Below are 55780 nucleotides of genomic sequence, written 5' to 3' on the forward strand. Positions count from 1 at the left end.
CTGAGCGCGAAGGAGTTCAGGACCAGGCTGAGGTTTCTGTCACGATCGTTACCAATGAAGACATTCAGCAGATCAATAAAGAGTATCGGGGAAAGGATACGCCGACAGACGTCATCTCTTTTGCTCTTGAAGAAGAGGGAGAAAACGAAGTTGAAATTGTCGGTGCTGAAATGCCGCCGGTTCTAGGTGATATTATCATCAGTGCAGATCGTACAAGAGAGCAGGCTGAAGAATATAACCATTCTTTCAAGAGAGAGCTTGGCTTTCTAGCGGTACATGGATTCCTGCATCTTTTAGGATATGACCATATGACGAAAGAGGAAGAAGAGGAGATGTTTACTAAGCAAAAGGATTTGCTGGACGCCTATGGACTCAAGAGATCATAGAAATGAGCTGAAGCGATTCCTAATGAGCTTCGTGCACGCAGGGCGGGGCATATGGAGAACGGCGCGGACGGAGCGGAATTTTCAATTTCATGCCGCGGCTGCCTGCGCCGTTATCATTTGCGGTTTTCTCGTTAATCTCAGCCTGACAGAGTGGGCTATTATTTTTCTTTTGATTGGCGGAATGCTTTCACTGGAGCTTTTAAATACAGCTATTGAACACACGGTTGATTTAGTAACAGATAAACATCACCCGCTTGCTAAGGCGGCTAAGGACGCTGCTGCCGGGGCTGTTTGCGTTTTTGCCGTGATTTCGTGTATTATTGGTTTACTTATTTTTTTGCCAAAGCTGTATGGCTGAAAATTCTTACATTTATTTTACATTTTTAGAAATGGGCGTGAAAAAAGGAGCGCCATTATGTAAAATATAAAGTGATAGCGGTACCATTATAGGTAAGAGAGGAACATGTACACATGAACAGACAGAAATTGATAACAGAAGCTTTAAAAGCGCGTGACATGGCATATGCACCGTATTCCAAGTTTAAAGTAGGAGCCGCTCTTCTTACCAAAGATGGAAAAGTGTACAGAGGCTGCAATATAGAGAATGCGGCATACAGCATGTGCAACTGCGCTGAGCGTACCGCTTTGTTTAAAGCTGTTTCTGAAGGCGATACTGAGTTTCAGATGCTGGCAGTAGCTGCTGACACCCCGGGCCCAGTATCACCGTGCGGAGCCTGCCGGCAGGTGATTTCTGAGCTCTGCACAAAGGACGTTATTATCGTGCTGACCAATTTACAAGGACAAATACAAGAAATGACTGCAGAAGAATTATTGCCAGGCGCATTTTCATCGGAGGATTTACATGACGAACGAAAGCTTTAAATCAGGATTTGTATCCATTATCGGAAGACCAAACGTAGGAAAGTCTACTTTTTTGAACAGAGTGATCGGCCAAAAAATCGCGATCATGAGTGATAAACCCCAAACAACAAGAAATAAGGTGCAAGGGGTATTAACGACAGGCACATCACAAACGATTTTTATTGACACACCAGGAATTCATAAGCCTAAGCATAAGCTTGGAGACTTTATGATGAAAGTGGCGCAAAATACATTAAAAGAAGTCGATTTGATCTTATTTATGATCAATGCTGAGGAAGGCTATGGCAAGGGCGACGAGTTCATTATTGAGAAATTGCAGAATACCTCGACACCTGTTTTCTTAATCGTAAACAAAATTGACAAGATCCATCCTGATCAATTGCTTCTGCTAATTGACGAATACCGCAGGCGATATCCTTTTAAGGAAATTGTTCCGATCTCTGCATTAGAGGGAAATAACATTGAAACATTGCTGGCGCAGATTGAAGCATATTTGCCTGAAGGTCCGCAGTTTTATCCGAGTGACCAGGTGACCGATCATCCGGAACGCTTTATCATTTCTGAGTTGATCAGGGAAAAGGTGCTGCATCTGACAAGGGAAGAGATCCCGCACAGCATTGCGGTAAGCATCGAATCGATTAAAGGGCAGGACAACGGATCCGTGCACGTGGCGGCAACAATTGTGGTCGAACGGGATTCTCAAAAAGGCATTGTCATCGGGAAAAAAGGCAGCCTGCTGAAAGAAGTCGGAAAAAGAGCGAGAGCGGATATCGAGGCCCTCTTAGGTTCTCGCGTCTATCTTGAATTGTGGGTAAAAGTGCAGAAAGACTGGCGTAACAAAATGTCCCAGCTTCGCGACTTCGGCTTTAAAGAGGATGAATATTAATCTCTTGCTGTGTCATTATCTCACATGAACAGGGATACATTAGCAAATTTTGTTTAACATGAAATGGAGGACATCTGGTCAAGATAAAGGTAAGAATTTGGAGTTTAGGTAAGCTAGTTTAACTACAGAAAGGTGGGTTTCTTGTGTTGAATTTTACCTGGAACGTATTTTCTCAAACAGGAAATGTTGATACGTATCTTCTTTTTAAAGAACTGGAAAAAGAGAACATGGAAAGACCCGAAGAACTAGAAGATGAGCTAGCCCGATTTGATTTTCCAATTTTATAGACCTCTTGACCGCTCCTGTTTTAGGAAGGTGCGGAAATGCTGACAAAATGTGAAGGAATCGTTCTTCGTACCAATGATTACGGAGAGACGAATAAAATTGTTACTTTACTGACAAGAGAACACGGAAAAATAGGTGTTATGGCCAGAGGAGCCAAAAAACCGAACAGCCGTTTATCAGCAGTCAGCCAGCCCTTTTTGTATGGTTCATTCTTAATGCAGAAAACAACAGGCCTCGGAACCCTTCAGCAGGGTGAAATGATCCTCAGCATGAGAGGCATCAGAGAGGATTTGTTTTTAACTGCATATGCAGCTTTTATTGCTGAGCTCGTTGACAAAGGCACAGAAGAAAAAAAACCAAATCCCTATTTGTTTGAATTTATTTTAGAATCCTTTAAACAGCTTGACGAAGGAACAGACCCGGATGTTATTACCTTCATTGTTCAAATGAAGATGCTTGCTGTGATGGGACTGTATCCTGAGCTTAATCACTGTGTGCATTGTAAAAGCCATGATGGGACATTCCATTTTTCTGTTCGCGATAACGGTTTTATTTGCCACCGCTGCTTTGACAAAGACCCTTACAAGGTGCCGATTAAGCCGCAAACGGCAAGGCTTTTGAGACTGTTTTATTACTTCGATCTTTCAAGGATTGGCAATGTGTCTTTAAAGCAGGAAACGAAAAATGAATTAAAGCAAGTTATTGACTTGTACTACGAAGAATATTCAGGGGTTTATCTGAAATCGAAGCGTTTTTTAGATCAAATGGAGAGCATGAAACATCTTATGGGTGAAAACAAAAGTTGACATATGGCCCATCTTTTTATATGATCATTTATTATAAAATATGTTGCAGTGAGAGAAAGAAGTACTTGCGTTTACCTCATAAAAGCGACCTTAGGACGGTGTAAGCTAAGGATGAGCGCGCAACGAAAGGCATTCTTGAGCAATTTTAAAAAAGAGGCTGGGATTTTGTTCTCAGCAACTAGGGTGGAACCGCGGGAGAACTCTCGTCCCTATGTTTGCGGCTGGCAAGCATAGAGACGGGAGTTTTTTGGTTGCTGCCGCAGCAATTTTATGAAAGAAAAGTGGAGGTGCTTGAAATGAATATTCAAGACATGATTCTAACCCTGCAGAAGCATTGGTCTAATGAAGGCTGTGTGCTCATGCAGGCATACGATGTAGAAAAAGGGGCCGGCACGATGAGCCCGTATACATTTTTGCGCAGTATCGGTCCTGAGCCGTGGAAAGTGGCTTACGTTGAGCCGTCAAGACGCCCAGCTGACGGCCGATACGGAGAAAACCCGAACAGACTCTATCAGCATCATCAATTTCAGGTCATCATTAAACCATCACCTGATAACATTCAAGAGCTGTATTTAGACTCTTTGCGCGCTCTCGGAATTGATCCGCTTGAGCATGACATCCGTTTTGTTGAGGACAACTGGGAGAATCCGTCTTTAGGCTGTGCGGGTCTTGGCTGGGAAGTTTGGCTTGACGGAATGGAAATTACACAATTCACGTATTTCCAGCAGGTTGGGGGACTTGAGTGTAAGCCTGTTTCCGTGGAAATTACATACGGAATTGAGCGTCTGGCCTCTTATATTCAGGATAAAGAAAATGTATTTGATCTTGAGTGGACGTCAGGGTTTACTGTGAAAGATTTATTTATGATGGCTGAGTACGAGCATTCCGTTTATACATTTGAAACATCTGATGTTGATATGCTGTTCCAATTATTCAGCACGTATGAAAAAGAAGCGATCAAGCAAATGGATAACGGGCTTGTGCATCCCGCATATGACTACGTGCTTAAATGCTCGCACACATTCAACCTTCTTGACGCCAAAGGGGCAATCTCTGTTACAGAGCGGACAGGCTATATCGGAAGAGTGCGGAATTTAGCAAGAAAAGTCGCAAAAACCTATTATGAGGAACGAGAAAAACTAGGGTTCCCAATGATTAAAGGGGAGGGTTCTTCTCATGAGTAAACAGGATTTACTTTTAGAGATCGGATTAGAGGAAATGCCGGCGCGCTTTTTGAATGAAAGCATGGTTCAGCTTGGTGAAAAGCTGACAGGCTGGCTTGTAGAAAAAAATATTGCACACGGTGAAGTGAAGCTTTTTAATACACCGAGACGCCTTGCTGTTTTCATAAAGGGTGTAGCAGAAAAGCAGGATGATATAAAAGAAGAAGCAAAAGGGCCTGCAAAAAAAATCGCCCTTGATGCTGACGGCAACTGGACAAAAGCGGCGATTGGGTTTTCAAAAGGCCAAGGTGCCAGCGTGGAAGACTTGTACATGAAAGAAATAAAAGGCACGGAATATGTTTTTGTGCAAAAATTCCAAGCAGGACAAGAAACCAAAACGCTTCTGCCTGAACTGAACAGCTTAATTACAAGCCTCCATTTCCCGAAAAACATGAGATGGGGAAATGAAGATCTCCGTTATATCCGTCCGATTAAATGGATTGTCGCTTTATTTGGCCAGGATGTCATTCCGTTTGCAATCACAAATGTTGAGTCAGGCCGGACGACACAGGGGCACCGGTTCCTGGGGCATGAAGTGTCTATTGAATCACCTTCAAGTTATGAAGAACAGCTGAAACAGCAGCATGTTATTGCTGATCCAAATGTTCGCAAACAGATGATTCAATCGCAGCTGGAAGCAATGGCCGAAGAAAACAATTGGAGTATTCCGGTTGACGAGGATCTCCTTGATGAAGTCAATCATTTAGTAGAATATCCGACGGCTCTTTACGGCTCATTTGAATCTGAGTTTCTGTCCATTCCTGAGGAAGTGCTTGTAACGACAATGAAAGAGCATCAGCGCTATTTCCCTGTTAAAGACAAAAACGGAGATTTGCTGCCTTACTTTATCACAGTCCGTAACGGAAACAGCCACGCGATCGAAAATGTCGCACGAGGCAATGAAAAAGTGCTGCGTGCTCGTTTGTCAGATGCTTCCTTCTTCTACAAGGAAGACCAGAAACTGAACATTGATGAAAATGTGAAGAAGCTTGAAAACATTGTGTTCCATGAAGAGCTTGGCTCTCTTGCTGATAAGGTAAGAAGAGTAACAGCGATCGCAGAGAAGCTTGCTGTCCGTCTTCAAGCTGATGAAGATACATTAAAACATGTGAAACGTGCTGCTGAAATTTCTAAATTCGACCTTGTGACACACATGATATATGAGTTCCCTGAGCTTCAAGGAATTATGGGTGAAAAGTATGCGAGAATGCTTGGCGAACATGATGCTGTAGCCGCAGCTGTCAACGAACACTATATGCCTAGATCTGCAGGCGGAGAAACGCCTTCCACTTTCACTGGGGCGGTAGTTGCCATGGCGGATAAGCTGGATACAATCGCATCCTTCTTCTCTATTGGCGTCATTCCGACTGGTTCACAGGATCCTTACGGTTTGCGCCGCCAAGCGAGCGGGATTGTCGCTATTCTGCTTGACCGGAACTGGGGCATTTCGTTTGAAGAGCTGCTGACTTTCGTACAAACCGAAAAAGAAACCGAACTGTTAGATTTCTTCACTCAGCGTCTAAAATACGTCTTAAATGCGGAGCAGATCAGACATGATGTAATAGATGCCGTGCTGGAAAGCTCTGAGCTTGAGCCATATTCGGCGCTCCACAAAGCACAAGTGCTGGAACAAAAACTGGGTGCGCCAGGCTTTAAGGAAACAGCAGAAGCTTTAGGCCGAGTGATTTCTATCAGCAAAAAAGGAGTTCGCGCGGAAATTCAGCCTGATTTATTCGAAAATGAATACGAAGCGAAGCTGTACGAAGCTTATCAAACTGCTAAACAAAATCTGCAGGAAAGCTTCAGCAAAAAGGATTATGAGGCGGCACTTACTTCCCTTGCGGCCTTGAAGGAACCGATTGATGCTTATTTCGACCATACGATGGTTATTGCTGATAACGAGACATTAAAGGCAAACCGATTAGCGCAAATGGTAAGCTTGGCGGATCAGATCAAGTCCTTTGCTAATATGAATGCCCTTATTGTAAAATAAAGAAAGAAAAGGCGGTTGCTGTGTGATCGGTAATCGTCTTTTCCCCATTTGAAAGTTTTTTTGTTTGATTACAAAGCATTTACGTTATAATATGGTTTATTATTTCTTTACATAGATACGAAGTGAAAAGGTGGTGAGTACGATCGAACTAAATAAACGGCAAGAACATATTTTGCAGATTGTAAAAGAAAACGGACCGATTACAGGGGAGCATATTGCCGAACAGCTGAATTTAACAAGAGCAACACTGCGTCCGGATTTAGCCATACTCACCATGTCAGGTTTCCTTGAGGCGCGCCCGAGAGTCGGTTATTTCTATACTGGAAAAACCGGCACGCAGCTTTTGGCAGATAAACTGAAAAAGCTTCAGGTGAAAGACTTTCAATCTATCCCCGTTGTTATTCACGAGAACGTTTCTGTATATGATGCGATTTGCACCATGTTTTTAGAAGATGTAGGTACTCTGTTTGTAGTGGACCGTGATGCTGTTTTAGTCGGAGTGCTTTCACGAAAGGATTTACTACGAGCCAGCATCGGCCAGCAGGAGCTTACTTCTGTCCCTGTGCACATTATTATGACTAGAATGCCGAATATTACAGTGTGCAGACGCGAGGATTATGTGATGGACATTGCAAAGCACTTAATTGAAAAACAAATCGATGCGCTGCCTGTCATCAAAGATACCGATAAAGGATATGAAGTGATCGGCAGAGTGACGAAAACGAATATGACCAAAATACTTGTCAGTTTATCAGAAAATGAAATCCTATAAGAGCGCAGACTAACGGGGGGATAATATGAATAACCGCATCATCTATGTTGTATCAGATTCCGTCGGTGAAACGGCCGAATTGGTAGTCAAAGCTGCATTAAGCCAATTTAACGGATCAGCGGATGATACACATGTAAGAAGAATTCCTTATGTTGAAGACATTGGCACTATCAATGAAGTGATTTCACTTGCAAAAGCAGATGGAGGCATTATCTGTTTTACACTTGTGGTGCCGGAAATAAGAGAATATTTGATTGCTGAAGCGGAAAAAGCAAATGTTTTATATTATGATATTATCGGCCCGTTAATTGATAAAATGGAAACAGCCTACGGTTTAACGGCGAAATATGAACCGGGACGGGTCCGCCAGCTTGATGAAGATTATTTCAAAAAGGTCGAAGCGATTGAATTTGCTGTTAAATACGATGATGGGCGTGACCCACGAGGCATTTTAAAAGCTGATATCGTTTTGATCGGTGTATCGAGAACCTCTAAAACACCGTTATCTCAATATCTTGCCCACAAGCGGCTGAAGGTTGCCAATGTTCCGATTGTTCCGGAGGTTGACCCGCCGGAAGAGCTCTTTAATGTTGACCCGAAAAAATGCATCGGCCTGAAGATTAGTCCGGATAAACTGAATCATATCAGAAAAGAACGGTTAAAATCGCTTGGCCTCAATGACAAGGCCATCTATGCAAATATCAACAGAATTAAAGAGGAACTGGAATATTTCGAAAAGATCGTGGATCGAATCGGCTGCCAGGTTGTAGATGTTTCAAATAAAGCAGTAGAAGAAACAGCAAATATTATCCATCATCTCAAAACGAAAAACATGTAACTCAGGACGCTCTATCCTGGGTTTTTGACTTTGCCAAAAGGGAATAATGAAAAACAATAGCATCTTTGTGAAGTTTGTATTATAATAAAAAATTGTGATAAAATGATTAATTTTAGGTTTAAGGTTAGTGTGATACGAATAAACTATTATGGGTAAGATGTCAAGAATTTCTCCCGGAAATTTTTCGACAAATTCATATACACCCGCATTTTTGCAGGGTGTGCGATTTTGCTTGCTTTTATGCAGGAGTTTAATGGAGGGATGGAGAATTACTCTTCTTAATGAAAAAGAAAAGACGATTTTTGTCGATGCTGATGCTTGTCCCGTAAAAGACGAAATTTTACAAACAGCATCCGATTATGAAGTTCAAGTTCTTTTTGTCGCTTCATTTGAACATTACCAGCTTTCCAGAAGTCAGGAAGAAAAATGGAAGTATGTTGATCCTCATAAAGAAGCTGCTGATTTATATATCGCAAATCATGTAAAACCGGGAGATGTCGTGGTGACGCAGGATATTGGTTTAGCATCCTTGCTTGTGAACAGGAATGTCACCGTCATGTCGGAGAGAGGGCGTCTTTACAAGGAAGATACGATTGATTTTGCCCTTGAAGGCCGTCATGTTTCCGGCAAACAAAGGAGAAAAGGCATATATGCCAAAGGGCCTAAAAAATTGAATCGTGAAGATCGAGAACGATTTGTTACACTGCTGCAAAAAATCCTGTCGAACGATGAAGGGATTTTGCACTAAAACATCGAATAATGTACGACGGAGTGTTATAAGATGGGAAATCGGATACCAGATGAAATTGTAGACAAGGTGCAAAAGTCGGCAGATATCGTTGAAGTCATAGGTGATTATGTTCAATTAAAGAAGCAAGGCCGAAACTACTTTGGACTCTGTCCTTTTCACGGAGAAAGCACACCTTCGTTTTCCGTATCGCCAGACAAACAGATTTTTCATTGCTTCGGCTGCGGAGCGGGCGGCAATGTTTTCTCCTTTTTGAGGCAGATGGAGGGCTATTCGTTTGCTGAGTCGGTTTCCCACCTTGCGGACAAATACCACATTGATTTTCCAGATGATATAACGGTTCACACCGCAGTCCGGCCAGAATCCTCCGGAGAACAAAAAATGGCGGAGGCTCATGAGCTTCTGAAGAAATTTTACCATCATTTGTTAATAAATACAAAAGAAGGTCAAGAAGCGCTGGATTATTTGCTTGCAAGAGGGTTTACAAAAGAGCTGATTGATGAATTTCAGATCGGCTATGCTCTTGATTCTTGGGATTTCATAACAAAATTTCTCGTCAAGCGGGGCTTCAGTGAAACGCAAATGGAAAAAGCGGGTCTGCTAATCAGACGCGAAGACGGAAGCGGATATTTTGACCGTTTCAGAAACCGAATCATGTTTCCGATCCATGACCATCATGGAGCTGTTGTGGCTTTCTCAGGCCGAGCGCTTGGCAGCCAGCAGCCAAAATATATGAACAGTCCGGAAACGCCGCTTTTTCATAAAAGCAAGCTGCTTTATCATTTTCACAAGGCTCGGCTTCATATCAGAAAGCAGGAAAGAGCTGTCTTATTCGAGGGATTCGCCGATGTCATATCAGCGGTAAACTCAGGCGTAAAAGAGAGTATAGCGACGATGGGCACGTCTCTGACAGATGATCATGTAAAGATTCTGAGAAGAAACGTGGAGGAGATCATTCTTTGCTATGACTCTGATAAAGCCGGATATGAAGCCACCTTGAAAGCTGCAGAGCTTCTTCAGAAAAAAGATTGTAAAGTCAGAGTCGCAATGATCCCTGACGGATTGGACCCTGACGATTACATTAAACAGTACGGCGGAGAAAAATTCAAAAACGACATTGTCGATGCAAGCGTTACGGTAATGGCGTTTAAAATGCAATATTTCCGGAAAGGAAAGAACCTGTCCGATGAAGGCGATCGATTAGCCTACATTAAAGAAGTGCTTAAAGAAATCAGCGCGCTGTCAGGATCACTTGAACAGGAAGTCTATGTGAAACAGCTTGCTTCCGAATTTTCGATTTCCCAGGAGTCATTAACTGAGCAGCTGACCGTATTCGGCAGGCAAAACAAACCTGCTGACAGCAGCAGTGAAACGAAAACAAGAAGAGCGCATTTGACAACTAAGGCAAGGCAAAAACGGCTGCGCCCGGCGTATGAAAATGCAGAAAGGCTTTTACTGGCGCATATGCTTCGTGACAGGGGCGTCATAAAAAAAGTCATTGACCGGGTCGGGTTTGAATTTAATATTGATGAACACCGCGCTTTGGCAGCCTATCTGTACGCTTTTTATGAAGAGGGTGCCGAGCTGACGCCTCAGCATATTATGGCCAGGGTAACGGATGATCATATAAGCCAGGTACTGTCTGATATTTTAATGCTTCAGATTAATCAAGAACTCAGCGAGGCCGAGTTATCAGATTATGTGAAAAAAGTGTTGAATCACAGAAAATGGTCAATGATAAAAGAAAAAGAGGCGGAAAGAGCCGAAGCCGAAAGGCAAAAAGATTTTTTGAGAGCGGCATCTCTGGCTCAAGAAATCGTTACTTTGAACCGATCTTTAAAATAACCGGGACAACTGATGAGGAGCTTTCATTGGCAATGATTCCTTGCGGAGGAGCAAATAGATCGCTTGACCTCATCATGAATTGTCATTTCATTATTCGCACATTGTTAAAGGCAGTTCACATAGAAAACGCCTGAATGGACCGAATAAGAATCATACCGCTTTTAGAATTCGTTGCAAGCTTTGGAAGGAGGGATCCATAATGGCTGATAAACAAACCCACGAAACTGAATTAACATTCGACCAAGTGAAAGAACAATTAACCGAGTCTGGTAAAAAACGTGGCGTTTTGACATATGAAGAAATTGCTGAGCGTATGTCCAGCTTTGAGATTGAATCAGACCAAATGGATGAGTATTATGAATTTTTAGGTGAACAAGGTGTTGAATTAATTAGTGAGAATGAAGAAACAGAAGATCCTAATATTCAGCAGCTTGCCAAAGCCGAAGAAGAATTTGACCTTAATGACCTAAGTGTACCGCCTGGTGTCAAAATCAATGACCCAGTTCGTATGTATTTAAAGGAAATCGGCCGGGTTAACCTTCTTTCTGCAAAGGAAGAAATCGCCTATGCGCAAAAAATTGAAGAAGGTGATGAAGAATCCAAACGCAGATTGGCTGAAGCGAACCTGCGGCTTGTTGTCAGCATCGCCAAACGGTACGTCGGACGCGGAATGCTGTTCCTTGACCTGATCCAAGAAGGTAACATGGGTCTGATGAAAGCCGTTGAGAAATTTGATTACCGTAAGGGTTATAAATTCAGTACGTATGCTACGTGGTGGATCAGACAGGCGATTACACGCGCCATTGCCGATCAGGCGAGAACGATCCGGATCCCCGTTCATATGGTTGAAACCATTAATAAATTAATCCGCGTACAGCGTCAGCTATTGCAAGACTTAGGCAGAGAGCCAACACCTGAAGAAATTGCGGAAGACATGGATTTGACACCTGAAAAAGTACGTGAAATCTTAAAAATAGCACAAGAGCCAGTGTCTCTTGAAACACCGATCGGTGAAGAGGATGATTCCCATCTTGGTGATTTCATCGAAGATCAAGAGGCTACTTCACCTTCAGATCACGCGGCATACGAGCTATTGAAAGAGCAGCTTGAAGACGTGCTTGATACGTTAACAGATCGTGAAGAAAATGTATTGCGGCTTCGATTCGGTCTTGATGACGGACGTACAAGAACATTGGAAGAGGTCGGCAAGGTATTTGGAGTTACGAGAGAGCGTATTCGACAAATCGAAGCGAAAGCGCTGCGGAAACTAAGACATCCTAGCAGAAGTAAACGTTTGAAAGATTTTCTAGAATAAGATGGAACGGGTCTTGCAGATCCGTTCTTCTTTTTTTAAAAAGATATATGGATAATATGCCTTTATTTTACTGAAAAATGGTGTCATTTGCAAATGAACATTGTGATGAAAAATTTCAATATACCAATCCATATTTTCTATTGTAAGCGTATACAATACATTATACAATAGAATAAAAGGAATGTTAGAGAAATAGGCATGTTTTGATTCAATTTTGTATAAAGTGTGAATAAAAAACTTTTGTATGCCAATCCATTTACTTTTTGTAAAAATAAGTTAGAATTAGAAGTGTTTACATAGGGGGAAGGATCATAAAGGGGGAAGGGAAATGAAATGGAATCCGCTTATTCCATTTTTACTGATCGCTGTTTTAGGAATTGGTCTGACTTTCTTTTTATCAGTAAAGGGGCTTGATGACTCTCGTGAGATTGCGAGCGGGGGAGAAAGCAAGTCTGCTGAAAAAGATGATGCGAACGCTTCACCGGAAGACATTTACAAGGCAAATTGTATCGCGTGTCACGGGGAAAATTATGAAGGGGTTTCGGGTCCGAGTTTAAAAGGTGTAGGGGATAAGAAGGATGTCGCTGAAATCAAAACAAAGATTGAAAAAGGCGGTAATGGAATGCCTTCCGGTCTTGTTCCGGCTGATAAGCTTGATGACATGGCAGAATGGGTGTCTAAAATTAAATAAAGGATGTATCTTTCTCTTTATACGTTCTCAGGCCGCCGAGATGTTCTCGACAGCCTTTTATTTTTGTCCGTCATCCCATACTTGATGTTGTTCCTGCAAAGAAATAAACTGAAAATCATTCGCTCAGCTTGGATTCCGGGCTGATTTTTTATATGATAGAAAAGGAAAAAATGATTGAGAAAAGTTGTGATGACTAGTGAACGAATTAAAATTATCAAAACGATTACAAACAGTAGCGGAGTACATACCGGATGGAGCAGTAGTAGCGGATATTGGTTCTGACCATGCTTACCTTCCCTGTTATGCGGTGCTGAATCATAAAGCCAGCAAAGCTATTGCTGGAGAAATAACAGACGGTCCATTCTTGTCTGCCAAACGGCAGGTCGAAAAATCGGGCTTAAGCGCACACATAACGGTAAGACAAGGAGACGGCCTTGAAGTGCTTCAGAAAGGTGAGGCTGACGCCATAACAATTGCCGGGATGGGCGGGTCACTGATCGCTCATATTTTAGAAGCAGGCAAAGAAAAACTGACAGGTAAAGAACGGCTTATTTTACAGCCGAATATTCATGCCTTTCATATTAGAGAGTGGCTGTATAAAGAAGGATACGCACTTATTGATGAAGTGATTCTTGAGGAAGACGGAAAGTGCTATGAGGTACTTGTCGCCGAATCCGGAGACAGAGATGCAGCTTATGCAGGAATTTCTTTGCCGGCCGGAATGCTCGTAGGCCCATTTTTGGCAAAAGAAAAGAATGCTGTATTTTTGAAAAAATGGACACAAGAGCTTCAGCATACTCAAAACATATATGAACAGATCAGCCGTGCTGCAACATCTGAAGATAACAAACAGAAATTGAAGGAACTAACCGATCGAATGAAGCTATTAAAGGAGGTTATCGATCATGGCTAAAACGGTAAACGGACAGCAAGTCATCCAGCTGTTTGAACAATTTTCTCCGAAAACCTATGCAGTTGAGGGCGATAAAATCGGTCTGCAAATCGGCAGTTTAAATAAACCGGTTAAAAATGTGATGGTTACGCTGGATGTATTGGAAAGCGTTGTCGATGAAGCGATTGAAAAAGATGTTGATTTAATCATTGCGCACCATCCTCCTATTTTCCGGCCGCTAAAGCATATTTCAACTGATCAGCCCGGCGGAAGGCTGATTGAAAAGTGTTTAAAGCATGATATTGCTGTCTATGCGGCTCATACTAACTTAGATGTTGCTGATGGCGGCGTAAATGATCTGCTTGCTGAGGCCTTGGAGCTGAGTGAAACTGAAGTATTGGCCCCTACTTATACCGATCCTCTTAAAAAGCTGGTCGTATACGTGCCGAAAGAATATGAGGAGCAGGTCAGAGGAGCGCTGGGAAATGCGGGGGCAGGCCATATCGGTGAGTACAGCCATTGTGCGTTTTCATCTGAGGGCATTGGCAGCTTTAAGCCACTGGACGGCGCACAGCCTTTTATCGGAGAGGTAGGAGAGCTTGAGCTCGTTCATGAAGTCAGACTGGAGACTGTGTTTCCTAAAAGCATAGAAAAAGCCGTTATAAACGCAATGATAAAAAGCCATCCATATGAAGAAGTGGCTTATGATGTTTATCCTGTCGAACAGTCACCAGCTGAAAAAGGGCTAGGCCGTGTCGGAACACTTAAAAATGAAATGACGCTTCAGGAATTCGCTTTGTTTGTGAAAGACAAGCTTCAAGTGAACGGCGTCAGAATGGTGGGACAGGCTGACAGCATGGTGAAGAAAGTAGCTGTTCTCGGAGGAGACGGGAACAAGTATATCCACCAGGCAAAACGAAAAGGCGCAGATGTTTACGTTACAGGTGATCTATATTTCCATGTTGCCCATGATGCGATGATGCTTGGTCTGAATGTCATTGATCCAGGCCATTACGCTGAAAAAATCATGAAAGAAGGCGTCACAAAAAAACTGACGTCAATGTGTAAGGATAAAAAAGTAGACGTCAATATCTTTATTTCTGAAACGGATACAAATCCATTTACTTTTCTATAAAAAAACTGAGGCTGTGAGGGCCTCAGTTTTTTGCTTTCACTTTCGGAAGGATTTTTTTGAGTGGAACATTGTGTTCGATTGTCCAAGTTGATGGGTCTTCATGATCGAACTGTTCTAAAAAGCGAATCACTTCTTTGGTGATCGGTGTCGGTGTTGAAGCTCCGGCAGTAACGGCAACGGTATTTACGCCTTTAAGCCATTCCAATTTTAATTCGCTTAGATCGCCGATTCGGTACGCTTTTGTTCCGGCTATTTCCTCTGACACTTGAGCGAGCCGGTTTGAATTGTTGCTTTTCGGGTCGCCGACAACGATCGTTAAGTCCGCTTTTTTCGCCTGTTCCGATACAGCTTCCTGCCGTACCTGAGTAGCCAGGCAAATCTCTTGGTGATATTCAACGTGAGGATATTTTTCCTTCACAAGCTCCATAATATCGTGAACATCCCATTGAGACATTGTCGTTTGGTTTGTTACGATCAATTTTTCAGCTTGGGTATCGAGATTTTTGACATCTTCCGGCGTTTCAACCAAGTGAACGATATCAGGCGCAACGCCAACCGCTCCTTCCGGCTCCGGATGGCCTTTTTTGCCGATATAGATTACGTGGTATCCTTTTTCTTTCATTTCTAAGATTAAATTGTGGGTTTTCGTTACATCCGGACATGTAGCATCTATTGCGACTAATCCTTTCTCTTCGGCGATTCGTCTAACCTCGGGAGAAACGCCGTGCGCTGTGAAAATGACAGTTCCTTTGTCAACCTGCTTCAGGATGTCCAGTCGATTAGCGCCGTCCAATGTATAAATGCCATCTTCCTCAAACGCATCAGTGACGTGTTTATTATGAACAATCATCCCGAGTATATAAATGGGTCTTGGCAAGCTTTTATCCAGTGCCGCGTTTTTAGCGATTACCATAGCGTCAACAACACCATAGCAATAGCCGCGCGGCGAAATTTTAATTACGTCCATTTTCGGTTGTCCTCCAATACAGAAGTGAGTAAAGGCAATATAAAAAGCCGTAATCAAACGGCTCTAATCTTGCATTCTTCTGATCTCCATTATAGCCAAACTCACTCCAGATATCAAAGAATGTTAAATATATAATCTCGGCTTTGAACTGCCTGATGTTTTTTTCGGGGAAGGAGAGGGCGTTTCATTTTTCTTTGAGACAGATGTTTTTGATTCTTGTTCCTTCAAGTCCGGTGCTTCTGTTTTTTTTGCAGGTGATGAACTGCTTGCTTTTGATTTTTTCTTTTCGGCAGAGTCGTTGGACGCAGTTTTCTTTTCTGTTTCTGCACTTTCTTCCGATTCTGTCTTCGTTTCTTCTTCAGTGCCCTCTGTATCATCGTTTTTGCTTAATTGACTGTAAAGCTTTATCATTGCCGGCAGATTGCGGACTAAGGGTCCGTACTGCTGGATCATAGGGGTGACTTGCTGCGCCATGCCGAGCACTTTTTGCACATTGTTGAGCATACTGGATAACGATGCCGGATTGGCGAGATTTTGAATGCCTTGCAGACCTGCTCCTCCGCCTGCGGCTGCTCCGGGTGCCCCTGTGCCTCCTGCGCCGGGCAAAAATTTGGACAGCATCCCTTTTAAGCCTGTGCCCGGCCCATTTCTTGCTCCAGCGTTTGGCTGAGGAAGAAATTGCTGCCCTGATTGCTGGAAACCTTGCTGCGGCGGACCAAATGAAGGTCTTCGCATTTCAGGCGCTGTTCTTCCCATCATGCGCTGGTTTTGCATAGGGCGGGGCGGACCGGGCTGCGGATAGTTTCTCATTGGCTGCTGCTGTGAAAACATACTTGTACCTCCTTTCAGCTCTCTCTGCTATTACAATATGCATGGGTTTCGGTATTTGCTTTCCTTATCTGAATAAACAAACGCCTTCCAAACGTGGTGTTTTTAACGTAAATCGGGTATAATGTGATGATGGACACATAATGTGCCGCTTTAAGGAGCTGGGAAAAATGAAAGAAACTAAATTTGATGTGTATGAATTGAAACCGTTTATTATAGATGCAGTACATCGCCTTGGTTTTTATGAACCGACTGATATTCAAAAAAGGCTGATTCCTGCTGTATTAAAAAAAGAAAGCGTCATCGGACAGTCTCAGACGGGAACCGGAAAGACTCACGCTTACTTACTTCCTTTGTTAAATAAAATTGATCCTGCTAAGGATGTCGTTCAGGTGGTCATCACGGCTCCGACGCGCGAGCTTGCCAACCAGATTTATCAGGAAGCACTGAAAATCACGCAGGGTGCAGAAGGCGATTCGATCCGTTCGAAATGTTTTATCGGAGGAACAGATAAGCAGAAAGCCATTGATAAACTGAAAACGCAGCCGCATCTAGTCGTCGGAACGCCGGGACGGATTGCGGATTTAATCAAAGAACAGGCATTAAGTGTTCATAAAGCTGAGTCTCTTGTTATTGATGAAGCGGATTTAATGCTGGATATGGGGTTCCTTGCAGACGTTGATTACATTGGTTCACGCATGCCGGAGAATCTGCAGATGCTTGTGTTCTCTGCAACTATTCCGGAAAAGCTGAAGCCGTTTTTGAAAAAATATATGGATAATCCGAAATATGCCCACGTGGAGCCGAAACAGGTCACTGCTGCAAAAATTGAGCATATTCTTATTCCTTCAAAGCACCGTGATAAGGACAAGCTCCTTTTCGATATCATGTCTAATCTGAACCCATACTTAGGCATTGTGTTTGCCAATACGAAAAACACTGCCGACCATATTGCCAAGTATTTGATGGGCAAAGGTATGAAAATCGGACTTCTGCACGGCGGCTTAACACCTCGTGAGCGGAAAAAAGTCATGAAGCAGATTAATGATTTGGAATTCACTTATGTAATTGCAACTGACCTCGCCGCAAGAGGTATTGATATTAAAGGTGTCAGCCATGTCATCAACTATGAGCTGCCGGATGATCTTGATTTCTATGTTCACCGTGTGGGCAGAACAGCGCGCGCGGGTTCTTCAGGACAGGCCATGACAATTTATGAGCTTTCTGATGAGGATGCATTGGTGAAGCTTGAGAAAATGGGTATTGAGTTTGATTACCTGGAGATTGAAAAAGGCGAATGGAAAAAAGGCGATGACCGCCAGCGCCGCCAAAAGCGTAAAAAGACGCCGAACGAAGCAGATGAAATCGCCCATCGTCTCGTGAAAAAGCCGAAGAAGGTTAAGCCGGGATATAAAAAGAAAATGAGCTACGAGATGGAGAAAATTAAGAAAAAACAGCGAAGAAATCAATCTAAAAAAAGAAAGTAGGGGAACCGGTTGTTGAGAATAGGTTCACACGTCTCTATGAGCGGAAAACATATGCTTCTGGCTGCGAGTCAGGAAGCAGTCTCTTACGGGGCGAACACGTTTATGATTTATACAGGTGCGCCGCAAAATACGCGCCGAAAAAAAATTGAAGACTTAAATATAGAAGCCGGCCGCGCTCACATGCAGGAAAACGGGATCGACGAGATTATCGTACACGCACCTTATATTATTAATATTGGCAATACGACCAATCCGGCTACTTTTGAGCTTGGTGTTGATTTTCTCCGTTCTGAAATTGAGCGGACAGCTGCTATCGGCGCGAAGCAAATCGTCCTTCACCCGGGTGCTCATGTTGGCGCGGGAGCCGAAGAAGGCATTAAAAAAATTATTGAAGGTTTAAATGAAGTCATTGATCCGAATCAAAATGTGCAGATTGCATTAGAAACAATGGCAGGCAAAGGATCTGAATGCGGCAGAAGCTTTGAAGAGCTTGCGCAAATTATTGATGGCGTTACACACAATGAGCATTTGTCTGTATGCTTTGACACATGCCATACACATGATGCCGGCTACAATATTGTCGAAGATTTTGACGGAGTGCTGAATGAGTTCGATAAAATTGTCGGTATTGACAGAATCAAAGTGCTCCATATCAATGACAGCAAAAATATCAAAGGCGCGAGAAAAGACCGTCATGAAAATATTGGCTTCGGGGAAATCGGGTTTGACGCATTGCAATATGTCGTTCATCATGAGCAGTTAAAAGACATTCCGAAAATCCTTGAAACGCCGTATGTCGGTGAAGATAAAAAGAACAAAAAACCGCCGTACCGTTTTGAAATTCAAATGCTGAAAGAAAAGCAATTTGACAACAAATTACTCGAAAAGATTTTACAGCAATAAAAAAAAGGGGGGGATTGAATTCCCCCCCTTTTTTCAGCTTGTGAACTGTTTGAAAAGTTCATGAACGGTTTGGGCTGTTTCTTTTGAAGTAATGGATTCTACTTGTTTCAGCAGCCGCGTACGTTCCTGCTCATTAAAAATATTCACATTTTTCCCGTATAACAGGTTTGCTACTTCAACTGCCTGCGGTTTTGTCAGACTGATTCCGTATTGCTTAGAGTACTTCAATAAATCTTCAGCAGTGGCTTGATTGAGCCTCTGCAAAATAATTCTTTGAAATAATATCATCGAACATTCCACCTCTCAGACATAATGTATGGGCAAATCAGTAAAATGTGTCAGCATTTCATGGTAAAATAGAGTCATAGTCTATTTAAAATAGTTATTGCAGGAAAGGAGATTTTATGACCCCAACAAAACAACACAAAAGAGAATCATTTACCCATTTTATATTCAGGGTCATCATGATTCTGATTGGAGCTGCGTCTGCGGCGGTAAGTATTGAATTATTTTTAGTCCCCAATGATTTTATTGATGGAGGCATTATCGGTGTATCACTTATTTTAGACCACCTCTTTATGTCAAACCCCTTTCTGAATTTCGCTGTATTCGTTGTCATCTTAAACATTCCTTTTATGATATTCGGATATAAATATATCGGTAAGACCTTCCTCGTTTCTACTGTTATCGGGATTGTCGGCCTTGCCTTAATCGAATCCTCGCTTCACCACGTAGAAGCCATTACGACACAGCCTATTCTGGCTACAGTATTCGGAGGTCTTTTGCTCGGCTTTGGTGTCGGGCTGGTAATTCGAAACGGTGGTTCAATGGACGGCACAGAAATTCTCGGTATCCTTCTAACGAAAAAACTGCCGTTTTCAGTTGGTGAGTTTGTGATGCTCATCAATGTATTTATCTTTATTTGGGCCGGTTTTGTGTTCGGTCCTGAGCAAGCTATGTATTCTTTCATGACTTACTACATTGCCATGAAAACCATTGATGCGGTCATCCAAGGGCTGGATGAAACAAAAGCTGTGATTATTGTCTCGGACCAGTATGATGAGATTTCTGACGCTATATTACACCGTCTCGGACGCGGAACAACGAAGCTGAAGGGAAAAGGCGGCTATACAGACGAGGAAAAAGATGTGATTTATGCAGTTGTCACAAGGCTGGAAGTGACCAAGCTCAAATCCATTGTGTTTGAAGTCGATGATAATGCATTTATTACAATTATGAATACTCATGAAACAAGAGGCGGTAAATTCAAAACCGCAATCCACTAGGCTTTCATTTACTTTTATTCATTTTATGGGTATAATTTTATCAGTAGTAAAGAAAATGGCTTGCTGGTCAGACAGCTGCCATTTTCTTTTTGATATATAAGATACGTTCGTTCTTAAGCAAAGCGAAAAGGGGGGCCCTTCATGAACGTACAAGAAGCGCTGAACTTACTGAAAGAAAACGGATATAAATATACAAGCAAACGGGAAGATATGCTTCAGCTTTTTGCTGATTCGGACAGGTATCTGACCGCTAAAAATGTACTGTCTGCACTAAATGATGATTATCCCGGTTTAAGCTTTGATACAATTTACAGAAACCTTTCTTTATATGAAGAGCTAGGTATTTTGGAAACGACTGAGCTCTCCGGTGAAAAGCTGTTCCGATTTAAATGCTCATTTACTCATCATCACCATCACTTTATTTGCCTGGCTTGCGGCAAAACAAAGGAAATTGAGTCTTGTCCGATGGATAAGCTCTATGATGACCTAGATGGCTATCAAATCAGCGGGCATAAATTTGAGATTTACGGGACATGTCCAAGCTGTGAACAGGAAAAGCAAGATCAACCTTCTGCGTAAGAGTTAAGGATAGAGAAAAAGGAGCCTGATCAGGCTCCTTTTTTAATTTTTCACACGTATGAAATAATGTTTATTTTCATTTATCCATTGAACCGCTTCGAGCCAGTTGTTAACTCTAATGATATTTGAATCGATCGGAAGCTGGTTATAAGGCGAATTGAATAAAATCACCGGTATACCGGCTTCTTTTGCAATCATCCTTGCGTTTCCGTGATGATCCTCAAAAAACAAGTCGATGTCATGTTTTTTGACCGCTTCGACTTTATGATGCCCGCCCACGAGCTCTATGTGGTCATAATGGATGTTTTGTCTGTCAAACCATTCGAACGTAACATCGCTTAAATGAGTCCTTCTCGCCGTAATATAAATCAGCTGGTGCTCCTCTTTGAGGAGGTCAAGGGACTGTTTTGCATGCTGCGCAAGAAGTGCTTCTTTATATATGATTGCTTCATTTTGATTCATCCAATCCCAAAATTCTTCCTGTGTAATATGTAACAGTTTTGTTAAATCATAATCCGTCATATCGTTTAATGAAATGGAAAGATTAAACGAGCGGTTTAAATAAGGGACGAATGTATCCTGAGCCGTGATTGTGCCGTCAATATCTATTCCTAACCGTAACATGCCCACACTCCTTCAGTTTCATCCTTTCAAGTGTAACATAAACAATTAACATTACCAGAAAAGTTTAGCAAACATGAATCAGCAAAAATGGATCAAACTATAAAAGCTCCTTTAATAAAACAGAAGGGGGAATTGAAGGTGGCAAACGATTACGAAAAACGTGATAACAACAGTTACTATGTAGATCATGGTTCTGAAGGAACAAATATTACCCGCGACAATGATGGTTTTTTTGAGGAAACGGCTGCTGAAATTGCAGAGCCTTTCCGTGCTTCTGACCGAAGCGGTGACCAAGAGAATGACCGCAGCGGCGGAAATGTCAATGAAGGACGGGGGATAGGGTATATCGCTTTAGCCTTGTCCATTATTTCATTGTTTGTTCTTCCTGTTTTGTTGGGAGCTGCCGGTATTATTGTCGGCTATATCGCAAGAAGAAGAGGAGCCCAAAGCCTGGGTGCATGGGCTATGGGGATTGGTGTTGTTTCATTAGTGCTTGGAATATTTATTATTCCATTTTTCTAATACAAAAAAGCTTGACGGGTTTCCGTCAAGCTTTTTGTGTTTCTTCAGCTAATTTCGCTTTTTCAGCCTCAAGTTTTGCGTAGTGCTCTTCAGCAAGTATGTCGATTTCTTTTTTCAGTTCTTCAACCATTGTTTCTTCTGGAACCTTACGGACAATTTTACCTTTTCGGAACAGAAGGCCTTCACCGCGTGCTCCAGCGATGCCGATATCAGCTTCTCTTGCTTCACCCGGGCCGTTTACCGCACATCCGAGAACGGCGACTTTAATCGGCGCTTTCACTTTAGAAATATATTCTTCCACTTCGTTGGCGATACTGATCAAATCAATCTCGATACGGCCGCAAGTCGGGCATGAGATGAGGGTTGCAGCGTTAGAGGCCAAACCAAAGGATTTCAATAGCTCTCTCGCTACTTTAACCTCTTCAACCGGGTCTGCGCTTAATGAGATACGCAGGGTGTTACCGATGCCCTTGCTTAAAATCGCGCCAAGTCCTGCTGCGCTTTTTACTGTACCGGCAAACAGCGTTCCTGACTCGGTGATTCCGAGGTGAAGCGGGTAATCAAATGCTTTTGACGCTTTTTCGTAAGCCTCGATGGCAAGGTTTACGTCAGAAGCCTTCATGCTGACGATAATATCGTGAAAATCTAGATCTTCAAGAATCTTAATGTGATGAAGAGCGCTTTCTACCATGCCGTCTGCTGTCGGATATCCGTATTTTTCTAAAATCCGTTTTTCCAATGAACCTGCGTTTACACCAATTCGGATTGGAATCCCTTTTTCTTTTGCCGCTTTAACGACCGCTTCGACTTTTTCACGGCGGCCGATGTTGCCTGGATTGATTCGTATTTTATCTGCGCCGCCTTCAATGGCTTTTAACGCAAGCTTATAATCAAAATGAATGTCAACGACGAGCGGAATGGAGATGCGTTTTTTAATATCCGCAATGGCGTTTGCCGCCCGTTCATCCGGACAAGCCACCCGCACGATTTGGCATCCGGCTTCAGCCAGCCGGTTAATTTCCGCAACAGTTGCTTCTACATCATGTGTTTTGGTTGTTGTCATGCTTTGGATAACGACTTCATTGTTACCGCCTATTGTTAAAGGTCCCACTTTAACGGGACGCGTTTTTGTACGATGGGTGATTTCACTCACTTGTCAATCGCTCCTTAATTGTAGTTGCCGCTTCTAGATAGAATAAACCTAGTATGGTGTATGTCAATGTATTTTACAAATTATATTGTAACAGTGTATTCGCCGAACTGACAAGAAATTAACGTTAATTAGGGGTAGACCGGGAATTTGTATGCTGTTCCTGCTTGAATCGTATTGGCTTTTACATTTGGATTAAGCGTTTCAAAATCCTTTACAATATCGTCAGGGGAACTTGCAGACCCGACAATTGACATGACCGTGTCACCCGGTTTTACCGTCACCGTTTTATACGCTGTTTCCTGTACAGCTGTTGTTGCCGATGCTTTATAGACAGGGAGGTTCTGAATGGGGATCGTTCCAATTTTAAGGTCATAAAAAATAATAAAAAGGATAAAGAGAATGCTGAATACAAAAGTGAGACGTTTCATTGATTTTGCCTCCCGCATACAAAATTTTTATAACATTGTATGCTTGTCCGTGTTGATTCATGACAAAAGAAAAGAGACTGCGAAGGCAGTCTCCGAATTAAGCAACAGCTTTTTTGGACGGGAGCTCTTTTAATACGAGAAACAGGATGACAAAGTTAACAAACCAGTTGACTAAAAATTCACTTGGCACCGTTGTTTCTAACGCACGCATAATCGTAAAAAATATTGTTGAAAGGGTAATGGAGTAAGCAGAAAGCTTCCATAGCTGCTGGTAGGACAGCTGCTTTTGCTGAGCGTTCTTTATGATTAGCCCGATAAGCGCCAAGAATGATACCTCAATAAATTTTCCCGCCGCTGTCACGAGAAAAATGAGTACTGAGAGAACAGTCACGATCATTGTTTTATTTTGGTTTAACCCTGTAGTGACATCTTTTTTGGTTAAATCTGACGGCATCATTGAGTAAGCCATCTCTTGGGCCTGTCCGTCAATGGCCAAAACAAACTTATCCTGAAGTATACCTATTGCGTTTTGCTTTGCTTCGATTTGTTCCGTGCCATATGCATCCGTCGGATCAAACACAATGACAAAGCCGTTTGCCTTTGATTCTGTGGCTTTTTTTTCATCCGTCTGAAGTTTGCCGTTTGAAATTGTGAAATCAGGGAAATCTTTGTTTAAAACGGATTTAAAGCCGTTCATAGATTGGACGGTCCCTGAGCTTACATAATAAGCAGTGGGGATCGCAAAAAGGACAGAAAGCAAAAATACATAAAGAATCGCTTTTCCGATTCCTTGAAATCTTGTTTTTGCAATATCCCGTGGAGAGTATGTACTTTTGATGAAAAGCTGAAATACATTCACTGTCTTCACTTCCTAGCTATACAATATATGTTGCTTATTGTATCGTTGCCTGCGTATGAATACAAGGAAGACCTGCATTGGCGGAAGTGTAAGATCAGAGATGTAAGCATATTGAGGAGGATGGATTCTATGGATATTTTGTATTGGCTGTTGATCGCTGCACTATTTATCATCGCTTTTATCGGGCTTGTGTATCCTGTTATTCCAAGTGTTGTATTTATCGTTGCCGGTTTTGTATTATACGGATTTTTGTTTTCTTTCAGTCCGTATTCCTATATGTTCTGGCTGGTTGAAGCTGTATTCGCCGCAGTATTATTCGCCGCAGATTACGTTTCCAACCTGCTTGGTGTAAAGAGGTTCGGCGGAAGCAAAGCTGCTATTTGGGGGAGTACGATCGGGTTGTTGATCGGTCCCTTTGTGATTCCGGTTGCGGGGATTATTTTAGGGCCGTTTATCGGAGCTGTTTGCGCAGAGCTTATCGTACATCAAAAAGATGTAAAATCAGCGTTTAAAATTGGGCTAGGCTCATTGATCGGCTTTTTAACGGGGGTCATTGCAAAGGGAATTATTCATCTTTTAATGATCGGATATTTTTTATGGACTGTCCTGTAAGAATTGCTGTCAGGAGGTTTAAGGGGGCAATCTAACGGTTAAAGTGAAATATGTCTGCTGAAATAGCCAAATTGTGAGCTTTTTCATTGATTACACGGCGTTCTTTTGTTACATTGAATGAAGAAAGGCTCGCTGTGAAGCGGCATTTCAGTACATATATATTAAGGAGGAATTATCATGGCTTACGAACTTCCAGAATTACCTTATGCGTACGATGCTTTAGAACCGCATATCGACAAGGAAACTATGAATATTCACCATACGAAGCACCATAACACATACGTTACAAATTTAAACAAAGCGGTTGAAGGAAACACTGCTCTTGCAAACAAATCAGTTGAAGAGCTTGTTGCAGATCTAGATTCTGTTCCTGAAAACATCCGCACAGCAGTCCGCAACAATGGCGGCGGACACGCGAACCACAAATTATTCTGGACACTTTTATCTCCAAACGGCGGTGGCGAGCCAACTGGCGAGCTTGCTGAAGAGATCAACAGTGTATTTGGAAGCTTGGACAAATTCAAAGAACAATTCGCTGCAGCAGCAGCTGGACGTTTCGGTTCAGGCTGGGCATGGCTTGTTGTAAATAACGGCAAACTTGAAATCACAAGCACGCCAAACCAAGATTCTCCGCTTTCTGAAGGCAAAACGCCTATCCTAGGTCTTGATGTTTGGGAGCATGCTTACTACCTTAACTATCAAAACCGCCGTCCTGATTACATTTCAGCTTTCTGGAATGTGGTAAACTGGAACGAAGTTGCTCGTCTTTACAGCGCAGCAAAATAATAACGCAAAACAAGGCCCTCATAAAAGGGCCTTGTTTTTTTATGTCTTCTCTTTACATATCTCGGTTTCAGTGAGACAGACTAAGGGGTAGTAAAGGGGAGTCAGTAATGAGCAAACTAAAAAAGGTAATTGGAGATGTAAATGTAAATAAAGGATTACTTCTTCTGCTGACCGTTGGCGGTCTTTACTCGTTAGGAATTGCGCTTTCCAATACATTTGTGAATGTGTATCTCTGGAAGCAGTCAGGGAAATTTATTGATTTGGCGATATACAACTTATCGATTGTGACGATGCAGCCGATAACATTTTATTTAGCTGGCCGATTAGCCAAAAAAATAGACCGGGTTTTCATTCTTAGATTTGGAGTGATTTTTTTAGCAGCATTTTATTTAAGTGTGCTGCTGGCTGGAGAAACTGCAGCATCACGTCTTGTTCTCATCGGAGCGGTGCTCGGAGTAGGCTATGGATTTTACTGGCTCGCGTTTAATGTGCTCACCTTTGAAATAACAGAGCCTGATACGCGGGATTTTTTCAACGGCTTTATGGGCATCCTGTCCTCATCCGCAGGAATGATTGGTCCGATTGTTGCAGGATTTGTCATCTCAAGGCTTGAAAATAATACGGGTTACACTGTCATTTTCAGTCTCTCCCTCAGTTTATTTGCACTGGCTGTCGTGATGAGCTTCTTCCTAAAACGGAGAGAATCAAAGGGCCAATTTATGCTGAGTAAGGTATTTGGAGAACGCCACACTAATATGAACTGGCGGCGAATTACAAATGCGCATTTTTTTCAGGGCTTGAGAGAAGGGATTTTCGTCTTTTTAATCAGTGTTTTTGTGTTTATTGAGACAAACAGCGAACTGGCCCTCGGAACCTTTGGTCTCGTCAACTCCGCTGTTTCCTTTTTTGCCTATTATTTTGCATCAAGGCTGATTAAGAAAAAGGCCCGTAAAAAATCAATTTTGCTGGGCGGCCTTATTTTGTATGGTGCGCTGTTTTTGATACTCTTTCATATGAGCTTTACGACATTATTGACGTACGGCGTGTTTATTGCGATCGGCTATCCTCTTTTGCTCGTGCCTTATGTATCGCTTACATATGATGTCATAGGACGGGCCAGACATGCCAGAAAAGCGAGAATTGAATATATCGTGCTGAGAGAAATGTTTTTAAACGCCGGCAGAATTGTTTCGATTTTATGCTTTCTCCTTATCGTGGCCCTTTTTAAAGAAGATATGGGTATACCGTTGTCGCTTGCCATCTTGGGCATCGGGCATCCGCTCATTTATTACTTTGTCAAGGATATTCGTTTTAAAGAGAAAGAAGAGGAAAATGAAACTATGGAAGAAGACGGCCACAAACGGGTGACTGAACCGAACCTTTTAAAAGGCGAAAGATAATTTTTTGGCAATAAGGGGTTATCTGTAGAAAAAAGTCGAAAAAACCTTTAAAATGAAAAATGGCACTCTTACTTGAGTGTCTTTTCTTTCTGTAAATAGAAAAAGGTGATGTTATGAGGAGAAATAAACAAAAAAAGCAAAATCATAAAGAGAAAAAGAAGTCGCTTCCAATCCGGCTGAATATTTTATTTTTGGCCGCTTTTGTTATATTCACCTGGATTATTGTGGAGCTTGGCATTAAGCAGATCGTTCAAGGCGATGATTACAAAAATCAAGCCAATCAGCAGGAACAAAGTGAAGTCAGCTCGGCGGTGCCGCGCGGGAAAATTTATGATCGGAATTTTAATGCCATTGTAACAAATAAGGCTTTAAATGCGATTACATACACCAGATCTAAATCTACAACGCAAGAACAGCGTTTGAAAATCGCAAAAAAGCTGGCAGATATGATTAAAGTCGACACAAAAAAAGTAACAGAACGGGATAAAAAAGATTATTGGATTTTGACTAGACCAAAAGAAGCGAAAAAGCTGATTACTTCTAAGGAAAGACAGCAGGTAGAAAATAAAAAATTATCAGATGATGATTTATACCAGCTCCAGCTAAAACGGATTACTGATAAGCAGCTGAATGAATTGACTGATAAAGACATGCAGATTCTCGCCATTAAAAGACAGATGGACTCCGGATATGCGTTAACACCGCAATACATCAAAAATGAAGATGTTTCAGCGAAAGAAATGGCAGTTGTAAGTGAACATTTAGATGAACTGCCGGGTGTTGATGTCACATCAGACTGGGAACGTGAATATCCGTATAAAAATCTTCTCCGCTCAGTGCTCGGAAGTGTTTCCAGCTCTGATGAAGGATTGCCGTCAAATCTGCTCGACCATTATTTATCGCTCGGCTACAGCAGAAACGACAGGGTTGGTAAAAGTTATCTGGAATATCAATACGAAAGCCTTTTGCAGGGGCAAAAAGCGAAGGTGGAAAATATCACAGATTCAAACGGCAATGTAACGGGAACGAAGACCGTTTCTGAAGGGAAAGCCGGTAAAGATCTCGTGCTTACAATTGATATTGACTTGCAAAAATCAGTTGAAAAAATTATCGAGAAAAATCTCAAATCTGCTAAAGCAAGACCAAGTACTGAATTGTTAGACCGGGCATTTGTCGTCATGATGGACCCGAGAAACGGTGAAGTGCTGACGATGGCGGGTAAGCAGATTAAAACAGAAAACGGGAAATATAAAATTGATGATTACGCACTAGGGAATATGACATCATCTTATGCTATGGGATCAGCTGTCAAAGGTGCAACTGTACTGACAGGTCTTCAAACCGGTGCCATCAATCTGAATACAGTTTTTCAGGATGAACCATTATATATTGGTCAGGATAAAAACGGTAAAAAATCGTGGACTACTTTGGGACCTGTTAATATTCAAAGAGCCTTAGAGCAGTCTTCAAACGTATTCATGTTTAAAACTGCAATCGCACTTGGAAAAGGTGAATATAAACCGCATCAAGCTTTACCGATTGATACGACGGCTTTTGATACGTTCCGGAATTATTTCAGTCAATTTGGACTTGGTGTAAAAACTGGGATTGACCTTCCAAATGAAATGACAGGCTATAAAGGAACAAGCAGATTGACGGGATTCTTGCTAGACTATGCTATCGGCCAATATGATACGTATACACCGCTCGAACTAGCACAATATGTATCAACAATCGCAAATGGTGGCTACCGCTTGAAACCTCAGCTTGTAAAAGAAGTAAGGGAACCTGATGCAGAAAAAGGAATCGGGGCGGTCGTACAATCTGTTCAGCCTGAAGTGCTGAATAAAGTGGACATGAAAAGCGATTATATTAAAGAGGTTCAAGCCGGGTTTAGACGAGTCGCGACTAAAGGAACTGCGGCAAGTCAATTTGCTTCAGCATCTTATAAACCTGCTGCTAAAACAGGAACAGCACAATCGTTCTATGACGGACCAAATAAATCAAAAACAGGTGAAAGTACTTATAATACAACACTTGTTGCTTATGCGCCTGCTGATAACCCTGAGGTTGCCATCTCTGTTGTAGTTCCTTGGGCTTATGTAGATTACAGCGCTAAATATACCATTACGAACGAAATCGGCAGAGAAGTATTGGATAAATATTTTGAGCTGAAATCGAAGCAGGACAAAGAAGATACTCAGCAAAAAAATAAAGACAAAATTGAAGAAAAAGCAGAAAACACAACGTCTTCTGATAACTAAACAGAAACGCCCACATCATGTGGGCGTTTTTTTTTATACAAAAAAATGCACGGATTTACAAAACCTTAACATTCGATTTAAACCTATTTTACATAGAACCTTTACTCTATACGTGTAGGACAAATTACACATTATACGCAGGGGGAATTCAGGAAATGAAAAAAAACAAATTGGTGCTTATGCTTCTGATGGCTGCTTTTATGATGATTGCAGCTGCATGCGGAAACGCAGGAGAAAGTGAAAAAACAAATAGCGGCTCTGCAAAAGGAGAAGAAAAGGCATCAGGTTCTTTAACCATTTCTGGTTCATCGGCCATGCAGCCATTAGTACTTGCAGCTGCAGAAAAATTTATGGAAGAAAACCCTGATGCTGATATACAGGTACAAGCAGGGGGGTCTGGAACAGGGCTTTCTCAAGTCTCTGAAGGAGCTGTTCAAATCGGAAATTCAGATGTTTTCGCTGAAGAAAAAGAAGGTATCGACGCAAAAGCGCTTGTAGATCATCAAGTTGCAGTAGTCGGTATGGCAGCGGCTGTAAACCCTGATACAGGTGTAAAAGATATCTCAAAAGATGAATTGAAAAAAATCTTCACTGGCAAAATCAAAAACTGGAAAGAGCTTGGCGGGAAGGACCAAAAAATTACGCTTGTAAACCGTCCTGATTCTTCAGGTACACGTGCTACATTTGTAAAATACGCGCTTGACGGAGAAGAACCAGCAGAAGGCATTACTGAGGATTCTTCCAACACTGTGAAAAAAATCATTGCTGATACTCCGGGAGCGATTGGATATCTTGCATTCTCATATTTAACAGATGACAAGGTAACAGCTTTATCTATTGACGGTGTGAAGCCGGAAGCGAAAAACGTTACTACTGGAGAATATCCAATCTGGGCTTATCAGCATTCTTATACAAAAGGCGAAGCGAAAGATCTAGCGAAAGAATTTCTTGATTATCTAAAGAGTGAAGACATTCAAAAAAGCATTGTAACTGACCAAGGGTACATTCCGGTGACTGATATGAAAGTGACTCGCGATGCCAAAGGGAAGCAAAGCTGATCTAAATAAAAAGAGGAGTGCGGAGACTTCCGTTTCTCCTCTTAACACATTCATAGGAGTGTAAAACAATGATAAACAATAGAGAAAATATGTCTGTGAGCGAACGTTTAATCAGCTCTAGGCAAAATAGGCAATTGGATGAAGTTCGGGGAAGAATGATCGTGACAGCCTGCGCGCTTATAATGATAGCGGCATCTGTGGCGATCACTATTTTCCTCGGCATTAAGGGGCTGCAATCTTTTCTTGTAAATGGTGTAAGCCCAATTGAATTCTTAACGAGTCTGAATTGGAACCCTACAGATTCTGATCCGAAATACGGAGTGCTGCCTTTTATCTTTGGCTCATTTGCAGTAACGATTCTCTCCGCTCTCATTGCTGCGCCGCTCGGCATAGCAGGTGCGATCTTTATGACAGAAATTGCGCCGAATTGGGGGAAGAAAGTGCTGCAGCCGGTGATCGAATTATTGGTCGGCATCCCATCTGTTGTTTATGGATTCATAGGTCTTACAGTATTGGTGCCTTTTATTGCTCAGTTCAAAACGAGCGGAACAGGACACAGTTTATTGGCGGGAACGATTGTGCTTTCCATTATGATTCTGCCGACGATCACATCTATCTCAGCCGATGCGATGGCATCACTTCCGAAAAGCTTAAGAGAAGGTTCTTACGCTCTCGGTGCGACAAGATGGCAGACCATTAGAAAAGTGCTCATCCCTGCAGCTTTTCCGACATTAATGACTGCCGTTGTCCTAGGTATGGCGCGTGCGTTTGGTGAGGCTCTGGCTGTCCAAATGGTCATTGGAAATACAAGAGTATTGCCTGAAAGTCTGTTTGACACCGCAGGAACATTGACAACCATTATTACGCTGAATATGGGCCATACCACATACGGAAGCGTTGAAAATAATACACTGTGGTCAATGGGACTTGTTCTGCTGGTGATGTCATTCTTATTCATCCTGCTTATTCGCTACTTGTCATCTAGGAGGAAAGTGTAATGAACCGCAAATTAATAGATAAACTGGCGACTGGAATGTTCGGTTTATGCGCAGCCATTATCGCCGCGATTCTAGTCGGTCTGTTTTCCTATATTATTATTAACGGTGTTTCTCAGCTCAGCTTTGATTTTATTACGACAAAATCAAGCGCCATTGCCGCAGGAGGCGGGATACGAGACCAGCTGTTTAACTCCTTTTATATTCTGTTTATCACGATGCTGATTACCATCCCGCTCGGAGTGGGCGGCGGAGTGTTCATGGCGGAATACGCGCCTAACAACAAAGTGACAGATTTTATCAGAACGTGTATTGAGGTCCTTTCATCTCTTCCATCAATTGTCATTGGAATGTTCGGCTTACTGATGTTTGTTAACCTGACAGGCTGGGGATATACGATCATAGGCGGGGCGCTGGCATTAACGGTCTTTAATCTTCCTGTTATGGTGCGTGTGACAGAAGACGCGGTCCGTTCAGTCCCTAAAGATTTGAAGGAAGCATCGCTCGCTTTAGGTGTTTCTCGATGGCATACCGTAAAAACTGTTTTAATACCAAGTGCGATCCCTTCCATCATTACAGGTGCCATTTTAGCGTCAGGAAGGGTGTTCGGGGAAGCGGCGGCTTTATTATTTACAGCAGGGCTTACAACGCCGCGCCTCAATTTTGCAGAGTGGAATCCGTTTTCTGAAACATCGCCGCTTAATATTTTCAGACCCGCTGAAACACTTGCGGTCCACATTTGGAACGTAAATACGCAAGGGATGATTCCGGATGCTGAAGCGATTGCCAACGGCGGTTCTGCAGTGCTGGTGATTTCAGTCCTAGTCTTCAATCTCGCGGCGAGATGGCTTGGAACAATAATCTATAAAAAGCTTACGGCAAATTAGACCGGAAAGAGGCGAAAACAATGTCTGAACAAATGGTAAAAGAAAAGCCTGAGAGTGCGGTTATGCTTCCTCAGCAGCAAAATGTGCTCGAGGTGAAGGATCTGTCTATTTTCTACGGAAACAAACAGGCCGTTCGTCACGTGAATATGGAGATTGAAAAAAATGCGGTGACTGCTTTGATCGGGCCGTCAGGATGCGGCAAATCTACTTTTCTTAGAAATATTAACCGCATGAATGACTTAATTCCTTCTGCAAGAAGCGAAGGTGAAATTTTGTATGAAGGATTAAATATACTGGGAAGCAATATTAACGTTGTCAGCTTAAGAAGAGAAATCGGCATGGTCTTCCAAAAGCCGAATCCATTTCCAAAATCGATCTACCATAATATCACGCATGCATTAAAATATGCCGGAGAGCGGAACAAATCAGTGCTCGATGACATCGTGGAAGAAAGCTTAACAAAAGCGGCGCTCTGGGATGAAGTAAAGGACCGTTTGCATTCATCTGCACTTTCGTTATCAGGCGGTCAGCAGCAGCGTTTATGTATTGCCAGAACGCTCGCGATGAAGCCGGCCGTTCTTCTTCTTGATGAACCTGCTTCAGCGCTAGATCCGATTTCGAATGCGAAAATAGAAGAATTGATTACGGAATTGAAAAGCGAATACTCAATTATTATTGTCACTCACAATATGCAGCAGGCTTTGCGGGTGTCTGACCGGACGGCTTTCTTTTTAAACGGCGAGATCGTTGAATACGGACAAACCGAACAAATTTTCACAAGTCCGAAGCAGCAAAAAACAGAGGATTACATTAACGGGAAATTCGGATAGGAGGCTGGCAATGAGTATTGCTACCGAAGCTGTAAAGAAACAGGAAGTATATCAAGTCAACGGAATGAATTTATGGTATGGGGAAAACCATGCCTTGAAAAATATCAATTTGAGCATTAATCAAAACGAAGTCACGGCGATTATCGGGCCGTCAGGATGCGGCAAATCGACATTTATTAAAACATTGAATTTAATGATTCAGATGACGCCGAATGTAAAGCTTGCGGGTGAGCTGAACTATAATGGCAGCAACATTTTAAAGGATAAAGTCGATATCGTAGATCTACGCAAAAATATCGGCATGGTATTTCAGAAAGGAAACCCGTTTCCGCAATCAATTTTTGATAATGTTGCTTACGGACCGAGAGTTCACGGCATCAAAAATAAAAAGAAGCTGCAAGACATTGTAGAAAAGTCATTAAAAGACGTGGCGCTGTGGGATGAGGTGAAGGATCGTTTGCATTCATCTGCACTCTCATTATCAGGCGGCCAGCAGCAGCGTCTCTGTATCGCCAGAGCTCTTGCGACAAATCCTGATATTTTGCTGATGGATGAGCCGACATCTGCGCTAGATCCAATTTCGACGAGAAAAATTGAAGAGCTCATTCTTCAGCTGAAAAATAAATACACCATCGTTATCGTGACGCACAACATGCAGCAGGCAGCGAGGGTTTCTGATCAAACTGCATTTTTCTACATGGGTGAGCTTGTTGAATGCGACAATACAAATAAAATGTTCTCTCAGCCGAGAGATCAAAGAACACTCGATTATATTACAGGGAAATTCGGATAAAAAAAACAGGCTGTTACATAGCCTGTTTTTTTATCGTGTTAATGTTTTAACGATCTTTTTGAAGGTCATATCTGATTTAACTTTAAATTCTCCGGCACGAATCTCCTTGTGATACCCAGCGTCGATCACGTAGTCATTAAAGTCCTTAGCTGAAGAAATAATGCCTTCTTTTTCAAGAATAGCTGATACATCTGCGGTGCTCATGCCGTCTTTAATGATGAGCTTGTACGTTTTTACTTTGTTTTTCGAGTCTGAGCTGCTGTCATCGCTCAGAGATTTCTCTTTTGAGTCGAGAAGCTTTTGATATTCATCACGGTTAACAGAAACCATTTTTTTAGAATCGAGATAATTGTTCACGTCCTGCTCGGTTACTGTTTTTTGTTCTTTTACAGCAGCGGCTTGATCTTCATCTGTCAGATAAAAAACACTTGCGAGAACGGCTGTCGCTAATATGATACCGCCGGCAAATGCCTGAATGCCTCGTTTTGTCATACGAGCACCTTCTCATTATCTTTTATAATCGTATTCACGTCTTCTACTGATACATGCTCAGCTTTAGCAATTGCTTCAGCTGACATGCCGTTATTATATTTAGAAAGTATTTGTTTGGCGATCTTTTGATTGATGCCGCTGTTCTTTGCTTTGCGGATCACAAGGTTTGTTTCAAGTAATTCTTCCTCAAGCACTGTCATTTTCTTTTTGAGCTTATAAATTTCCTGCATAGCAGAAAGCTGCAATGTTTCAAGCTCCTGCTCGACATCTTTCATCGGATCTCGTTGAGAATATGAGAATGCAATTAGCGCTATACTGACGATAAACAACGCAATAATAGCAATTTCCACGTTTCATCACCTTCTATTCTTTTTTTATCCTTCTTTTTTATACCATAAAACAAGTGGATTCTAAAGGAATTCGCGAAAAAAACGAGTTTTTGTCGAGAAATCTTTCTTTTCTTCCTTTATGGGTAATGGTTTAATAGGATCACCGAGCCAATGGAAGGAAAGGAGAATGTGAGAAGCCTATGGACAAACACTCATTTCCCCATAACATTCGAAGCGGGATTCCTTTTTTTAGGGACATATTCGACATGAACATCCAAAACTCTCACACATTGACAGTCCGATGGAATCTTTCAGTTGAGACGATGAAACTGGCGGAAACCGTGCTTTTCGAAAAAGCGCCGGACATGATAAAAGAAATCCGTATTTTCGTGAAAAGAAACGGTATAGAAGCTGTCAGGACGAAACGCATAAAACGGGGCAAAGGGAAATGGATCATTGTTCAGGTGCCTGGTCATGCTTTATATCGCGCAGAATGCAGAATACTGAATTCAATGAATGTTTCTCTCAAACTAGCTGAAACAGAGGACATCTTTCTTGCAGAAAACGGTGTCAGCGACATAAACAGTTTCCGCAATGCAGAAATACATACCAGGTGGGAGGAGCAATTTTCTGCTTATACCTGCTATCGCACTGAGGGAAAAGGGAAATGAACATCCTTATGCTTTCATTCGAGCATCCTAATAAACCGAAAAGCGGGCTTGGCGTTCATTTGAGCCGTCTTATTTCTTATTTAAATCCGCATATCAAAATAACGGTATGCGTTCCAAGCGGTAAGCTATGTTCCAATGCGAATGTTGAAGACTTTATAGCTGATGTCAATGTCAGAATGGTTCAACAAGTGTTGTCATGCAATGAACGCTTTGATCTGATTCATGCCCATGATGACATGACGGCTCCTGCCGCTCATTATTTGAAAAAGCAGCTTGGCATTCCGCTTGCTGCAACGATCCACGGGCTTGAAAGCAGAAGGAAGCGTGCATGCAAAGAAACGCCTCATCCGTACAGGCTGCTGACGGAGAGGCTCCTCCTTGAAATTTCCGACGAACTGATTGTGTTAAGCAGTTTTATGAAGAGATCGATGAATAAGGCGTATCCGTTTCGTGAAAAAATAACCGTCATCCCAAGCCCTCTGTCTCTGCAGGCAAAAAGTGGCCTAGCTGAAAGGATCATTCATAAAAGATACTTGTTTTCGTTTGGAAGGTTTGTTCCGGAAAAAGGGTTTTCACAGCTGTTGAAGGTATTTTCTATTCTGAACAAATGCCGGCCTGACCTTCAGTTGGTGCTAGCTGGACAAGGCCCGTTTCTGGCTGCCTATAAGAAACTGGCTGAGCAATTGAGCATAAAGGAAAGTGTAATGTTTTATCCTTTTTTAAATAGAAGAGAGATCGTGACGTTACTGTCTCAATGTGAAATGGCTGTTTTCCCAAGCTTTTATGAACCCTTTGGGCTCGCTGCACAAGAAAGCATGGAACAAGGCGTGCTGACAGCTGTTTCACAGTCGGGCGGTTTTTGTGACTTTGCCGTTCATGACAAAACTGCAATTGCTGCTGATTTTTCGCAAGAACGGGAAGCGGCCGATAGGCTTCACAACATATTAATAGATGAAGAAAAGGCCCGCCGGATAAAAGAAGCGGGCAGAGAACAGGTGATGAAACTGCATCATCCACGGATCATCCAAGCATCATATTTGCAGCTTTATCAGCGTCTATCCAATAATTCATCATTTCATTGAAAAACATCCTAGCATTCCGTGCATTATAGTGGTATTATATATAAGTCTGAATAAGTAAATGATATTTAGTTTGGAGGGAAAACAATGCGCGTTAATATTACTTTGGCTTGCACAGAATGTGGTGAGCGTAACTATATTTCTAAAAAGAACAAACGCAACAATCCAGACCGCGTTGAATTTAAAAAATATTGCCCACGTGATAAAAAATCTACGTTACACCGTGAAACAAAATAACAGCATAGCTGTTTGAGGTGTAAGAAAAAAGCCAGAGCTTTGAAAAAGGTTCTGGCTTTTTTCTATTCCGAGGGGGATGGAAATGAAATCACAATTAAGAAAAAAAACAATAGAAACGTTATCAGCGATATCGAATGAAGAACTGTCTAAGAAAACTGCGCGTATCAACAAGCATTTATTTTCACTCCAAGAATGGCAAAATGCCAGCACCATAGCCGTCACCATTTCAAGAGGGCTGGAGGTACCGACACGGCCGATCATCGAAAAAGCCTGGGGCGAAGGGAAAGAAGTTTGTATTCCAAAGTGTGATCCCGACACGAAAAGAATGCAGTTCCGCACTTTCCAAGCGGATGATCAGCTTGAAACGGTTTACGCCGGACTTCAGGAGCCAATGATTGAGAAAACGAATGAAGTGATCCAATCACAGATTGATTTGATGATCGTGCCTGGCGTATGTTTCGATGCCAACGGCTATAGGATTGGCTTTGGCGGCGGTTATTATGATCGTTATTTAAGTGATTATAAAGGGAACACAGTTTCTTTGCTTTTAGAATGCCAGCTGTATGATCACGTGCCGCATCTGTCACATGATATCCCGGTTCAAATGCTGGTTACTGAGGATCGAATCATTTCTTGCTTTTCATAGCTTTCTCGTCCCTCCGTCAAGAATAAATAAGAAAGAATAACAAACCCTAATGGCAGGAGGGATATAATGAAAAAATTTATGATCTATGCCATTTGTGCTGTTTCTGCCGTGATGTTTTACCAAAACCGTTACCGTCTCATGAATACCGTGCTCAGCCAGCCGGGAATCAGACGGTCCTTTATTCATCTTTTTTTAAGAATTCCGTTTATCCGCAATAAGTTTATACAGCAAGCTTTTTAAAAATCCCGTTTTCACGGGATTTTTTGCTTTTAGTAGGCGTCAAGAGCACCAGCTGTTATAATGAAAAAAAACCATTGGAGCGGTAAACATGTATTTGTTGGAGTATACATATTGGAAGATCGCGGCGCATTTAGTAAGAAGAGGGTATGGCGTCATACAATCCGGTGAATCTGATGAAATATGGCTGGAAGCACCGGACAAATCCTCTCATGATCTGATTCGCCTCTTTAAACAGAATATTGATTTTCGCCAAGAAATTGCAAGGGACATAGAAGTGCAGGCGGAGCGAGTAGAGCATGTCAGGAAGTCTATCGGCAAGCGGCATTTGAAGCTGCTGAATGTGCTGATTACAGCGGAAGCCCCTGTCGATGACTGGGAGGAAATCGCTGAAAAGCCTTTTGAAAAAGGACAGGTATCCGTTGAAACGGCACTTGTGACTGGCACTTCGCTTCATGAAGATCTGCAGGCAGTTTTTCCCTCACTTGATGCTGTTGAATGGACGGAAGACCGAGACTCATTGGAACACGCGCAAATGGCGAAAGAACACTTTTTTTCACTAGTGCAGAAACAAGAGGAACAGCGAAAAAAAGAAGCGGCGTTTTTCCAGAACGGAAAACCGATCTTTACATATTTGTTCATCGCGTTGCAGCTCGTGATGTTTTTCCTGCTCGAAATAAACGGAGGCAGCACCAATACGGAGACGCTTGTTGCTTTCGGTGCTAAGGAAAACGGCCTGATTGCAGCCGGAGAATGGTGGCGCCTGCTGACGCCGATTGTGCTTCACATCGGCCTTGCGCATTTAGCCTTTAACACGCTGGCTTTATGGTCGGTTGGAACCGCTGTTGAGCGCATGTATGGATCAGGCAGATTTTTGCTGATTTATTTGGCGGCGGGTATCACGGGATCGATCGCCAGCTTCGTGTTCAGTCCGTATCCTTCAGCCGGTGCTTCAGGCGCCATATTCGGATGCTTAGGCGCATTGCTGTATGTAGCTGTGTCAAACCGAAAAATGTTTCTAAAAACGATAGGCACAAATATTATTGTTATTATCCTGATAAACCTGGGTTTTGGCTTTGCGGTCTCAAATATTGATAATTCGGGGCATATTGGCGGCTTGGCCGGCGGTTTTCTTGCTGCGGCAGCACTGGGTTTGCCAAAAGCAAAAGACTGGGGCAAAAAACTGGTGTCAGCGATTCTGCTGGCTGCCCTGGCCGGCGGGTTTCTCTCTTACGGATTGCATTCACCGTCCCATCAGGAGACAGCGCTGATCCGGCAGGCAAATGAGCTTTACCAGGAAGGGAAATATAAAGAAGTAACCGAATTGCTGAACGGTGAAGCAGAGCAGAAAGACGCTTCAGCTGATCTTCTGAAAATCCTGGCCGTTTCTGATATTCAAATCAGTGAATATGATCAGGCGATTTCTCTTTTGGAAAGAGCTGTGCAAAAAGAGCCTAAAGACATGCGTCCTATTACTATTTGGCATTGCTGTATGCGGAAAAAAATGAACTTGGTCAAGCTGACGAGGCAATCAGGACCGCTGTAAAGCTGAAGCCGAAGGAGAAGCGTTACATAGAACTGCAGCAGCAAATTGAAAATAATAAAAATAAATGACTGGATGAGAAAACGTTGAATTTGCCAAGGAATGAATCCCGGGTATTTTTGTCAGCGTTTTCTTCTTGACTGGCCGGTTCTTTATGACTACGCTATTTATAGTTAAGATCAAGAATGGTGAGGAATATGAATACATTTTATGATGTACAGCAGCTGTTAAAAACTTTTGGACACATTGTTTACTTTGGTGACAGAGAGCTTGAAATTGAGTTTATGCTTGATGAATTAAAGGAACTATATATAAATCATATGATTGAGAAGGAGCAGTGGGCTAAAGCGGCAGCTGTCCTTCATAAAGAGCTGGAACAAACAAAAAAACGGAAGAGATTTACGTAAAGGTTAAGGTGATAAAAATGGATGAGATATGGTTTGCGGGAATCGATCTTGGAGGAACGACGATAAAACTCGCATTTATTAATCAATATGGAGAGATTCAGCATAAATGGGAAGTGCCGACCGATAAGTCCGGTGACACCATTACCGTGACAATAGCAAAAGCGATTGACAGCAAGCTGGATGAGCTTCATAAACCGAAGCACATCGTCAAATATATAGGAATGGGCGCACCGGGGCCAGTAGATATGGCAACTGGGGTCGTTTATGAAACGGTAAATCTGGGCTGGAAAAACTATGCTTTAAAAAATCATCTGGAAACGGAAACAGGCATCCCTGCGGTTATAGAAAATGATGCGAATATTGCCGCGCTCGGAGAAATGTGGAAGGGTGCGGGTGATGGCGCAAAAGACGTCATTCTCGTTACTCTAGGCACAGGAGTTGGCGGCGGTATTATTGTGAATGGGGAGATTGTGCACGGGATAAATGGCGCTGGCGGAGAAATCGGCCATATTTGCAGCATCCCTGAAGGCGGGGCGCCGTGCAACTGCGGTAAAACAGGCTGTATTGAAACCATCGCGTCAGCAACTGGCATTGTTAGAATTGCAAAAGAGAAAATTGCAAAAGCTAAAAAGCCGACTCAATTAAAAGCATCTGATCATTTAACGGCACGAGATGTATTTGAAGCAGCAAATGAAAATGATGAATTAGCTCTTGAAGTTGTCGATTATGTAGCTAAGCATCTCGGCCTGGTGCTTGGCAATCTGGCCAGCTCGCTTAATCCGTCAAAAATTGTTCTCGGCGGCGGCGTTTCAAGAGCCGGAGAATTGCTGAGATCCAAAGTCGAGAAAACATTCCGTATATGTGCCTTTCCGCGCGCTGCGGAAGCGGCTGATATATCTATTGCGGCGCTTGGAAATGATGCGGGCGTTATCGGAGGGGCTTGGATTGCTAAGAATGAATGGCTGAAACACCAAAATTGTTAAATTTGTGAAAATGAAATTGATTTTTTGTTATGTTCAGGTTAAGATTTAATTTGATGTGTTAATGAGAATGTTGTGAATAGACTGATTTATTTGAGCGTGCTTGCATAGGAGGTTGAAATGCGAAAAACGTTTTTTTCGATGATTTCATTTATGCTGATTGCCATTTTAATGATGTGGCTGAAAACGTATGTTGTTTACAAAACCAGTTTTCATATTAAAATTGACAATCTTACGCAGGAATTTATTCTGTTTATCAACCCATTGAGCTTTTTGCTGCTTATTTTTGGCTTCAGCCTGTTTTTAAAGGGAAGAAACAGAAATCGTTACATTATTGCCATGAGTTGTGTTGTCACATTTGTTTTGCTGGCGAATATGGTTTTTTATCGTTTTTACAATGATTTCCTAACGATTCCGGTTCTTTTTCAAACAAGCAATATGGGCGATCTGGGAAGCAGCATCGGAACGCTTCTTGAGCCGACAGACCTCCTATTGGCTGTAGATATCGTGATTTTAATATGGCTTTATATGCGTCAAAAAGCCTTTCAATCAGACATCCCCTCCACGAAAAATGAACGGGCGGCATATTTTTTGTTTGTGGCTTCCGTTTATTTTTTCAACTTAGGTCTGTCTGAGGCAGAACGGCCGCAGCTATTGACACGCTCATTTGACAGAGAAATGCTCGTTAAAAATATCAGCCTGTTTAATTTTCATATTTATGACGGAGTACTTCAGTCGAAGCAATCCGCACAAAGAGCGCTGGCTGACAGCAACAGCCTGACGGAAATTGAAAACTATGTCACAGCCAATGCGAAAGATGCCAATAAGAACTTATTTGGCGCCGCAAAAGGCAGAAACGTCATACTCGTATCTCTGGAGTCGACACAAAGCTTTGTGATCAATGAAAAGGTGAACGGAAAAGAAATCACCCCGTTTTTGAATGATTTTATAAAAGAAAGCTATAACTTTAGTAATGTTTACCACCAAACCGGGCAGGGGAAAACCTCTGATTCTGAATTTATCGTTGACAATTCACTTTATCCGCTTGGACGAGGCGCTGTGTTCTTTACAAATGCGGGCAATCAATACATGGCCGCGCCGGAGATACTCAAAAATAACGGATATTATTCAGCGGTGCTCCATGCCAATAATAAAAGCTTTTGGAATCGCGACTTAATGTACGATTCATTTGGGTATGATTCATTTTTTGATATTGAATCGTATGATGTCAATGACGATAATTCAGTCGGCTGGGGGCTGAAGGATAAAGAATTTTTTGAACAGTCTTCAGAGCTGATGAAAAACCTGCCTCACCCGTTTTACTCCAGGCTGATCACACTCACGAACCACTTTCCGTTTGACCTTGATGAAGAGGACAAATTGATTGAGGAATATGATTCAAGCAGCCAAACGTTAAACAAGTATTTCCCAACTGTTCGCTATCAGGATGAGGCGCTGAAACGATTTATCGAAAAGCTGAAGGAAGACGGGTTATATGATAACTCCATTATTGTTTTATACGGTGACCATTACGGGATATCGGAAAACCATAATGAAGCGATGGGGCAGTTTTTAGGGAAAGAAATTACACCATTTGAAGAAGTGCAGCTCCAAAAAGTGCCGTTTGTCGTTCACATTCCTGGAATTACAGACAAGAAGCCGAAAACGATTGATAAGGTAGGCGGACAAATCGATATCCGGCCGACGCTGATGAATCTGTTAGGTATTGATACAAAGAACTTCATTCAATTCGGCAACGATCTGCTTTCTGACGACAAACTGGACTTTACAGTGCTGCGGGACGGAAGCTTTATCACAGACCAGATCGTGTATACTGACGGTCTATGTTATGACAAAGCGACTGGAAAGCCTTTGAAAGAGGCAAAACAATGTGAAACATTTGCAGATAAAGCGAAACAGGAGCTTTCACTTTCCGATGAAATCATTTACGGAGATTTGTTACGATTTTATGATCAGGAAAGACTGGACAATTCGTCAAAAAGAAAAGAAAAACAAATTCTTGATCAGGCCTCATGATCACAAAGTCTCCCGTATCAAAAAATGGGGAGGCTTTCTTTTTTAAAAAACGCCGTCATATAGTAACAAAAAGGGGGATGATGATGGCGTTTATTACGATAAAACCTGAGATCAAATACAATTTGGCTTTATTGGCAAGAGAACTGAAGATAGATGAGACATTGCTTAGAAGTGCCAATCAAACAGCACAGAAACATCAATTGTACTGTCCGGGTTATAAGATTGAAGAAAGCACTGATAAGGAGCTTCAATCCATTCAGGAAGTAAAGCGCTTTTTACACCCGCTGCAGCTGCAGCCTGCTGATGACTGGCTGGAGCAAGAAAAAATCTATGACTTTCTTGCTGCCGAAGAGGAAATTAAAAAAATAATCAATGTGTTTCCGTTTGTTTCATGCCGGGAAATCGGACGTTCCGTTTTGGGCAGGCCGATCTGGGAGCTGGCAGTTGGGGGAGAGCATACCTCCAAAAAAGTTCACATGAATGCATCGTTTCATGCAAATGAGTGGATTACCACGTCTGTACTGCTGAAGTGGCTGAAGGAATATTGCCTTTCTTTATGTCATAATACGAATTTCTTTGGTTTTACTCCTTTGGAGCTGTTCAGCCGAACCTCTCTGTCTCTTGTTCCTCTTGTGAATCCGGATGGCGTTGATCTTGTCTTACACGGATCAGCGGGCATGGGAGACAGGAGAGATGAACTTGATAGACTAAACTGCCATCGTCCGAATTTTAATGAATGGAAAGCAAATATTAACGGAGTTGATTTAAATAAACAATTCCCGTCTTTATGGGAAATTGAAAAATACCGCAAACCAAAAACGCCCAGCTACCGAGATTTTCCCGGAACTTCTCCGCTCACAGAGCCGGAATCCATTGCGATGCAGCAGCTGATAACAGCGGATCCGCCTGACAGGCTGGTGGCCCTTCACACTCAAGGAGAAGAAATCTATTGGGGATATAAAGGCCTTGAGCCCGAAGAATCGGCTGCAGTAATAAAGGATTTTGAGACGATAAGCGGAAACATTTATAAAGGAGTCAAGGATATTGACAGCTATGCGGGATTTCGCGACTGGTTTATTCATCACTATTTTAAGGAAGGTTATACGGTGGAGCTTGGAAAAGGCCAAAATCCCTTGCCGTTTGAGCAGTTTTCACATATTTTTCAGGCGACAAGCGGGATCTTATGGAGGTCGTTATTTTTTCTTGAATAACTGAAACTTTTTCTTTTTCGTGCCGTATCAAATATGGGACAATAAATATGATCGGAGGGGGAGGCTGATGAGATCAGTTTGTTTGATTCTGCTGTCAGCATTGCTAGTTTGTTTATCGGCATGCGAACCATCTCATCAGCAGCAAAAACAGGCAGCGATGGCAAAAAGTGAGGAAAAAGAGATTGTTCCGCTGCCAGCAGGAAAAGCGGACGGAGCGGAAGGCTGGCTCAATAACAACACCATTCTGTATACAGCCTCAGATCCGACAAAAACAGAGCTTCTTGCATATCAAATCTTTAATGGCAAAACGAAAAAGCTCTATCAGACGGATGGTCAAATCGTTGATGTTCAAATCAATCCCAAGAAACAGATGATTCTGCTGCAGATCACGCATAGCCAACAGACAGCAGTAGTTTTGCTGAATCAAAAAGGGGAGAAGCTGTACCAGAAAGAATACGAAACGTACGAGCTGGAGGCAGCATGGAATCAGTATAATCCGTATCAAATGATGGTCACGGTATTCACTGAAAACTGGGACTTCAATACATATCACGTGGATGCCAAAAAAGACAAGTCTGCTTTAAGTCGAATACAGGTACCGTTTGTCCATTGGACCTCAAAAGACACATTTGACTATCTAAAAGAGGGAAGAAACGATAAAGAAGGCCCTTTGTATACGTATGATATTACTTCTGAAAAGGAGAAAAAGCTGGAGGAGGATGTCCTTTACTTTGATTCTTTTCATAATATGAACTTTACCGTCAAAGCAGATTCCGGAGAGAACGGCTTGTATAAATTTACATCACCGCAATTGAATGGTGAAGCAGTTACAGCAGAATGGCCGCTCCAAACCAAATATACAAGTCTGGCTCCGATGGAGTATGATTTTGATGAGGCTGGCGGTCTGTTTTACACGTTTAAAGAAAGCGGGGACGCATATAAGCTGTCAGCGATCGATATGAAATCGGGAAAGGCGCAGGATATTCTTACCTTGCCTGAAATGGAGCCGATCCAAGTATCCCCGAATGGAAAATATGCGTTGTACGGTTTTCATTTTGAGCGCATAATTTCATTAATATCACATGAAATGAAGCCAATCATCATTGATAAAAAGGAGATGGAATAATTAATGGCTATCGCAGATGTAACCATTATCCCAATCGGAACAGAAACACCTAGTGTGAGCGCCTACGTGGCGGATGTGCAGAAAATTTTAGAGGGCTACAAGGCAGAAGGGAAAATCAAATATCAGCTGACACCAATGAACACACTGATTGAAGGCGAACTCAGCGACCTTTTTACTGTGATTCAGGCGATTCACGAAGCGCCGTTCCAAAAAGGGCTTCACAGAGTGGCGACCAACATTCGCATCGATGACAGACGGGACAAAAAAACGACGCTTGAAAGTAAAATAGAAAGCGTGAATAAACATTTACAGCAATAAAAAATAAACCTGTATCCCATTGGATACAGGTTTTAATGTGCAGTAGGATAACCGCTGTTTATCACCGTCATCACTGTAAACCAGCCAAACACACACAAGGTGGCTCCGGCTAATAAAAATCCAAGTATATTTTTGTTTTTCACAGAACGCAAGACTCCCCATAAAGCGAAAAGAGCGACAAGGCCGAAAATCACGACAAGTAACATTACGCAGCCCCCTTTACATTGAAAAACCTGCAATTCTTTCCATTTTTATTCTACCCGTTTTCAGTGTGTTTGTCGATAGCGTTTTCATAGCGATTGTTTGAATCTTTTTTCAAAAACCCTCATAATAGGAGCATAAAAAGGAAAGAGGTGAGAAAAGTGAAATGGAGAAGAATGCCTGTAGGACCGATTCAAGCGAATGCATATTTTTTAATCAGTGATGATCAATGCCTGATTTTTGATCCGGGCGGCGAAGGAGATAAAATCAACCAATACATAAAAGAAAAAGGATTAACGCCTTTAGCCATTTTACTGACACACGCCCATTTTGACCATATTGGGGCGCTGGATGACGTGAGAGACAGATGGGATATTCCTGTCTATCTGCATCAAAATGAAAAGAATTGGCTTACAGATGCCTCATTAAACGGCTCAGGAATGCTGAGAGGGATAGAAGTGACAGCTAAGCCGGCAGATCATTTGATTGAAGGGGACGGTGAGCTGAATATTGGGCCTTTCCATCTGGAGACGCTATTTACACCGGGACATTCCCCGGGAAGCGTTTCATATTACGTGAAGGATGCCGACCTGGTGATTTCCGGTGATGTCCTGTTTCAAGGCGGGATAGGCCGTACAGATTTACATGGAGGCGACCAAGAAACGCTGCTGACGTCTATCCATGAAAAATTGCTTACGCTGCCGGAGCACACATTGGTGTTAAGCGGACATGGCCCTGAAACTGACGTGCAGACTGAGCAGGATCAAAATCCGTTTTTAAATGGTTTTTCATTATAGAAAAAGAGACAAACCGATGAGGTTTGTCTCTTTTTGGCTTTAATGTCCTCCGCCGCCTGGTACCATAATAAAAATGGAATAGTATGTGAAGCCGGCAAAGAAGATGGTTAAATAAGCGCCAAAGATATAAATGTACATCCGTTCTGTTAAATTCAAATACGATAGAAACACAAATAAGATCGTCTGTCCAAAAAATAAAAGGGAAGCATCTTTCATATCACCTAAATAAAACATGACTGCAAATATTCCCGTCCAAAATCCTAACACCCGGAACATGCGATTCATTTTTTATCCCCTCCCGAGAGTCCCTCTGACTGTTATTATAATAGATCACGGACAAAAATGTAAACATTTTCATTATTAATATGAAAAATGGTATTTAACCCTTTGATTGCGTTTTCTATTATATGTGCGGTTTTTTAGAAATAACCCGAAAAAAAGTTCAATAAATGGTTTAAAGAAAAATTGTTACGGGTAGTTATTCTACAAAGAGATGGTTAACTGGAGGAGGAAAAAACATAATGGAACAATTAACTTTTTACTCATACCCAAGCTGCACGTCATGCCGAAAAACAAAACATTGGCTCAAAGCGCACCAGATTGAATTTAACGAACGGCACTTATTCAGAGAAACTCCAACGATGGATGAATTAAAGTATATTTTATCTTTAACGACAGAAGGAATTGACGAAATTTTAGCAACAAGAAGCCAAACCTTCAAAAATTTAAATTTAAACATTGAAGATATGACTGTAAACGAAGTGCTGGAACTTTTAATTGAGAAACCGAAGCTTTTGCGCCGTCCGATTCTCGTGGACAATAGGAAGCTTGTTATCGGATACAATCCGGGAGAACTGTTAAAGTTATCGAAGAAGAAAACGGTTCATCAATCTGCATGATGAAAAACCGAAGATCCGCTGATTTGCTTGAATCAGCTTATCTTCGGTTTTTCACGGTTCAGAAACTGGGCTAGCTGGATTCGAACCAACGATCACGGAGTCAAAGTCCATTGCCTTACCGCTTGGCTATAGCCCATTGAATATAAAAATAGTATGTGTAACGTGAGACAAGTTATACATATCAATCATACACTTTTTGAAAGATAAACTTCACAGGAGGTAACCGATTGAAATGAAAGCTCTAGAACAGTATTTAACAGAGCACAAAGAAGACATTACACTCCAATGGCTGGAAACATGCACGTTAAAAGGAAGTTTGCTGTATTCTGCAAAAGATCAGCAAAAATTAGAACGAAAATTAAAAGAGCAGCATGAATCATTGGTAGCCATTGTAGCAAAATCCATTAGAAAAGAAGAGGTGAAGGATCAGCTTAACCAATGGTCACTTCAATGTGCCAGAGACCGTGCTGTTCATGAAGTGACCGTGACGGAAAGTGTCAGTCAGTTTAACGCTTTCAGGCACATCATGTGGCAATGGATTCAAGACTTCAGCGAAGCCGCTTCTTCCCAAGAAATCGGCATTCAGGAGATATTTGAGTGGAGCAAGATTTTGAATCAAACGATTGATGAGATTATCGAGGTATTTACAGAAGAATATCATCAGGTCACGGTGATCCAATTAAATGCGCAAAAAGAAATGATCAATGAATTGAGCGCACCGATTATGCCGATTTCTAAAGAGATTGGGATTCTTCCTCTTGTTGGTGAAATTGACACGTACAGAGCGAGAACCATTTTGGAATCCGTTTTGGCCCAATGCTCGGCGTTAAAGCTTTCATATTTATTTTTAGATATATCCGGTGTTCCCATCGTCGATACGATGGTTGCCTATCAAATCTTTAAAGTGATTGACAGCACCAAACTGCTGGGCATTGAGACGATTATTTCAGGAATCAGGCCTGAAATCGCCCAGACTGTTGTGAAGCTCGGATTAGATTTTTCGAATGTGAAAACAGAGCAAAGTCTTGCTAAAGCTTTAGCCAACAAAGGATTTAAGATAGAAGAATCTTAAGATGTCCCTTAAGGGATGTATTTTTTTGAAGTACGTTCAACAATGAAGAGAAGCAACAGCTGAACAGCCTGTGCTAGGGCTATTCAGCTTTTTTTACTTCGATAAACAAAATATGGTGACTGTCGATGTCTTTTACCTTGAATGAGTAGCCGTCATATTCAATGACACTTTCAGGCTCGGCGTCTATGTTTTGTGTGAGAAACCAGCCTCCGAGCGTATCGACTTCAGCATCTGATAAATCAGTTCCAAGCAGGTTATTCACGTCACTGATTAATAACTTCGCATTTAATAAATAATGATCTTTTCCCAGCTCACGAACATGAGGCACTTCATCTGCATCAAATTCATCGCGTATTTCTCCTACAATTTCTTCAATAATATCCTCGACGGTGATCAATCCTGAAGTTCCGCCATACTCATCAATAAGAATCGCCATATGAGTGCGTTCCTTTTGCATTTTGATGAGTAATTTGTAAATCGGAATGGTCTCAATGACATGAATGACGGGCTGTATGAAGGGTTCAATTTTGTGCTTCTGAAAAGAAAAATCTTTCGTCAGCAATGAAAACAGCACTTCTTTCATATTGATCACGCCGATGACGTTATCTTTATCTTCCTTTACAACAGGGTAACGGGTATATTTGGTCTGCTTAACCGTTTCCCGCATGCTTGGAATCGAGTCATCCTCAATAGACAAACTGACCATTTCGTTTCGCGGGACCATAATTTCCTTTGCCATTCGTTTATCAAATGTAAAGATATTATTCATATATTTTAATTCGCTTTTTCTGATTTCTCCGCTTTTATAGCTTTCGGTTAACAGTACTCTAAGCTCTTCCTCCGTATAAGCCAGTTCATGCTCTGATGCCGGCTTCAGCCCAAAAAGTCCTGTGATCATTCTGGCAGACTGGTTAAGGAGCCAAATGAACGGAAACATGATTTTATAAAACCAGATTAATGGTTTCGCGAGCATCAGCGTAATGCTTTCTGCTTTTTGAATCGCGAAGCTCTTCGGTGCCAGTTCCCCGATGACGACATTTAAATACGTGACCACTAAAAAGGCGATAATAAGGGAAAGAAGATGGGTAAGCGACTCGTTTAAACCTGCCTTATGAAAGAGCGGACGAAGCAGAGTCTGTACAGTCGGTTCACCCAGCCAGCCGAGTCCTAAAGCTGCGACCGTGATGCCCAGCTGGCAGGCTGATAAATATTCGTCAAGATGTGTGACCACATGTTTTGCCGCTTTAGCGCCTTTTTTGCCTTTTGCGACAAGCTGATCAATTCTGGATCGCCTGACTTTTACGATCGAAAATTCTACGGCGACAAAAAATCCCGTTAACAAAATTAAAAACACGACTGCTAATAAATTGATAAATTCCAAAATAAACTGCCTTCTCCAAGGAAGGCATGCACCTCCCTTTCCGATGTCTTTCTACATTCCATACCACCGGCAAAAGCTCACAAAACATGTGATGAAGTGCCTAAATGGTTTAGGAATGCTTCTCCTTGGGCAATTAAAGAACAAAAGAATAAAAGTCTGGAGGATCGTAACATGAAGGTACATACAGGTGGGGATTGGTTTTGGTACCAAATGGGGCCTCAGGAAAGAGATAAGGCAAGAGATCTGATCCATTTTTCTCATTGGCCGCAATGTGAAAAGTGGTTCGAAAATAATCATCATATTAACTTTTTGCGCGTGGATACAACAGAAGCTGAGAATGAAGCGGTATTTGGCTCGATCGTATATGATCAGGGGCTTGGCGAGGAAAAAGACCATACCGTTTTTCATTTCTATATTACTAGGCAATATTTTTTCACAATTAACTTTGATTTTGCGATTTTGGAGGGGATTAAGGGAAAACAAGTTGTCCAGCAAATGGAGAGAGCGGATAGTACCATGGAGGGATTTTTGATCCTTCTCGGCGAGTTAATGAATGCGTATTTAATCGGTGTAGATGAATTTGAAGTAAAGCTGAGAAAGCTCAGATGGCAAATCAAAGACGACAATAGCAAAAGCATTTTAAACCGTGTTCATCTCCTGCACCATGAGCTGATGGTCTGGAAAAACTTAATCCTAAGCGCTAAAAAAATTGAAATGGCATTGAAAGAAACCTTTTTGCTCCAAAATGATAGTAAAAAGGTTTATCAGCGGATACAACTCAAAATTGACAGGGGGTTTACATACATCAGCGAATTTGAAGGGGAGCTTAATAGTCTGTTGCATTCAGAGGAAGTCATTACCTCTCACAGGGGAAATGAAATATTCAAAGCGCTGACCATTTTCACGACGCTTTTTACGCCGGTTACAGCACTCGGTGCCCTCTGGGGGATGAACTTTTCCGTGATGCCTGAGCTGAATTGGAAATACGGTTATGTCTTTTCTCTCTTATTGATTATCACTTCTACAGTCTTAATCTACCTATATTTGAAGAAGAAAGGCTGGACGGGAGATATGCTGCAGGAACGGAAGCATAAAAAGAAATCTCGAAAACGGCGGATCCTGTAGAATGTTTCATTTTTTGTGCAGCGGATAAAGAATAAATAGAACACGGTAAAGGAGGAATTGAAATGAAAGTAAGAGATATCATGACTGCGAATGTAGAATGCTGTGAGCCAACCGCATCAGTCACTGAACTAGCCAAAAAGATGAAAGACTCCAATGTCGGTTCTATTCCAATTTGTGAAAGCGGCAGACTTCAAGGCATCGTTTCTGATCGGGACATTGTCACCAGAAGCTTAGCTGAAGATCAAATAGAAGCGAAAGCAAGTGATATCATGAGCACCGAAATCATTTCCGGTCATCCTGATATGTCTGCTGATGAAGCGAGTCAGCTCATGGCAGAGCATCAAATCCGCCGTTTACCGATTCTTGAAAATGAACGTTTAACGGGTATTGTTGCGCTAGGCGACCTTTCCGTTAAGAAAGACACAGACCAGAAAGCCGGAAAAGCATTAAGTGAAATTTCTAAATCAGCATAACAAACAGTTTGGAAGAGGTAACTGCCTCTTCCTTTTTATTTTGTATACAATAAACTGATTCGCCAATTTTAGAAAGCATCAAACTCCGATTTATAAATCCCTCTTTGGGTGCCAGAGCCGGACTGCGTACATCTGTCCATCAATCTCTTTTCAAATCCTTATTAAAATTGAAAATGATGTGATACATATAGCTGAATTTCTATTTTTGGTAGGGGCGAAATGTTTTTTAGGTTGTAAATACATCAGAAAATCACATTTTCTTTGTTTGATTACCATGTCTTCTTTTTCTACAATACGCTTTGAAAGGAGAGGGAATCAAATTGGATTCGATAGAAAAAATAAGCAAAACTTTAATTGAAGAGGCATATAGGACGAAGGCCTCTGACATTCACATTGTGCCGAGGGAACGGGACGCAATCATTCATTTTCGGGTTGACCATGCATTGCTGAAAAAGCGAAACATGAAAAAAGAAGAGTGTGTAAGACTCATTTCTCATTTTAAGTTTCTCTCAGCTATGGACATAGGGGAAAGAAGAAAGCCGCAAAATGGATCTCTTACTCTAAAATTAAAAGAGGGTGACGTTCACTTAAGGATGTCAACGCTCCCGACAATTAACGAAGAAAGCCTCGTCATCAGAGTGATGCCTCAGTATAATATCCCTTCGATTGACAAACTGTCTTTATTCCCAAAGACAGGAGCCACCTTGCTATCATTTTTAAAACACTCCCACGGCATGCTGATTTTTACCGGACCAACAGGCTCTGGGAAAACAACAACATTATATTCTCTGATCCAATATGCAAAAAAACATTTTAATCGAAACATTGTCACACTTGAAGATCCAGTGGAAACGAGGGATGAAGATGTTCTTCAAGTGCAGGTGAATGAAAAAGCCGGTGTCACATATTCCACAGGGCTGAAGGCTATTTTGCGCCATGACCCCGATATGATCATCTTAGGTGAGATTAGAGACGCTGAAACAGCCCAAATTGCGGTGCGGGCAGCGATGACTGGTCATTTAGTGCTGACGAGCCTTCATACGAGAGATGCGAAGGGCGCGATTTACAGGCTGCTTGAATTTGGCATTAATATGAATGAAATCGAGCAAACGGTTATTGCGATAGCGGCTCAGCGTTTAGTTGATTTGGCTTGCCCGTTTTGTGAAGACGGATGTTCATCAGTGTATTGCCGCCTGTCACGAAATGTCAGGAGAGCAAGCGTATACGAGCTGCTTTACGGGAAAAACCTTCAGCAGTGTATCCAGGAAGCGAAAGGGGACAATGCAAATTACCAATATCAAACGCTGCGTCAAATTATAAGAAAAGGGATTGCGCTCGGCTATTTAACGACAAACAACTATGACCGGTGGGTTTATCATGAAACAGATTAGAAAAGTTTGGCCGTTAAAGGATCAAGCCTATTTACTGAAAAGGCTGGGTGAAATGACAGCGGGCGGATACAGTCTTTTAGACGGATTGCGCCTGATGCAGCTGCAAATGAATAAAAGGCAGCTGGCGGACTTGGCTAACGCAATAAGCCGGTTGAGAGAAGGGGAATCGTTTTACCATGTATTAAAGAGCTTGTCATTTCATAAGGAAGCCGTCGGTATTTGTTATTTTGCTGAAACACATGGGGAATTGCCGGCTTCCATGATTCAGAGCGGAGAGCTGCTGGAACGAAAAGCAGGTCAGGCAGAACAGATAAAAAGGGTGTTGCGATATCCTTTTTTCCTCATCTTTACCGTTGGTGTCATGCTTTATATGCTGCAATACATCATCATCCCTCAGTTTTCCGGTATTTATCAATCGATGAATGTAGAAACGTCACGCACAACAGACATCATTTTTGCGTTTTTTCAGCACCTTGATGCTGTGTTCATATTAATGGCCATTTTGGCTGCAGGAATAGGTCTTTATTATTGGTTTGTGTTCAAGAAAAAATCCCCTGACCATCAAATGCTCATTTGCGTAAGCATTCCTTTGTTTGGAAAGCTGGTCAGGCTGTTTAACAGCTACTTTTTTTCTTTACAGCTGAGCAGTCTGCTAGCATCAGGTCTTTCTATTTATGACAGTTTGAAAGCATTTAGGCAGCAAACGTTTCTCCCTTTTTACCGCCATGAAGCTGAACAAATGATTGAACGGTTAAAAGCCGGTGAAACCATTGAAGCTGCTTTATACAAACGGCCTTTTTACGAAAATGATTTTTCAAAAGTGATTTCTCATGGCCAGCTAAGCGGCCGCTTGGATCGGGAACTCTTCACATACAGCCAGTTTATATTGCAGCGGCTTGAGGACAAGTCACAAAAATGGACAGGCATTCTTCAGCCCATTATTTACGGATTTGTCGCAGGGATGATTTTAATTGTTTATCTATCGATGCTCCTGCCTATGTATCAGATGATGAATCAAATGTGAAAGGAAGAGGCGGATGAATGAGAAAGGGTTTACACTTGTGGAAATGCTGATCGTGCTCTTTATTATTTCTATTTTGCTATTGATCACCATACCGAATGTAACAAAACATAATCAAACCATTCAGAAAAAGGGCTGTGAAGGCCTGCAAAACATGATAAAGGCGCAGGTAACGGCATATGAACTCGATCATGACGGGAAGACACCAAGCCTCGGCGATTTACAGGCAGAAGGTTATGTGAAAAAAGATGCGGTTTGTCCAAATGGAAAGCAAATTATCATTACCGGCGGGGAGGTTAAGGTTGAACATTAAATTAAAAGGGGAAGCTGGATTCACCCTTTTAGAAAGCCTGCTTGTTTTAAGCCTCGCCTCTATTATGCTGATTGCGGTGTTTACCACGCTTCCTCCTATTTATGAAAATACAGCATTACGGCAGACAGTATCCCAGCTGAAAAACGATATTTTACTTGCACAGCAGACCGCAATTTCCAATCATCAAAGAACAAAAATTCTTTTTCAAGAGAAAAAATATCAATTAATCATAGGTGACACTGTTATAGACCGTACTTATCATAACGGGCTTTCGGCAGAGTTACTGACATTAAAAGACCGCTTGGAATTTAACGAGAAAGGGCACCCGAATATAGGCGGGAAAATCCGTATAAAAGGACGTGCCGCCTATGACATAACAGTTTATTTAGGGAGCGGAAGAGTGAATGTGGAGAGAAAATAAAGGCTTTTCTACAATTGAAACAATGGCTGCCCTCAGCATATGGCTGTTTATGCTTCTGACGATCGTGCCGTTGTGGAACAAGCTGATAGCTGATGAACATATAGCGGAGTCGCGAGAAATGGGTTATCAGCTTGTTAATGAAAGCATAGGCAAATATATGCTGACAGGAGCAGGAGATTCGTCACAAACTGTTTCGATGAACAATAGCAAATACTCGATGACATGGGAGGAGGAGGGAGAGTATCAAAACGTATGCATCACATCAGACGCCTATAAAGACAAGCCATTTTGCCTCAGCATTTTGCGGACAGACTGGCTATACGCTTCTTAATGTATTATTTTCGCTCTCTGCTTATTTGCTCATATCAGGATCGTTAGCGATATTCTTTCATCTATTTTTGTCACGTCAACAGGAGAATGAGGGCTTCATGCAGCGGGAATGGGTCATTTCGGTAGAGCAGATCATGAATGAGTGCAAGCAGTCGCAGACAGTGCAGACAGATGAGCATGGCAGCGTCTTAATCTGCAGAAATCTGTCAGGGCAAGAGGTCCGTTTTGAAATCTACCATTCAATGATCAGAAAAAGAGTAGACGGAAAAGGGCATGTTCCGATTCTTGATCATATTAAAACAATGAAAGCCGGGGTTAAAAACGGGATGCTTTGGCTGAAAGTCAAGAATGAGAATGATAAAGAGTATCAAACCGCTTTTCCGGTATATACGTCGTTAGGAGGTGGGTGAATGTACTACTCAAAAGGGTTTATCTATCCGGCCGTTCTTTTTACATTTGCCCTTGTGATGCTGATTGTGAATTTCACCGCCCCTCAATTTGTTTCACGCCATATGTTTGAGCAGGAAACAAAAGAGTATTACACAGGAGAAAATCTGCTGCAAAATGGCGCGCTTCTATCCATCAGGCATATACTTGAGCACAGACCAGGCCGAAAGGGTTCACAGCAGTTTCAATATGGACATGTATCTTATGACATTCGCAAAACAACCATAAAAGAACAGCAAGAAATCACTCTTAAAGCCATCACAGAGTCGGGAACAGAAAAAAGCGCTCAGCTGCTGTTCGATCAAAATCAGAAAAAACTGCTGAGCTGGACAGAATAAACCAGCGGTATGTGTATAAAAAAAGTCGTGTGAGCCAACACTTCATAATAACTGAATGATGAGGTGATCACGTGAAAACGAATGATTATGTCAAATATATGACTCAGCAATTTGTGAAATATATAGACACTCCGAAAGATGAGCGAAAAGAACGAAAAGAGGTTCGAAAAGAAACAAAAACGCCTGCTTCTCAGCATTGGTTCGGTATTTTACCTTATGGTTTTAGGCTATGGCTGAAAAGAAAAAAATAAATTGTACCAATATGACGAACAAGGTCCTTCACATGGAGGACCTTATTGA

Annotated in this window: 65 protein-coding genes, 1 tRNA gene and 3 pseudogenes (2 of these 69 cut by a window edge); 55 read left to right on the forward strand and 14 right to left on the reverse strand. The window is 42.0% G+C overall.

Annotated features, from left to right (window positions below; translation table 11 throughout):
• The 16 genes from ybeY to KXD37_RS02840 all read left to right on the forward strand — a co-directional run.
• Positions 1-386, forward strand: partial view of an rRNA maturation RNase YbeY gene (ybeY, locus tag KXD37_RS02765; RefSeq protein ID WP_105953589.1) — the 3' portion only. Its footprint begins 88 nt before the window's first position; 386 of the gene's 474 nt are visible here — the last part of the coding sequence; the start codon falls outside the window, past its left edge; it ends in the stop codon at positions 384-386.
• Positions 367-744, forward strand: coding sequence for a diacylglycerol kinase family protein (locus tag KXD37_RS02770; protein ID WP_101864544.1), 378 nt, complete (start codon positions 367-369; stop codon positions 742-744). Before ybeY ends, KXD37_RS02770 begins: the two co-directional genes overlap by 20 nt.
• A 113-nt stretch (positions 745-857) precedes the next feature.
• Complete coding sequence (gene cdd / locus KXD37_RS02775; protein WP_024122088.1) at positions 858-1268, forward strand: cytidine deaminase; 411 nt, start codon at positions 858-860, stop codon at positions 1266-1268.
• Positions 1249-2154 carry a GTPase Era gene (gene era, locus KXD37_RS02780; protein ID WP_101864543.1) on the forward strand — a complete coding sequence of 302 codons (906 nt, stop codon included), beginning with the start codon at positions 1249-1251 and terminating at the stop codon, positions 2152-2154. The genes cdd and era overlap by 20 nt, the downstream gene beginning before the upstream one ends.
• A 143-nt stretch (positions 2155-2297) precedes the next feature.
• Positions 2298-2441, forward strand: coding sequence for a YqzL family protein (locus KXD37_RS02785; RefSeq protein ID WP_024122087.1), 144 nt, complete (start codon positions 2298-2300; stop codon positions 2439-2441).
• 36 nt (positions 2442-2477) lie between these two features.
• Positions 2478-3245 (forward strand): DNA repair protein RecO, encoded by a 768-nt coding sequence (gene recO / locus KXD37_RS02790; protein WP_106020116.1) that lies wholly within the window; start codon positions 2478-2480, stop codon positions 3243-3245.
• 296 nt (positions 3246-3541) lie between these two features.
• Complete coding sequence (gene glyQ, locus KXD37_RS02795) at positions 3542-4429, forward strand: glycine--tRNA ligase subunit alpha (RefSeq protein WP_106020343.1); 888 nt, start codon at positions 3542-3544, stop codon at positions 4427-4429.
• On the forward strand, positions 4422-6461 hold the full coding sequence (gene glyS, locus KXD37_RS02800) for a glycine--tRNA ligase subunit beta (RefSeq protein ID WP_263463230.1): 2040 nt from the start codon (positions 4422-4424) through the stop codon (positions 6459-6461). The genes glyQ and glyS overlap by 8 nt, the downstream gene beginning before the upstream one ends.
• Before the next feature lie 133 nt (positions 6462-6594).
• The gene (gene ccpN, locus KXD37_RS02805; protein WP_024122084.1) at positions 6595-7233 is read left to right on the forward strand and encodes a transcriptional regulator CcpN; all 639 of its coding nucleotides are present in this window, start codon (positions 6595-6597) and stop codon (positions 7231-7233) included.
• A 25-nt stretch (positions 7234-7258) separates the two neighbouring features.
• Positions 7259-8071: a pyruvate, water dikinase regulatory protein gene (locus KXD37_RS02810; RefSeq protein WP_003237056.1), complete on the forward strand. Its 813-nt coding sequence runs from the start codon at positions 7259-7261 to the stop codon at positions 8069-8071.
• 253 nt (positions 8072-8324) lie between these two features.
• A complete protein-coding gene (locus KXD37_RS02815; protein WP_106020114.1) occupies positions 8325-8819 on the forward strand; it encodes a YaiI/YqxD family protein in 495 nt (164 codons plus the stop codon).
• Positions 8820-8852: 33 nt separating this feature from the next.
• Positions 8853-10664 carry a DNA primase gene (gene dnaG / locus KXD37_RS02820; protein ID WP_106020113.1) on the forward strand — a complete coding sequence of 604 codons (1812 nt, stop codon included), beginning with the start codon at positions 8853-8855 and terminating at the stop codon, positions 10662-10664.
• 199 nt (positions 10665-10863) lie between these two features.
• On the forward strand, positions 10864-11979 hold the full coding sequence (gene rpoD / locus KXD37_RS02825) for an RNA polymerase sigma factor RpoD (protein WP_003226225.1): 1116 nt from the start codon (positions 10864-10866) through the stop codon (positions 11977-11979).
• 328 nt (positions 11980-12307) lie between these two features.
• A complete protein-coding gene (gene cccA / locus KXD37_RS02830; RefSeq protein WP_003237051.1) occupies positions 12308-12670 on the forward strand; it encodes a cytochrome c550 in 363 nt (120 codons plus the stop codon).
• Between the two features lie 244 nt (positions 12671-12914).
• Positions 12915-13583: a tRNA (adenine(22)-N(1))-methyltransferase TrmK gene (gene trmK, locus KXD37_RS02835; protein ID WP_240671150.1), complete on the forward strand. Its 669-nt coding sequence runs from the start codon at positions 12915-12917 to the stop codon at positions 13581-13583.
• Positions 13576-14697 carry a Nif3-like dinuclear metal center hexameric protein gene (locus KXD37_RS02840; RefSeq protein WP_106020111.1) on the forward strand — a complete coding sequence of 374 codons (1122 nt, stop codon included), beginning with the start codon at positions 13576-13578 and terminating at the stop codon, positions 14695-14697. Before trmK ends, KXD37_RS02840 begins: the two co-directional genes overlap by 8 nt.
• 22 nt (positions 14698-14719) lie before the next feature.
• Here KXD37_RS02840 and KXD37_RS02845 read toward each other — a convergent pair whose 3' ends face one another.
• Both KXD37_RS02845 and vrrA read right to left on the reverse strand, forming a co-directional pair.
• Positions 14720-15664: a 4-hydroxy-3-methylbut-2-enyl diphosphate reductase gene (locus KXD37_RS02845; protein WP_024122079.1), complete on the reverse strand. Its 945-nt coding sequence runs from the start codon at positions 15662-15664 to the stop codon at positions 14720-14722.
• A 123-nt stretch (positions 15665-15787) separates the two neighbouring features.
• Positions 15788-16495, reverse strand: coding sequence for a VrrA/YqfQ family protein (gene vrrA / locus KXD37_RS02850; RefSeq protein ID WP_106020110.1), 708 nt, complete (start codon positions 16493-16495; stop codon positions 15788-15790).
• A 167-nt stretch (positions 16496-16662) separates the two neighbouring features.
• Here vrrA and cshB point away from each other — a divergent pair, with 167 nt between their 5' ends.
• Both cshB and KXD37_RS02860 read left to right on the forward strand, forming a co-directional pair.
• Entirely contained in the window at positions 16663-17979 is a 1317-nt protein-coding gene (gene cshB / locus KXD37_RS02855) for a DEAD-box ATP-dependent RNA helicase CshB (protein WP_106020109.1), read from the forward strand.
• A 9-nt stretch (positions 17980-17988) separates the two neighbouring features.
• On the forward strand, positions 17989-18882 hold the full coding sequence (locus tag KXD37_RS02860) for a deoxyribonuclease IV (protein WP_127696762.1): 894 nt from the start codon (positions 17989-17991) through the stop codon (positions 18880-18882).
• Between the two features lie 33 nt (positions 18883-18915).
• On the opposite strand, the gene KXD37_RS02865 is transcribed toward KXD37_RS02860, so the two are convergent.
• On the reverse strand, positions 18916-19170 hold the full coding sequence (locus KXD37_RS02865) for a DUF2624 domain-containing protein (RefSeq protein WP_059352365.1): 255 nt from the start codon (positions 19168-19170) through the stop codon (positions 18916-18918).
• Positions 19171-19286: 116 nt separating this feature from the next.
• On the opposite strand from KXD37_RS02865, the gene KXD37_RS02870 reads away from it, so the two are divergent.
• Together KXD37_RS02870 and KXD37_RS02875 are read left to right on the forward strand one after the other, a co-directional pair.
• Positions 19287-20168: a YitT family protein gene (locus tag KXD37_RS02870; protein ID WP_010334965.1), complete on the forward strand. Its 882-nt coding sequence runs from the start codon at positions 19287-19289 to the stop codon at positions 20166-20168.
• A gap of 141 nt (positions 20169-20309) precedes the next feature.
• Complete coding sequence (locus KXD37_RS02875; RefSeq protein WP_010334964.1) at positions 20310-20747, forward strand: Fur family transcriptional regulator; 438 nt, start codon at positions 20310-20312, stop codon at positions 20745-20747.
• 42 nt (positions 20748-20789) lie between these two features.
• Here the strand turns inward: KXD37_RS02875 and KXD37_RS02880 are convergent, their stop codons facing one another.
• Positions 20790-21371 (reverse strand): hypothetical protein, encoded by a 582-nt coding sequence (locus tag KXD37_RS02880; protein ID WP_263463231.1) that lies wholly within the window; start codon positions 21369-21371, stop codon positions 20790-20792.
• A gap of 132 nt (positions 21372-21503) precedes the next feature.
• Between KXD37_RS02880 and KXD37_RS02885 the strand changes: the two genes are divergently transcribed.
• Complete coding sequence (locus KXD37_RS02885; protein ID WP_082687864.1) at positions 21504-21893, forward strand: DUF308 domain-containing protein; 390 nt, start codon at positions 21504-21506, stop codon at positions 21891-21893.
• 25 nt (positions 21894-21918) lie between these two features.
• Here the strand turns inward: KXD37_RS02885 and ispG are convergent, their stop codons facing one another.
• The 3 genes from ispG to KXD37_RS02900 all read right to left on the reverse strand — a co-directional run bounded on the left by ispG (position 21919) and on the right by KXD37_RS02900 (position 24333).
• On the reverse strand, positions 21919-23037 hold the full coding sequence (gene ispG / locus KXD37_RS02890; protein ID WP_174754447.1) for a flavodoxin-dependent (E)-4-hydroxy-3-methylbut-2-enyl-diphosphate synthase: 1119 nt from the start codon (positions 23035-23037) through the stop codon (positions 21919-21921).
• 137 nt (positions 23038-23174) lie between these two features.
• The gene (locus tag KXD37_RS02895) at positions 23175-23474 is read right to left on the reverse strand and encodes a LysM peptidoglycan-binding domain-containing protein (protein WP_105953603.1); all 300 of its coding nucleotides are present in this window, start codon (positions 23472-23474) and stop codon (positions 23175-23177) included.
• A 97-nt stretch (positions 23475-23571) separates the two neighbouring features.
• The gene (locus KXD37_RS02900; protein ID WP_106020107.1) at positions 23572-24333 is read right to left on the reverse strand and encodes a DUF1189 domain-containing protein; all 762 of its coding nucleotides are present in this window, start codon (positions 24331-24333) and stop codon (positions 23572-23574) included.
• Positions 24334-24462: 129 nt separating this feature from the next.
• Between KXD37_RS02900 and KXD37_RS02905 the strand changes: the two genes are divergently transcribed.
• The 9 genes from KXD37_RS02905 (at position 24463) to pstB (KXD37_RS02945) (ending at position 33958) form a co-directional block, all read left to right on the forward strand.
• Positions 24463-24945: a DUF456 domain-containing protein gene (locus KXD37_RS02905; RefSeq protein WP_106020106.1), complete on the forward strand. Its 483-nt coding sequence runs from the start codon at positions 24463-24465 to the stop codon at positions 24943-24945.
• A gap of 177 nt (positions 24946-25122) precedes the next feature.
• Positions 25123-25731: a superoxide dismutase SodA gene (sodA, locus tag KXD37_RS02910; protein WP_106020105.1), complete on the forward strand. Its 609-nt coding sequence runs from the start codon at positions 25123-25125 to the stop codon at positions 25729-25731.
• Between the two features lie 107 nt (positions 25732-25838).
• Complete coding sequence (locus KXD37_RS02915) at positions 25839-27131, forward strand: MFS transporter (protein ID WP_024122070.1); 1293 nt, start codon at positions 25839-25841, stop codon at positions 27129-27131.
• A 113-nt stretch (positions 27132-27244) separates the two neighbouring features.
• Complete coding sequence (pbpA, locus tag KXD37_RS02920) at positions 27245-29395, forward strand: penicillin-binding protein 2A (RefSeq protein WP_095713286.1); 2151 nt, start codon at positions 27245-27247, stop codon at positions 29393-29395.
• Positions 29396-29550: 155 nt separating this feature from the next.
• Complete coding sequence (locus tag KXD37_RS02925; RefSeq protein WP_024122068.1) at positions 29551-30453, forward strand: phosphate ABC transporter substrate-binding protein; 903 nt, start codon at positions 29551-29553, stop codon at positions 30451-30453.
• A gap of 68 nt (positions 30454-30521) precedes the next feature.
• Positions 30522-31451 (forward strand): phosphate ABC transporter permease subunit PstC, encoded by a 930-nt coding sequence (gene pstC / locus KXD37_RS02930; protein ID WP_024122067.1) that lies wholly within the window; start codon positions 30522-30524, stop codon positions 31449-31451.
• Entirely contained in the window at positions 31451-32335 is an 885-nt protein-coding gene (pstA, locus tag KXD37_RS02935) for a phosphate ABC transporter permease PstA (RefSeq protein WP_263463232.1), read from the forward strand. Before pstC ends, pstA begins: the two co-directional genes overlap by 1 nt.
• A 20-nt stretch (positions 32336-32355) precedes the next feature.
• Positions 32356-33165, forward strand: a complete 810-nt coding sequence (gene pstB / locus KXD37_RS02940; RefSeq protein ID WP_127696765.1) for a phosphate ABC transporter ATP-binding protein PstB — start codon at positions 32356-32358, stop codon at positions 33163-33165.
• Between the two features lie 10 nt (positions 33166-33175).
• Positions 33176-33958: a phosphate ABC transporter ATP-binding protein PstB gene (pstB, locus tag KXD37_RS02945; RefSeq protein WP_024122064.1), complete on the forward strand. Its 783-nt coding sequence runs from the start codon at positions 33176-33178 to the stop codon at positions 33956-33958.
• 30 nt (positions 33959-33988) lie between these two features.
• On the opposite strand, the gene KXD37_RS02950 is transcribed toward pstB (KXD37_RS02945), so the two are convergent.
• Both KXD37_RS02950 and KXD37_RS02955 read right to left on the reverse strand, forming a co-directional pair.
• On the reverse strand, positions 33989-34450 hold the full coding sequence (locus KXD37_RS02950) for an endolytic transglycosylase MltG (RefSeq protein ID WP_106020104.1): 462 nt from the start codon (positions 34448-34450) through the stop codon (positions 33989-33991).
• Positions 34447-34800, reverse strand: a complete 354-nt coding sequence (locus tag KXD37_RS02955; protein WP_010334943.1) for a hypothetical protein — start codon at positions 34798-34800, stop codon at positions 34447-34449. Before KXD37_RS02955 ends, KXD37_RS02950 begins: the two co-directional genes overlap by 4 nt.
• Before the next feature lie 179 nt (positions 34801-34979).
• On the opposite strand from KXD37_RS02955, the gene KXD37_RS02960 reads away from it, so the two are divergent.
• From KXD37_RS02960 to KXD37_RS03015, 12 genes and pseudogenes are all read left to right on the forward strand, one after another.
• On the forward strand, positions 34980-35450 hold the full coding sequence (locus tag KXD37_RS02960) for a hypothetical protein (protein ID WP_223203881.1): 471 nt from the start codon (positions 34980-34982) through the stop codon (positions 35448-35450).
• Positions 35447-36532 (forward strand): glycosyltransferase family 4 protein, encoded by a 1086-nt coding sequence (locus KXD37_RS02965; protein ID WP_106020103.1) that lies wholly within the window; start codon positions 35447-35449, stop codon positions 36530-36532. Before KXD37_RS02960 ends, KXD37_RS02965 begins: the two co-directional genes overlap by 4 nt.
• Before the next feature lie 84 nt (positions 36533-36616).
• Entirely contained in the window at positions 36617-36766 is a 150-nt protein-coding gene (rpmG, locus tag KXD37_RS02970) for a 50S ribosomal protein L33 (protein WP_003153056.1), read from the forward strand.
• An 82-nt stretch (positions 36767-36848) separates the two neighbouring features.
• The gene (locus tag KXD37_RS02975; protein WP_103672276.1) at positions 36849-37412 is read left to right on the forward strand and encodes a 5-formyltetrahydrofolate cyclo-ligase; all 564 of its coding nucleotides are present in this window, start codon (positions 36849-36851) and stop codon (positions 37410-37412) included.
• 66 nt (positions 37413-37478) lie between these two features.
• Positions 37479-37652 (forward strand): hypothetical protein, encoded by a 174-nt coding sequence (locus KXD37_RS02980; protein WP_024122059.1) that lies wholly within the window; start codon positions 37479-37481, stop codon positions 37650-37652.
• Positions 37653-37740: 88 nt separating this feature from the next.
• Positions 37741-39263 (forward strand): annotated as a pseudogene (yqgP, locus tag KXD37_RS02985) (rhomboid protease YqgP).
• 126 nt (positions 39264-39389) lie between these two features.
• Positions 39390-39606 (forward strand): annotated as a pseudogene (locus KXD37_RS02990) (YqgQ family protein).
• 10 nt (positions 39607-39616) lie between these two features.
• Positions 39617-40582 (forward strand): glucose kinase GlcK, encoded by a 966-nt coding sequence (gene glcK / locus KXD37_RS02995; protein WP_044154564.1) that lies wholly within the window; start codon positions 39617-39619, stop codon positions 40580-40582.
• Positions 40583-40699: 117 nt separating this feature from the next.
• The gene (locus KXD37_RS03000) at positions 40700-42616 is read left to right on the forward strand and encodes an LTA synthase family protein (RefSeq protein WP_188323135.1); all 1917 of its coding nucleotides are present in this window, start codon (positions 40700-40702) and stop codon (positions 42614-42616) included.
• An 80-nt stretch (positions 42617-42696) separates the two neighbouring features.
• Positions 42697-43827 (forward strand): M14 family metallocarboxypeptidase, encoded by a 1131-nt coding sequence (locus KXD37_RS03005; protein ID WP_188323814.1) that lies wholly within the window; start codon positions 42697-42699, stop codon positions 43825-43827.
• Positions 43828-43894: 67 nt separating this feature from the next.
• Positions 43895-44953, forward strand: coding sequence for a hypothetical protein (locus KXD37_RS03010; RefSeq protein ID WP_188323134.1), 1059 nt, complete (start codon positions 43895-43897; stop codon positions 44951-44953).
• 3 nt (positions 44954-44956) lie between these two features.
• A complete protein-coding gene (locus KXD37_RS03015) occupies positions 44957-45271 on the forward strand; it encodes an MTH1187 family thiamine-binding protein (protein WP_010334936.1) in 315 nt (104 codons plus the stop codon).
• A gap of 32 nt (positions 45272-45303) precedes the next feature.
• Here the strand turns inward: KXD37_RS03015 and KXD37_RS03020 are convergent, their stop codons facing one another.
• Positions 45304-45477, reverse strand: a complete 174-nt coding sequence (locus KXD37_RS03020) for a DUF2759 domain-containing protein (RefSeq protein ID WP_010334935.1) — start codon at positions 45475-45477, stop codon at positions 45304-45306.
• Positions 45478-45633: 156 nt separating this feature from the next.
• Here KXD37_RS03020 and KXD37_RS03025 point away from each other — a divergent pair, with 156 nt between their 5' ends.
• Positions 45634-46269, forward strand: a complete 636-nt coding sequence (locus tag KXD37_RS03025; protein ID WP_024122052.1) for an MBL fold metallo-hydrolase — start codon at positions 45634-45636, stop codon at positions 46267-46269.
• Positions 46270-46308: 39 nt separating this feature from the next.
• Here the strand turns inward: KXD37_RS03025 and KXD37_RS03030 are convergent, their stop codons facing one another.
• Positions 46309-46554, reverse strand: coding sequence for a DUF2626 domain-containing protein (locus KXD37_RS03030; protein ID WP_003226300.1), 246 nt, complete (start codon positions 46552-46554; stop codon positions 46309-46311).
• Between the two features lie 233 nt (positions 46555-46787).
• On the opposite strand from KXD37_RS03030, the gene mgsR reads away from it, so the two are divergent.
• Positions 46788-47168, forward strand: coding sequence for a transcriptional regulator MgsR (gene mgsR, locus KXD37_RS03035; protein ID WP_026014741.1), 381 nt, complete (start codon positions 46788-46790; stop codon positions 47166-47168).
• A gap of 65 nt (positions 47169-47233) precedes the next feature.
• Here mgsR and KXD37_RS03040 read toward each other — a convergent pair.
• Positions 47234-47304: transfer RNA gene (locus KXD37_RS03040), tRNA-Gln, on the reverse strand.
• A 96-nt stretch (positions 47305-47400) separates the two neighbouring features.
• On the opposite strand from KXD37_RS03040, the gene KXD37_RS03045 reads away from it, so the two are divergent.
• Positions 47401-48240, forward strand: a complete 840-nt coding sequence (locus KXD37_RS03045) for an STAS domain-containing protein (RefSeq protein WP_024122051.1) — start codon at positions 47401-47403, stop codon at positions 48238-48240.
• A 79-nt stretch (positions 48241-48319) separates the two neighbouring features.
• On the opposite strand, the pseudogene KXD37_RS03050 reads toward KXD37_RS03045, so the two are convergent.
• Positions 48320-49649, reverse strand: a pseudogene (locus KXD37_RS03050) (hemolysin family protein).
• A gap of 143 nt (positions 49650-49792) precedes the next feature.
• On the opposite strand from KXD37_RS03050, the gene KXD37_RS03055 reads away from it, so the two are divergent.
• The 10 genes from KXD37_RS03055 (at position 49793) to KXD37_RS03100 (ending at position 55731) form a co-directional block, all read left to right on the forward strand.
• The gene (locus KXD37_RS03055; protein WP_255003483.1) at positions 49793-50746 is read left to right on the forward strand and encodes a magnesium transporter CorA family protein; all 954 of its coding nucleotides are present in this window, start codon (positions 49793-49795) and stop codon (positions 50744-50746) included.
• Positions 50747-50808: 62 nt separating this feature from the next.
• Positions 50809-51219, forward strand: coding sequence for a CBS domain-containing protein (locus tag KXD37_RS03060; protein WP_106020097.1), 411 nt, complete (start codon positions 50809-50811; stop codon positions 51217-51219).
• Between the two features lie 320 nt (positions 51220-51539).
• Positions 51540-52610: a competence protein ComGA gene (comGA, locus tag KXD37_RS03065; RefSeq protein ID WP_095713275.1), complete on the forward strand. Its 1071-nt coding sequence runs from the start codon at positions 51540-51542 to the stop codon at positions 52608-52610.
• The gene (comGB, locus tag KXD37_RS03070) at positions 52597-53634 is read left to right on the forward strand and encodes a competence type IV pilus assembly protein ComGB (protein WP_106020096.1); all 1038 of its coding nucleotides are present in this window, start codon (positions 52597-52599) and stop codon (positions 53632-53634) included. The genes comGA and comGB overlap by 14 nt, the downstream gene beginning before the upstream one ends.
• 13 nt (positions 53635-53647) lie before the next feature.
• Complete coding sequence (comGC, locus tag KXD37_RS03075; protein ID WP_010334925.1) at positions 53648-53944, forward strand: competence type IV pilus major pilin ComGC; 297 nt, start codon at positions 53648-53650, stop codon at positions 53942-53944.
• Entirely contained in the window at positions 53934-54365 is a 432-nt protein-coding gene (gene comGD, locus KXD37_RS03080; RefSeq protein WP_255003480.1) for a competence type IV pilus minor pilin ComGD, read from the forward strand. The genes comGC and comGD overlap by 11 nt, the downstream gene beginning before the upstream one ends.
• Complete coding sequence (gene comGE, locus KXD37_RS03085) at positions 54349-54696, forward strand: competence type IV pilus minor pilin ComGE (protein WP_106020095.1); 348 nt, start codon at positions 54349-54351, stop codon at positions 54694-54696. The genes comGD and comGE overlap by 17 nt, the downstream gene beginning before the upstream one ends.
• Positions 54697-54721: 25 nt before the next feature.
• Positions 54722-55105, forward strand: coding sequence for a competence type IV pilus minor pilin ComGF (comGF, locus tag KXD37_RS03090; RefSeq protein WP_038954226.1), 384 nt, complete (start codon positions 54722-54724; stop codon positions 55103-55105).
• A complete protein-coding gene (gene comGG, locus KXD37_RS03095) occupies positions 55106-55480 on the forward strand; it encodes a competence type IV pilus minor pilin ComGG (protein WP_106020094.1) in 375 nt (124 codons plus the stop codon).
• Between the two features lie 71 nt (positions 55481-55551).
• The gene (locus KXD37_RS03100; protein ID WP_003236949.1) at positions 55552-55731 is read left to right on the forward strand and encodes a YqzE family protein; all 180 of its coding nucleotides are present in this window, start codon (positions 55552-55554) and stop codon (positions 55729-55731) included.
• A 42-nt stretch (positions 55732-55773) separates the two neighbouring features.
• Here KXD37_RS03100 and KXD37_RS03105 read toward each other — a convergent pair whose 3' ends face one another.
• A protein-coding gene (locus KXD37_RS03105) for a YqzG/YhdC family protein (RefSeq protein WP_024122040.1) crosses the window boundary here: on the reverse strand, positions 55774-55780 show its final stretch. It continues 317 nt past the right edge of the window; 7 of the gene's 324 nt are visible here — the last part of the coding sequence; the start codon falls outside the window, past its right edge; it ends in the stop codon at positions 55774-55776.

It is taken from the genome of Bacillus sp. XT-2, from assembly GCF_025696525.1.
Classification (GTDB): domain Bacteria; phylum Bacillota; class Bacilli; order Bacillales; family Bacillaceae; genus Bacillus; species Bacillus halotolerans.

What these genes read in the sequence shown, in the direction of transcription:
- sodA (WP_106020105.1), top strand. Translation starts at nt 25,123, where the DNA reads ATGGCTTACGAACTTCCAGAATTACCTTATGCGTACGATGCTTTAGAA.
- KXD37_RS02975 (WP_103672276.1), top strand. Translation starts at nt 36,849, where the DNA reads ATGAAATCACAATTAAGAAAAAAAACAATAGAAACGTTATCAGCGATA.
- KXD37_RS02865 (WP_059352365.1), bottom strand. Translation starts at nt 19,170, where the DNA reads ATGATATTATTTCAAAGAATTATTTTGCAGAGGCTCAATCAAGCCACT.
- KXD37_RS03000 (WP_188323135.1), top strand. Translation starts at nt 40,700, where the DNA reads ATGCGAAAAACGTTTTTTTCGATGATTTCATTTATGCTGATTGCCATT.
- KXD37_RS03055 (WP_255003483.1), top strand. Translation starts at nt 49,793, where the DNA reads ATGAAGGTACATACAGGTGGGGATTGGTTTTGGTACCAAATGGGGCCT.
- glcK (WP_044154564.1), top strand. Translation starts at nt 39,617, where the DNA reads ATGGATGAGATATGGTTTGCGGGAATCGATCTTGGAGGAACGACGATA.
- KXD37_RS02875 (WP_010334964.1), top strand. Translation starts at nt 20,310, where the DNA reads ATGAACGTACAAGAAGCGCTGAACTTACTGAAAGAAAACGGATATAAA.
- KXD37_RS02815 (WP_106020114.1), top strand. Translation starts at nt 8,325, where the DNA reads ATGGAGGGATGGAGAATTACTCTTCTTAATGAAAAAGAAAAGACGATT.
- cccA (WP_003237051.1), top strand. Translation starts at nt 12,308, where the DNA reads ATGAAATGGAATCCGCTTATTCCATTTTTACTGATCGCTGTTTTAGGA.
- pstA (WP_263463232.1), top strand. Translation starts at nt 31,451, where the DNA reads ATGAACCGCAAATTAATAGATAAACTGGCGACTGGAATGTTCGGTTTA.
- pstC (WP_024122067.1), top strand. Translation starts at nt 30,522, where the DNA reads ATGATAAACAATAGAGAAAATATGTCTGTGAGCGAACGTTTAATCAGC.
- pstB (WP_024122064.1), top strand. Translation starts at nt 33,176, where the DNA reads ATGAGTATTGCTACCGAAGCTGTAAAGAAACAGGAAGTATATCAAGTC.
- KXD37_RS02950 (WP_106020104.1), bottom strand. Translation starts at nt 34,450, where the DNA reads ATGACAAAACGAGGCATTCAGGCATTTGCCGGCGGTATCATATTAGCG.
- era (WP_101864543.1), top strand. Translation starts at nt 1,249, where the DNA reads ATGACGAACGAAAGCTTTAAATCAGGATTTGTATCCATTATCGGAAGA.
- KXD37_RS02915 (WP_024122070.1), top strand. Translation starts at nt 25,839, where the DNA reads ATGAGCAAACTAAAAAAGGTAATTGGAGATGTAAATGTAAATAAAGGA.
- KXD37_RS02965 (WP_106020103.1), top strand. Translation starts at nt 35,447, where the DNA reads ATGAACATCCTTATGCTTTCATTCGAGCATCCTAATAAACCGAAAAGC.
- pbpA (WP_095713286.1), top strand. Translation starts at nt 27,245, where the DNA reads ATGAGGAGAAATAAACAAAAAAAGCAAAATCATAAAGAGAAAAAGAAG.
- recO (WP_106020116.1), top strand. Translation starts at nt 2,478, where the DNA reads ATGCTGACAAAATGTGAAGGAATCGTTCTTCGTACCAATGATTACGGA.
- KXD37_RS02845 (WP_024122079.1), bottom strand. Translation starts at nt 15,664, where the DNA reads ATGGACGTAATTAAAATTTCGCCGCGCGGCTATTGCTATGGTGTTGTT.
- KXD37_RS03005 (WP_188323814.1), top strand. Translation starts at nt 42,697, where the DNA reads ATGATGGCGTTTATTACGATAAAACCTGAGATCAAATACAATTTGGCT.
- KXD37_RS02905 (WP_106020106.1), top strand. Translation starts at nt 24,463, where the DNA reads ATGGATATTTTGTATTGGCTGTTGATCGCTGCACTATTTATCATCGCT.
- glyQ (WP_106020343.1), top strand. Translation starts at nt 3,542, where the DNA reads ATGAATATTCAAGACATGATTCTAACCCTGCAGAAGCATTGGTCTAAT.
- KXD37_RS02810 (WP_003237056.1), top strand. Translation starts at nt 7,259, where the DNA reads ATGAATAACCGCATCATCTATGTTGTATCAGATTCCGTCGGTGAAACG.
- comGB (WP_106020096.1), top strand. Translation starts at nt 52,597, where the DNA reads ATGAAACAGATTAGAAAAGTTTGGCCGTTAAAGGATCAAGCCTATTTA.
- KXD37_RS02840 (WP_106020111.1), top strand. Translation starts at nt 13,576, where the DNA reads ATGGCTAAAACGGTAAACGGACAGCAAGTCATCCAGCTGTTTGAACAA.
- vrrA (WP_106020110.1), bottom strand. Translation starts at nt 16,495, where the DNA reads ATGTTTTCACAGCAGCAGCCAATGAGAAACTATCCGCAGCCCGGTCCG.
- rpmG (WP_003153056.1), top strand. Translation starts at nt 36,617, where the DNA reads ATGCGCGTTAATATTACTTTGGCTTGCACAGAATGTGGTGAGCGTAAC.
- KXD37_RS03060 (WP_106020097.1), top strand. Translation starts at nt 50,809, where the DNA reads ATGAAAGTAAGAGATATCATGACTGCGAATGTAGAATGCTGTGAGCCA.
- KXD37_RS02895 (WP_105953603.1), bottom strand. Translation starts at nt 23,474, where the DNA reads ATGAAACGTCTCACTTTTGTATTCAGCATTCTCTTTATCCTTTTTATT.
- glyS (WP_263463230.1), top strand. Translation starts at nt 4,422, where the DNA reads ATGAGTAAACAGGATTTACTTTTAGAGATCGGATTAGAGGAAATGCCG.
- KXD37_RS02770 (WP_101864544.1), top strand. Translation starts at nt 367, where the DNA reads ATGGACTCAAGAGATCATAGAAATGAGCTGAAGCGATTCCTAATGAGC.
- KXD37_RS03030 (WP_003226300.1), bottom strand. Translation starts at nt 46,554, where the DNA reads ATGAATCGCATGTTCCGGGTGTTAGGATTTTGGACGGGAATATTTGCA.
- dnaG (WP_106020113.1), top strand. Translation starts at nt 8,853, where the DNA reads ATGGGAAATCGGATACCAGATGAAATTGTAGACAAGGTGCAAAAGTCG.
- KXD37_RS02980 (WP_024122059.1), top strand. Translation starts at nt 37,479, where the DNA reads ATGAAAAAATTTATGATCTATGCCATTTGTGCTGTTTCTGCCGTGATG.
- pstB (WP_127696765.1), top strand. Translation starts at nt 32,356, where the DNA reads ATGTCTGAACAAATGGTAAAAGAAAAGCCTGAGAGTGCGGTTATGCTT.
- comGC (WP_010334925.1), top strand. Translation starts at nt 53,648, where the DNA reads ATGAATGAGAAAGGGTTTACACTTGTGGAAATGCTGATCGTGCTCTTT.
- comGG (WP_106020094.1), top strand. Translation starts at nt 55,106, where the DNA reads ATGTACTACTCAAAAGGGTTTATCTATCCGGCCGTTCTTTTTACATTT.
- KXD37_RS03020 (WP_010334935.1), bottom strand. Translation starts at nt 45,477, where the DNA reads ATGTTACTTGTCGTGATTTTCGGCCTTGTCGCTCTTTTCGCTTTATGG.
- KXD37_RS02925 (WP_024122068.1), top strand. Translation starts at nt 29,551, where the DNA reads ATGAAAAAAAACAAATTGGTGCTTATGCTTCTGATGGCTGCTTTTATG.
- rpoD (WP_003226225.1), top strand. Translation starts at nt 10,864, where the DNA reads ATGGCTGATAAACAAACCCACGAAACTGAATTAACATTCGACCAAGTG.
- cshB (WP_106020109.1), top strand. Translation starts at nt 16,663, where the DNA reads ATGAAAGAAACTAAATTTGATGTGTATGAATTGAAACCGTTTATTATA.
- KXD37_RS02960 (WP_223203881.1), top strand. Translation starts at nt 34,980, where the DNA reads ATGGACAAACACTCATTTCCCCATAACATTCGAAGCGGGATTCCTTTT.
- KXD37_RS02870 (WP_010334965.1), top strand. Translation starts at nt 19,287, where the DNA reads ATGACCCCAACAAAACAACACAAAAGAGAATCATTTACCCATTTTATA.
- cdd (WP_024122088.1), top strand. Translation starts at nt 858, where the DNA reads ATGAACAGACAGAAATTGATAACAGAAGCTTTAAAAGCGCGTGACATG.
- KXD37_RS03010 (WP_188323134.1), top strand. Translation starts at nt 43,895, where the DNA reads ATGAGATCAGTTTGTTTGATTCTGCTGTCAGCATTGCTAGTTTGTTTA.
- KXD37_RS02880 (WP_263463231.1), bottom strand. Translation starts at nt 21,371, where the DNA reads ATGTTACGGTTAGGAATAGATATTGACGGCACAATCACGGCTCAGGAT.
- comGE (WP_106020095.1), top strand. Translation starts at nt 54,349, where the DNA reads ATGTGGAGAGAAAATAAAGGCTTTTCTACAATTGAAACAATGGCTGCC.
- KXD37_RS03045 (WP_024122051.1), top strand. Translation starts at nt 47,401, where the DNA reads ATGAAAGCTCTAGAACAGTATTTAACAGAGCACAAAGAAGACATTACA.
- KXD37_RS03015 (WP_010334936.1), top strand. Translation starts at nt 44,957, where the DNA reads ATGGCTATCGCAGATGTAACCATTATCCCAATCGGAACAGAAACACCT.